Origin of the sequence: Paenibacillus aceti (assembly GCF_003614185.1) — a bacterium.
In the GTDB taxonomy this organism is placed as follows: domain Bacteria; phylum Bacillota; class Bacilli; order Paenibacillales; family Paenibacillaceae; genus Fontibacillus; species Fontibacillus aceti.
On the sequence record NZ_KZ987724.1, the window covers coordinates 2,817,076 to 2,860,978 of the forward strand.

Annotated in this window: 35 protein-coding genes (1 of these 35 cut by a window edge); 14 read left to right on the forward strand and 21 right to left on the reverse strand. The window is 47.9% G+C overall.

What is annotated here, in order from left to right:
* A protein-coding gene (locus BFJ94_RS12635; protein ID WP_120462991.1) for a hydrolase/acyltransferase crosses the window boundary here: on the forward strand, window positions 1-24 show its 3' portion. The gene continues 330 nt to the left of window position 1, outside the view; 24 of the gene's 354 nt are visible here — the last part of the coding sequence; its start codon lies off the left edge, out of view; it ends in the stop codon at window positions 22-24.
* Between the two features lie 558 nt (window positions 25-582).
* Window positions 583-732 (forward strand): cortex morphogenetic protein CmpA, encoded by a 150-nt coding sequence (gene cmpA / locus BFJ94_RS12640; RefSeq protein ID WP_120462992.1) that lies wholly within the window; start codon window positions 583-585, stop codon window positions 730-732.
* A 52-nt stretch (window positions 733-784) separates the two neighbouring features.
* Here the strand turns inward: cmpA and BFJ94_RS12645 are convergent, their stop codons facing one another.
* Both BFJ94_RS12645 and BFJ94_RS12650 read right to left on the reverse strand, forming a co-directional pair.
* Window positions 785-3,007 (reverse strand): Tex family protein, encoded by a 2,223-nt coding sequence (locus BFJ94_RS12645; RefSeq protein ID WP_120462993.1) that lies wholly within the window; start codon window positions 3,005-3,007, stop codon window positions 785-787.
* Between the two features lie 154 nt (window positions 3,008-3,161).
* On the reverse strand, window positions 3,162-3,539 hold the full coding sequence (locus BFJ94_RS12650; RefSeq protein ID WP_120462994.1) for a DUF4190 domain-containing protein: 378 nt from the start codon (window positions 3,537-3,539) through the stop codon (window positions 3,162-3,164).
* A gap of 264 nt (window positions 3,540-3,803) precedes the next feature.
* On the opposite strand from BFJ94_RS12650, the gene BFJ94_RS12655 reads away from it, so the two are divergent.
* Genes BFJ94_RS12655 through BFJ94_RS12665 form a run of 3 tightly spaced genes read left to right on the forward strand, consistent with a single transcriptional unit; the run spans window position 3,804 to window position 7,017 of the window.
* On the forward strand, window positions 3,804-5,129 hold the full coding sequence (locus tag BFJ94_RS12655) for an efflux RND transporter periplasmic adaptor subunit (protein WP_120462995.1): 1,326 nt from the start codon (window positions 3,804-3,806) through the stop codon (window positions 5,127-5,129).
* Window positions 5,129-5,848 (forward strand): ABC transporter ATP-binding protein, encoded by a 720-nt coding sequence (locus BFJ94_RS12660; RefSeq protein ID WP_120462996.1) that lies wholly within the window; start codon window positions 5,129-5,131, stop codon window positions 5,846-5,848. Before BFJ94_RS12655 ends, BFJ94_RS12660 begins: the two co-directional genes overlap by 1 nt.
* Entirely contained in the window at window positions 5,845-7,017 is a 1,173-nt protein-coding gene (locus tag BFJ94_RS12665; protein WP_120462997.1) for an ABC transporter permease, read from the forward strand. Before BFJ94_RS12660 ends, BFJ94_RS12665 begins: the two co-directional genes overlap by 4 nt.
* A gap of 256 nt (window positions 7,018-7,273) precedes the next feature.
* Here BFJ94_RS12665 and BFJ94_RS12670 read toward each other — a convergent pair whose 3' ends face one another.
* The 6 genes from BFJ94_RS12670 to BFJ94_RS12695 form a co-directional block, all read right to left on the reverse strand.
* The gene (locus BFJ94_RS12670; protein WP_068779893.1) at window positions 7,274-7,624 is read right to left on the reverse strand and encodes a type II toxin-antitoxin system PemK/MazF family toxin; all 351 of its coding nucleotides are present in this window, start codon (window positions 7,622-7,624) and stop codon (window positions 7,274-7,276) included.
* 3 nt (window positions 7,625-7,627) lie between these two features.
* Complete coding sequence (locus BFJ94_RS12675; protein ID WP_082790021.1) at window positions 7,628-7,909, reverse strand: CopG family ribbon-helix-helix protein; 282 nt, start codon at window positions 7,907-7,909, stop codon at window positions 7,628-7,630.
* Window positions 7,910-8,154: 245 nt separating this feature from the next.
* On the reverse strand, window positions 8,155-9,339 hold the full coding sequence (gene alr, locus BFJ94_RS12680) for an alanine racemase (RefSeq protein ID WP_120465217.1): 1,185 nt from the start codon (window positions 9,337-9,339) through the stop codon (window positions 8,155-8,157).
* Between the two features lie 215 nt (window positions 9,340-9,554).
* Window positions 9,555-10,688: a LolA family protein gene (locus tag BFJ94_RS12685; protein WP_120462998.1), complete on the reverse strand. Its 1,134-nt coding sequence runs from the start codon at window positions 10,686-10,688 to the stop codon at window positions 9,555-9,557.
* Between the two features lie 214 nt (window positions 10,689-10,902).
* Window positions 10,903-16,911 carry an S-layer homology domain-containing protein gene (locus BFJ94_RS12690; RefSeq protein ID WP_162944265.1) on the reverse strand — a complete coding sequence of 2,003 codons (6,009 nt, stop codon included), beginning with the start codon at window positions 16,909-16,911 and terminating at the stop codon, window positions 10,903-10,905.
* Window positions 16,912-17,156: 245 nt separating this feature from the next.
* Complete coding sequence (locus tag BFJ94_RS12695; RefSeq protein ID WP_120463000.1) at window positions 17,157-17,390, reverse strand: hypothetical protein; 234 nt, start codon at window positions 17,388-17,390, stop codon at window positions 17,157-17,159.
* Between the two features lie 200 nt (window positions 17,391-17,590).
* Here BFJ94_RS12695 and BFJ94_RS12700 point away from each other — a divergent pair, with 200 nt between their 5' ends.
* Together BFJ94_RS12700 and BFJ94_RS12705 are read left to right on the forward strand one after the other, a co-directional pair.
* Window positions 17,591-18,958, forward strand: a complete 1,368-nt coding sequence (locus BFJ94_RS12700) for an amino acid permease (protein WP_268238244.1) — start codon at window positions 17,591-17,593, stop codon at window positions 18,956-18,958.
* Window positions 18,959-19,036: 78 nt separating this feature from the next.
* On the forward strand, window positions 19,037-21,283 hold the full coding sequence (locus BFJ94_RS12705; protein ID WP_120463002.1) for an alpha/beta hydrolase family protein: 2,247 nt from the start codon (window positions 19,037-19,039) through the stop codon (window positions 21,281-21,283).
* Between the two features lie 70 nt (window positions 21,284-21,353).
* Here the strand turns inward: BFJ94_RS12705 and BFJ94_RS12710 are convergent, their stop codons facing one another.
* A complete protein-coding gene (locus BFJ94_RS12710; protein ID WP_120463003.1) occupies window positions 21,354-21,902 on the reverse strand; it encodes a GbsR/MarR family transcriptional regulator in 549 nt (182 codons plus the stop codon).
* A 380-nt stretch (window positions 21,903-22,282) separates the two neighbouring features.
* Here BFJ94_RS12710 and BFJ94_RS12715 point away from each other — a divergent pair, with 380 nt between their 5' ends.
* The 4 genes from BFJ94_RS12715 to BFJ94_RS12730 all read left to right on the forward strand — a co-directional run bounded on the left by BFJ94_RS12715 (window position 22,283) and on the right by BFJ94_RS12730 (window position 25,787).
* Complete coding sequence (locus BFJ94_RS12715) at window positions 22,283-23,503, forward strand: quaternary amine ABC transporter ATP-binding protein (protein ID WP_120463004.1); 1,221 nt, start codon at window positions 22,283-22,285, stop codon at window positions 23,501-23,503.
* Window positions 23,496-24,338, forward strand: coding sequence for an ABC transporter permease (locus BFJ94_RS12720; RefSeq protein WP_188831501.1), 843 nt, complete (start codon window positions 23,496-23,498; stop codon window positions 24,336-24,338). Before BFJ94_RS12715 ends, BFJ94_RS12720 begins: the two co-directional genes overlap by 8 nt.
* Before the next feature lie 2 nt (window positions 24,339-24,340).
* Window positions 24,341-25,258: a glycine betaine ABC transporter substrate-binding protein gene (locus BFJ94_RS12725; protein WP_120463005.1), complete on the forward strand. Its 918-nt coding sequence runs from the start codon at window positions 24,341-24,343 to the stop codon at window positions 25,256-25,258.
* A 301-nt stretch (window positions 25,259-25,559) separates the two neighbouring features.
* Window positions 25,560-25,787 carry a hypothetical protein gene (locus BFJ94_RS12730; RefSeq protein WP_120465219.1) on the forward strand — a complete coding sequence of 76 codons (228 nt, stop codon included), beginning with the start codon at window positions 25,560-25,562 and terminating at the stop codon, window positions 25,785-25,787.
* A gap of 223 nt (window positions 25,788-26,010) precedes the next feature.
* Here the strand turns inward: BFJ94_RS12730 and BFJ94_RS12735 are convergent, their stop codons facing one another.
* From BFJ94_RS12735 to BFJ94_RS12750, 4 genes are all read right to left on the reverse strand, one after another.
* Window positions 26,011-29,319, reverse strand: a complete 3,309-nt coding sequence (locus BFJ94_RS12735) for an ABC transporter permease (protein WP_120463006.1) — start codon at window positions 29,317-29,319, stop codon at window positions 26,011-26,013.
* Window positions 29,320-29,331: 12 nt separating this feature from the next.
* Complete coding sequence (locus BFJ94_RS12740; RefSeq protein ID WP_120463007.1) at window positions 29,332-30,033, reverse strand: ABC transporter ATP-binding protein; 702 nt, start codon at window positions 30,031-30,033, stop codon at window positions 29,332-29,334.
* 877 nt (window positions 30,034-30,910) lie between these two features.
* Window positions 30,911-31,492 (reverse strand): MDR/zinc-dependent alcohol dehydrogenase-like family protein, encoded by a 582-nt coding sequence (locus BFJ94_RS12745; protein WP_120463008.1) that lies wholly within the window; start codon window positions 31,490-31,492, stop codon window positions 30,911-30,913.
* 3 nt (window positions 31,493-31,495) lie between these two features.
* Window positions 31,496-32,089, reverse strand: a complete 594-nt coding sequence (locus tag BFJ94_RS12750; protein ID WP_120463009.1) for a hypothetical protein — start codon at window positions 32,087-32,089, stop codon at window positions 31,496-31,498.
* Between the two features lie 100 nt (window positions 32,090-32,189).
* On the opposite strand from BFJ94_RS12750, the gene ybaK reads away from it, so the two are divergent.
* A complete protein-coding gene (gene ybaK, locus BFJ94_RS12755) occupies window positions 32,190-32,663 on the forward strand; it encodes a Cys-tRNA(Pro) deacylase (RefSeq protein WP_205571023.1) in 474 nt (157 codons plus the stop codon).
* Between the two features lie 22 nt (window positions 32,664-32,685).
* Here ybaK and BFJ94_RS12760 read toward each other — a convergent pair whose 3' ends face one another.
* The 6 genes from BFJ94_RS12760 to BFJ94_RS12785 all read right to left on the reverse strand — a co-directional run bounded on the left by BFJ94_RS12760 (window position 32,686) and on the right by BFJ94_RS12785 (window position 41,151).
* Complete coding sequence (locus BFJ94_RS12760; protein ID WP_120463011.1) at window positions 32,686-33,525, reverse strand: SDR family NAD(P)-dependent oxidoreductase; 840 nt, start codon at window positions 33,523-33,525, stop codon at window positions 32,686-32,688.
* A complete protein-coding gene (locus BFJ94_RS12765) occupies window positions 33,522-34,112 on the reverse strand; it encodes a hypothetical protein (RefSeq protein ID WP_120463012.1) in 591 nt (196 codons plus the stop codon). The genes BFJ94_RS12760 and BFJ94_RS12765 overlap by 4 nt, the downstream gene beginning before the upstream one ends.
* A gap of 184 nt (window positions 34,113-34,296) precedes the next feature.
* Window positions 34,297-36,324 carry a glycosyl hydrolase family 18 protein gene (locus tag BFJ94_RS12770; protein WP_120465220.1) on the reverse strand — a complete coding sequence of 676 codons (2,028 nt, stop codon included), beginning with the start codon at window positions 36,322-36,324 and terminating at the stop codon, window positions 34,297-34,299.
* A 478-nt stretch (window positions 36,325-36,802) separates the two neighbouring features.
* Window positions 36,803-38,353 (reverse strand): hydantoinase/oxoprolinase N-terminal domain-containing protein, encoded by a 1,551-nt coding sequence (locus BFJ94_RS12775; protein ID WP_120463013.1) that lies wholly within the window; start codon window positions 38,351-38,353, stop codon window positions 36,803-36,805.
* A complete protein-coding gene (locus BFJ94_RS12780; protein WP_120463014.1) occupies window positions 38,346-39,449 on the reverse strand; it encodes an S-methyl thiohydantoin desulfurase family protein in 1,104 nt (367 codons plus the stop codon). The genes BFJ94_RS12775 and BFJ94_RS12780 overlap by 8 nt, the downstream gene beginning before the upstream one ends.
* 136 nt (window positions 39,450-39,585) lie before the next feature.
* Window positions 39,586-41,151, reverse strand: coding sequence for a PucR family transcriptional regulator (locus BFJ94_RS12785; RefSeq protein WP_120463015.1), 1,566 nt, complete (start codon window positions 41,149-41,151; stop codon window positions 39,586-39,588).
* 426 nt (window positions 41,152-41,577) lie between these two features.
* Between BFJ94_RS12785 and BFJ94_RS12790 the strand changes: the two genes are divergently transcribed.
* Window positions 41,578-41,976 (forward strand): SH3 domain-containing protein, encoded by a 399-nt coding sequence (locus tag BFJ94_RS12790; RefSeq protein WP_162944266.1) that lies wholly within the window; start codon window positions 41,578-41,580, stop codon window positions 41,974-41,976.
* Window positions 41,977-42,113: 137 nt separating this feature from the next.
* On the opposite strand, the gene BFJ94_RS12795 is transcribed toward BFJ94_RS12790, so the two are convergent.
* Window positions 42,114-42,308, reverse strand: a complete 195-nt coding sequence (locus BFJ94_RS12795; RefSeq protein WP_188831502.1) for a YwbE family protein — start codon at window positions 42,306-42,308, stop codon at window positions 42,114-42,116.
* A 125-nt stretch (window positions 42,309-42,433) separates the two neighbouring features.
* On the opposite strand from BFJ94_RS12795, the gene BFJ94_RS12800 reads away from it, so the two are divergent.
* Window positions 42,434-42,655 carry a hypothetical protein gene (locus BFJ94_RS12800; RefSeq protein WP_120463017.1) on the forward strand — a complete coding sequence of 74 codons (222 nt, stop codon included), beginning with the start codon at window positions 42,434-42,436 and terminating at the stop codon, window positions 42,653-42,655.
* Window positions 42,656-42,856: 201 nt separating this feature from the next.
* Here the strand turns inward: BFJ94_RS12800 and groEL are convergent.
* A partial coding sequence (gene groEL, locus BFJ94_RS12805) for a chaperonin GroEL (protein ID WP_120465222.1) occupies window positions 42,857-43,903 on the reverse strand: 1,047 nt, incomplete at its 5' end.

Below are 43,903 nucleotides of genomic sequence, written 5' to 3' on the forward strand. Positions count from 1 at the left end.
TATGAGGAAGAAGGGGTCATTTAAAAGCGGAAAACCCGTCACCGTGGAAAAGTCTGTACATTTCAGGGCAATTCCGGCTGTTGCAGAAGCCTTGGCCAGGCTTCTGGAGCTTTAACGAAACTCCATATCGCTATTTCCACGGAATCGGCACCTTTTCGAATCTAACGAAACACCATATCGTTATTCGGGCAATAATCGGCCATTTCGCCCCATATTTGTCCCAATAGCGATGCCCAGTTTCGTTAGATTTTGAAATGGCTCCTTTTGACGCAAATAGCGATACCTAGTTTCGTTACGATTTTGAGCAGCAGCTATCTACAATTTGAAGCCTGTCTGAGCATATTTGCAGGTAGTTTTCGAGCTTGTACTAGCCTAACTCGCGCTAATTCGCACGGGAAGTTCCCCCGAATCGCGATCACGTATCACGATCACGCGGTCGCGATCACGTTTCGCGGTCACGAGTCACAAATCCCGATCATAGGTTCAAACGGCACTCTTCTCCTCTAAATGGGCGGACCTGCACTTTTTCCGGCATTCCCCCATATGCTAAACGTACTAAGCTTGCCGGAGGAGGAGATATCATTGCCAACTTGGCTCAGTAATCAAATCATGCGCGCCTTCCATAAACGGGATCGCCGTCAGATACGGTTGCTCAATGATTGCTGGTTCTTCTACTACAACCGCCAATGGACCAATGCGGATCAAACTCAACTGCCTCGTTCTAAATCATAGCCTACACTAAGAAAGCCCGCCGTACCCCGGCGGGCTGCTCTGTTATTCAGGATTAATTACCGGCATCAGCTGGCTTGCGCATCGTCAATCCAACTCTGCCCTTCTTCAAATCTACATTCAAAACCCAGACCGTCACATTATCCCCTACGGAGACGACGTCCATCGGGTGCTTCACGAAGCGATCGCTCAGCTGTGAGATGTGTACAAGCCCGTCATTCTTGATTCCGATATCGACAAAGGCTCCGAAATCAATCACATTGCGCACCGTACCCTGCAGTTCCATCCCCGGTGTTAGATCCTCGATCTTGAGTACATCAGTACGGAATATCGGCAACGGCAGCTCCTCGCGCGGGTCACGTCCCGGACGCTGTAGGCTGTCGATAATATCGCGCAGTGTCGGCACGCCAACGCCTAGCTGTGCAGCCATCTTCTCCAGCTGCACAGCAGCGAGCTTGCTATTCAGCTCCTTGGAGCCGAGCTGCCCCATATCGACATCCAATTCTGCGAACAACCGCTCCACGACAGCATAGGACTCCGGATGGATCGGCGTGCGATCGAGCTCAAAGCTGCCATCGTTAATGCGCAGGAAGCCGATGCACTGCTCGTACGTCTTGGCACCTAGACGCGGCACCTTCTGCAGTTCCTTCCGGCCCGAGAATTTTCCATTCTCATCCCGGTACTTCACGATGTTCTTGGCGATAGTCGCATTCACACCAGATACATAAGACAGCAAGGATGGCGAAGCCGTATTGACGTCGACACCGACATGGTTAACCGCCGATTCCACGACATTCTTCAAGCTCTCGTCCAGATGCTTCTGGGATACATCATGTTGATATTGCCCCACACCGATCGCCTTCGGCTCGATCTTGACCAGCTCGGCCAGCGGATCCTGCAGCCGGCGCGCAATCGAAGCCGCACTGCGCTCGGCGACATCCAGATCAGGGAACTCCTCCTGAGCCAGCTTGGACGCAGAGTATACACTGGCGCCTGCCTCATTCACGATCAAATAAGCAAGCTCCTGATCCTTCCTTCCGGCGATGACCTCAGCTACGAATTGCTCCGTCTCCCGCGAAGCTGTACCGTTGCCGATCACGATCAATGAGATTCTATACTGATCGATCAGCCGATTAAATATTCCGGCAGCTTCCTGCTTCTTGTTGTTAGGCGGTGTCGGATAAGTCACGGCCACCTCCAGCAGCTTGCCTGTCTCATCCACGACAGCGAGCTTACAGCCTGTGCGGTAAGCAGGGTCTACCCCAAGCACCCGCTTGTCACGCACCGGAGGCTGCAGCAGAAGATTCCGAAGATTGCCGGCAAAGATCGCGATCGCCTGATTCTCCGCCTTCTCCGTCAGTTCAGCGCGCACCTCCCGTTCGATCGAAGGGGCGATCAGGCGCTTATAAGCATCCTCGATCACGATATGAAGCACATCCTCCACAATCGAGCTGCCCTTGATCCAACGCCCGGCAATATGACGGTGAATCGCCTCTGTCTCCACCTCCAGCGACACCTTCAATACATTCTCGCGCTCTCCCCGATTCATAGCCAGAATACGGTGGGAAGGCATCTTCTTCGCCGCTTCCCGGTAGTTGTAGTACATCTCATACACCGATTCTTCCTCCGGCGTCTTCGCTTCAGATACCATGAGGCCGTGATCCATCGTATAACGCCGTACCCATGCCCGGGTCGCCGCTTCATCAGAGATCTCCTCGGCGATAATATCCATAGCGCCCTGAACCGCCTCTTCGGCTGTCTCAACGCCCTTCTCGGCATCTATATACTGGGCTGCCTCCAGCAGTAGATTCCCTTGCTTCGGCTGCGCTAATATCCACTGGGCCAACGGTTCAAGCCCCTTCTCCTTAGCCACGCTGGCCCGGGTCTTACGCTTCTGCTTATATGGTCGATACAGATCCTCGACCTCCTGCAGCTTCACCGCTTGTCCGATCGCCGCAGCAAGCTCTTCGGTCAGCTTGCCCTGCTCCTCGATAATCCGCAGCACTTCACGCTTGCGTTCTCCTAAATTACGCAAATATTGCATCCGTTCTGCGATATCCCGCAGCTGATTCTCATCCAGCTCTCCGGTCATCTCTTTCCGATAGCGGGCGATGAACGGAATTGTATTTCCCTCATCCAATAATGAAGCCGTCGTTCTTACCTGCTTCAGAGACAGATTCAGTTCCTTGGCAATTTGCCGGACAATTTGTTTCTGCTCCTCGGCCCCTGATGGCCCTTGACTTGCTGTTGTGGTTGCAGTGCTATCTAATTGTGACAAATGCGATTCCTCTTTCGTATCAAAATACAATTGTCTATATTATCACAAACTTTTCGGCGCATTTCCAGCATTTCCAGCGCTTCCATCCCGCACCGGCCGGGACAAAAATAACAAAGCACCGGGTTATACCACCCGATGCCAAGTCTCTCGCAAGCTAGAAATTGGAGTAAATCTCATTACCTCCGGTTGATCCAGCATAAATCACCAAGACCAACACCATGAAGATAAGTATAATTCCCGTAATAATCGTTCCGATTATCCCGCATACCATCCCCGCGATGGCCATACCCCGGCCTTGTTCGTATCTCCTCTTGATCTCTTTAAGTGATAGGCTTGAGAATATAATCGCCATAATTCCCAGGATAATCCCGATATAAGGAAACAAAATGAATAAGGTTGATAAAATTCCCAAAACCAATGCCGCAATCGATTTACCATTCGTCTTCGGGACGACCGGAGGGCCCGGCGGAAATGGCGGCGGATAGTTATTCATGACTGAATATTGATACTGATCTGACGGATTTTGATCCATTCAAAAAGGTCCTCCCCAAAAATATATAGTTACATTATAACAGATATCCCCAATCGTGAAGAGTAGCCTCCAATAAATTTCTTTCAGCAAACATTCAGCTTCTATTCAGATCATATTCAGCCTGGCCTCACCCCGCTTTCATCTTCACCCAATAAAATAACAATATGTTGTGAAATCATATAAATATATAAGTTGAACCGGTGACGCCGAAGCCAAGGCCTTGCTGACGGTTCAGCTCATATAGGAAAGCTGGAGTGATTCAATTTGCGGAAGAAATGGTTATGGATTGGCATTATGTTCGTTGCACTAGCTCTTATTGCAGCCATATTGTGGCTGACTCTCCCCGGTAAGAAGGACACGGCGGAAGCACCACAGCAGAGGACTACCAAAGTGAGCAAGGGCAATATCACCGTAAGCGTCTCGGGGTCAGGCTCTGTCATTACTACCGATAGCGAGAGCATCCGCACGAAGGATGAAGGTAAAGTTAGCAAGGTCCACGTCAAGGTCGGGGATACCGTCAAGAAAGGACAAGCCCTGTTGACCTATGAAGCCGAGGATTTCTCCGATAATCTGGAAGATCAGGAGACGACACTGCAAACGCAAAAATGGGATCTGGAGGATTTGCAGGATCAATACAAACAACATGTTCAGGCAGGCGCTTCTGAAGAAGAGCTAAAGCAGATCAAGAAGTCGATCGATAAACAGGAATTGAATATTGAGAAAACGGAGAAGAATATCGCTTCTATTAAAGAAGATATGCTTCCTCCCGACCCGTTAACCTCGCCGATCGCCGGTACAATTACGGCCGTCAATATTACTTCAGGAGAGCAGACTAAAGCGGGGACTGAATTATTCGTCATTACTGATTATCAGAACTTAAGTGTCAAGACACAGATTGATGAATTGGATATCTCGAAGGTTCAAAAAGGCATGAAAGCGAATATTCAACTCGATGCCCTGCCCGATCAGACGATCGAGGGCGAGGTTAACCATATTTCGAATGAAGGCACCGCATCCAATGGGGTATCTCTGTTCGATGTGACGATCAAGATGAATCCTACAGATAGCGTGCGGGTCGGCATGTCCGCTGAAGCAACGATTATTGTGGATGAGCAACAAGACATCCTTAAGCTTCCGATTGAAGCCGTACAGAAAATAGGCGAGAAATATATGGTTATGCTGCCTTCGTCTACGGAAGATGCGACAAAAGCAAGTGATGACTCCGCTGTTCCAAGTTCACCAAAAGGTCCATCACAAAGTTCAGCAGAAGCTTCAACGGAGGCTTCAACAGAGATTCCAGCACGCAGCACAGAAGGTGGAAGACGAGGCTCATCAGGAAAAATGACAGAAGTCAAGGTGGGCGTTCATGACGAGAACGATATTCAAATCGTCAGCGGTTTAAATGAAGGGGACGAGGTTATTATTCCGACGATCGTCAAATCAGCGAATAGCAATGCATTACAAGAGCAAGCGATAAAAGGTGGAGAGATGAGGTTCGGCGAATCTGGCGGCGCTATGTCTCAAGGAAATTTAAACAGAGGCAGCTTCCCTAGCAGCGGAGGCGGAATGTCCAGAGGAGGTGGCCAATAATGCCGGGTGCAGCAGTTCAATCAGCAGCTCAATCGCCCTTGATTGAAGTCAGACAGCTCGGTCACGGATATGTGATGGCCGGAGAGATGATGAAGGTGCTTACCGACATTAACTTTACGATCCATTACGGCGAATTCGTCGCGATTATCGGCCCCTCGGGCTCGGGCAAATCCACGCTTATGAACATGCTCGGCTGTCTTGATATCGCCAATGAGGGCACCTATCGATTAGAGGGCGTGGATACCAGCAAGCTATCCGACAATAAGCTGGCCAAGATCAGAAATGAGAAGATCGGATTTATTTTTCAATCCTTCAATCTGTTGTCCAAGCTGACAGCTTATGAGAATGTGGAGCTCCCGCTCATTTACCGTAATATCCCACATAAAGAGCGGGCGAGCATTGTCGAGAAGTCCTTGCGAACGGTCGGTCTTCACGACCGCATGCACCACAAGCCGCCGCAATTGTCAGGCGGTCAGCAGCAGCGTGTAGCCATCGCCCGCGCCATCGCCGGTAATCCTCCGCTTCTGTTAGCCGACGAGCCAACTGGAGCGCTCGATAGCAAAACCGGAATCGAGGTCATGGAGCAAATGAAGCAATTGAACGCTCTGGGGCACACGATCATCCTTATTACACATGATCTGTCGATTGCGGAGCAAGCCAAACGGGTCATTCGTATTCAGGACGGCAGAATCGTAGAAGATCGAGGTGAGGCAAGGTGAATCTGCTGCAGAGCATCAAAATGGCCTGGAAGAGCATTATAGGCACCAAGGTCAGATCCCTATTAACCATGCTCGGAATTATTATCGGCGTCTCCTCGGTCATCGTGCTCGTCTCAGTCGGGCAAGGGACTACTTCACAGATTACTGCCCAATTAGAAGGGCTGGGGACGGATTTATTAACCGTCAATATTATGGGCAGAGGTAACACGACCTCGCTTTCATTAGATGAGGCTATGGAACTAGGTGAGATCGCTGGTGTCAAAGCGGTCTCTCCCGTGATCAGCGATTCGGTAACCGTCAAGAAGGGCACCACTAATGACTCTGTGTCTATTGAAGGGATTGTTCCTTCGTATGAGGAGGTGAAGGACTTCCATGTTCAATCCGGCCGCTTTATTATAGATCTGGATAATGAGTTTCGGATTAAGGCCGCTCTCATTGGTACGGAGGCAGCTCAAACCTTCTTCGGCAGTGAGGATCCTGTAGGGCAGACCATTCAATTGAACGGAACCAGCTTTCAAATCGTCGGCCTTCTGGAATCCAAAGGCTCAAGCTTGACAGCTTCTAACGATAATAAAATACTCATTCCGATCACGACCGCCGAGCGTACGCTGCGCAACGGTGGAATTCGTTCCATCACCGTCCAGGCTAATGATTCGAAGCAGATCAGCACCGTGAAAGCCTCGGTTGAAGCAGCGCTCGATAAAAAATTTCAGAATGCTGATAATTCCTACAGCATCTTCAATTCGCAGGATATGCTGGATACGGTAAATTCCACCACCCAGACGCTCTCCCTAGCCCTGGGGGGAATTGCCGGTATTTCTCTGCTGGTAGGCGGCATCGGCATTATGAATATTATGCTCGTCTCGGTCAGCGAGAGAACGCGGGAGATTGGAATCCGGAAGGCCATCGGCGCCAAAAGGATGAATATTCTGTTGCAGTTCATGGTTGAATCGACTTTCCTCAGCGGATTCGGCGGATTGGCTGGAATCGGCTTGGGCTATGGATTAAGCGCCCTAATCGGTCACTACACCTCGCTGACTACGACAGTGCCATATTCGATTGTGCTGATCTCGTTCCTCTTCTCCTTATTCATCGGCATCATTTTCGGCGTGATCCCGGCCAATCAGGCCGCCAAGCTGCGCCCGATCCATGCTCTGCGAACCGAATGAAGAATGAGCATACCGCAGCCCACGCTAAAAACTCAAAAGCCTGCAAAAGTGCAGGCTTTTTCACATTTTCCTATAAAATCAAGCCGATGTGGCACAAAAACCTGCATTCTCGCAGGAATTCACCCTCACAAGAGCAAATATCCGCGAAATTCCTGCATATTTGCAGGCTTTAAAGTCTCCCCATCCTTCCCACAAAAGAAAAAAGCACCCGAATCATCGAGTGCTAGCGTGAAAGGCTCGCTTCCATGCTTTATCATTAAAAATCAATCAAACCTAGACTGATTAACAATGCGTCATTGACTTTCTTCATCGTCTCATCGTCTAAATGTGTGATTTTATCGGTTAATCTTTGTTTGTCGATCGTTCGAATCTGTTCCAGTAAAATGACGGAATCACGATCAAATCCGTGCGTAGCTGCATCAATTTCGACATGAGTCGGCAGCTTGGCCTTCTGAATTTGAGCTGTGATGGCAGCAACGATAGCTGTAGGACTAAATCGATTGCCGATATCGTTCTGGATGATTAGCACCGGTCTTACCCCTCCCTGTTCAGAACCAACTACTGGGGAAAGGTCTGCAAAGAATACGTCACCGCGCTTTACGATCAATGGTTACACCCCGCTTACTAGGCGGTCCAGAGTGATGTCTGCATCTTCCTCTGCTTGGAACGCTTCAGAGGCCATGGAAAGGTTAATCTTAGCCATCTCCATATAGCCTCGCTGCATTGATTCACGGATGAATCTCTTCTTCCGCTCATTTAGGTACAGCTTCATGGCTTGCCGGATCAATTCGCTGCGGTTGGAATTCTCCATCGCCACGATTCCATCTACCTCCTGTAAAAGATGATCCGGTAAACTGATCATGATTCGTTTGGTATTGTGCATATTGGCCATCTTTACTTCCACCCCCAAAACCTTATCGACCCAAAACCCTTGCATTAAAACTCAGTATAGCATTATTCAAGGGAATTTATACAAGAAAATATATGCCGAGAGTATATCAAGTATGCTGCATATCATTATAAACAAAAATGATAGTAGCGTACACACCTGATTCTTTCCATATTCCTATCATTCGATAACCTCAGCATAAAATCCTTCAAAGTCGCAGAAAGTTTTTGTTGGTTTTTGTCAGGTATCTACGAAAGAAGCGGATTAAGCACTAATTCCGTCGCCCCTTTACGCTTATACACCCGTGCAACCCGATGGGCCATCATGCATACCACTTCGTAATTGATCGTTCCAAGCAAAGCAGCCAGTTCCTCGGCGGTAATTTCCTCGCCCGATTGCTGACCGATGAGTACAACCTCTTCGCCGGCTTGAATTTCTTCGGCTTGTTCCGCCAAAGTTTGTAAAGAAATCATACATTGATCCATACAAATTGTTCCCACTACAGGGACGCGGTTTCCGCGTATCAATACCTGTGCCTTACCGCTCATCATTCGGGAATAACCATCAGCATAACCAATCGGAAGGGTTGCAATTCTCTCTTCCCCAGCGGTTACATACTTGGCCCCGTAGCTAATAGCTGAACCGGGCGGTACGGTCTTCACGTAGACTGTCTGAGTCTTCAGCGACAGCACCGGCTTCAGTGGAACCCGCTCCTTCACAACCTCGCTGGAAGGATACAGGCCATATAAAGCAATACCAATTCGAACCATTCGGCAGGTAACTTCTGGTAAATCGATGGCGATAGCGCTATTGCCCGTATGTATTATAGGGATATGTATCCCCTGATTCCGAAGCGCTTCGACCACGCCCTGAAAACGTTCGTATTGTTCCAATGTATAACCTTTGTCTCTTTCATCCGCAGTCGCAAAATGGGTGAACATCCCTTCCACTTCCACATGTGAAATTTGCATAGCCCGACGGATGAAATCAACAGCATCTTGCCCCGGCTGCAGACCAAGACGTCCCATGCCGGAATCGATTTTGATATGGACCTTCAGCTTGTGTGCGAAATCTGCAGGATCCAGTGCCGCAATCTTATCAAGTACATCCTCACTGAACACGTTAAGGGTAATATCGTGTTCCCAAGCGGTTCGTACTCCTTGCGGGGAGGTATATCCCAGAATCAGAATGGGCAGGGTAATTCCGGCCTTCCTTAGCTCTAGCGCCTCGTCTAAGAAAGCTACGCTAAGATAGTCGGCGCCCAGCGCCTCCAGTTCCCGGGAGATCGGAACTGCACCGTGTCCATAAGCATTGGCCTTCACGCATGCTAACAACTTAACTTCCTCCGGTAGTCTGCGGCGAAATGCTTCATAATTGGCACCGAGTGCATCCAGATCAATTTCCGCTTGTGTGGGTCGATAATTCACTTGCACTTTCAAGTCACCTTCTCCAATGTTTTCAAAAAGTCCATGCCAAACGATACAATTATCGTAATGTTATGAGGTTCTCATGTCAATTCCGCTGCAAGCCCCATATTTGCAATTATGTGAAGTAATATTTTGGACGAAGAAAAAAAAGACGGATTAACGGTACTCCTGCCGGGATCATATCACCGTCAGGCTGAACCGAAAACCGCCCTATTTCCCCATTATTTACCTGTCTGATCCTGCATGGAGGCCGCGATCTTCACCATCTCCGTCACCGGCAGATTATCGCTAGTAATCCGGAACTCAAGCCCCTCGGTCGTCCATGTCAGGGTCTGCAGATCAATGCCAGTAAGCAGGCCTGCTGTGAAGCCAAGGTCTACCACTTGACCCGGAACGAGTGAAGTAGCCCGGTCAGCCGCCCTCGTCTCGGAAATCGTAAATTGATAGGCCCCGTCATACCTTAGCATGACAAGACTGCGATCGGTATCTTCAATCACTTTATCGTCCTTATATACTACTCCGTCTGGTAAATAAGTCGGAATTATGATTCCAAAAGGATCTGACATTGCCGGCAAAGAGGGTACTTCCGTCCCTTCTCCGCTGACGGCTGCATCCGGCGAATCCGTTCCGATTCCCGCTGCTGCCTCATCCTTAGACGTCACTTTCTCGATCAGCATTCCCGTCTCATCCACCTCAAGCAGAGTTCCCTTCGCATCCTGGGAAGCTGCATCCAGATTGCGCTGCATATCGAATGACTTATCATCGAATTTAGTATTGAAGTCGAACTTGTCGAACTTCACCTCTACGACCACCTTGGCCTGGGCATCCGATACCTGAACTTGCTTCGGCGCATAATTCTCCTTGTTCAGCCAGATCTTCTGACGCACCAAGGCATGGGTGTTGTAATTCGCCGCTACATCGAATACATAATTATCCTTGTCGCTTACAAACTGCCTTGAGCTGTCGCTTAGAATGCTTCGTATCAGCGTCTGATACAAATATACCTGGCCCTGATTCTCGGGCCAATCGCTCTGGAAGCGGAAGCTCTTGTTGAGGCTTGGCGTCAGCACATAGACGCCCTGATCATTGCGCAGGACAATCTGAGTAATATTCTTCTGCGCGTTCGTGAGTGCGATCCGGTAGTAGGATGGCTTCTGATGCCATACCTCCACCTTGTATTCTTGCGGACTATCGCCAGTGTACAAGGTCATCGTCCCGGAAGTCTGGTAGCTCTCCAGTTTGGTAACGACTTTGTCCAAATCCTTAACGACACCTGCGGCGTCCTTTTTCCCGCATGCGGTCATTACGATGCCAAACACGATTATGATGGTCAGCATCCACGTGATCCGACGCATGAGATCATCCCCTCTGCAGTTTGATTTCCTAAACTGATACATGTCTATGAGGGAACTTGGCCGATTATGCAGACTAGCTTGACAAGCCAGCAAGGAAGTCCACGAAAGCATAATCCCGAGTATCCTTGAGTATGAACTATTTCTGATATATGAACGATAAAGAGGGTGTCCCTAAGCCATGGTCATGGCTTGAAGGGACACCCTCTTGGATTGATTAACGGTTCATAGCAATATAGATCATCTTCGCAACTTCCGCACGGGTAAGCTCGCCCTGCGGGTCAAATCGATGATTTTCTTTACCATTGATCACATTTTGCGCCTGCAGACGGTCTACTGCTTCCTTCGCCCAGGCTGAGATCTCAGCACGATCTGTGAAGGTCGTATCCACCGTGTCTGCCGAGGATTTATGCAAATAAGACATCCAGCGGTCTATGACAACAGCTGCTTCCTCACGCGTAATCTCAGCCTGTGGACGGAATGCGCCTCCGCTTCCCTGGATTAGTCCGAGCTCTGCAGCCACTGTCACATAACCTCCGTAGTAGGCGTCCGAGGCTACATCGTTAAATGGCGAAGTCCCTTCCTTCGCTGGTAGCCCCGATGCCCGGACGAGAAGCGTGACGAAGTCGGCACGGCTAATCTCCTGATTGGGCTGGAAGTGCTGCGAATCAACGCCGGTGATCACATGCTTGGCCGTCAGCTTCTGAATGAATTCCTGGGCCCAAGTACCTGTGACATCCGCAAAATTCTTATGGTACTCAAGTACGGCGAATGAAGATAGCTGATCCGTTGTAAATTCCAGGCTGCCTTGATCAAAGGCACCGCCTAAATATACAGCTTGACCGCCAGCAATCCGATAAATACCGGCATAATCCCAATTAAGCTGTCTAGGAGCGAGCTTTCTCTCTACCTTAACTGGCCCAGCAAGACGCTCGATCGCTATCTCTTGGCCTGCTTTCACAGCAACCATTCGCAGTGTATAGACAAGGCCTGTAGAGCGATAATCTGCATTACTGTTTATAACTTTCTGTAAATCGGTCCGAAGAGATTCATGGGTAGTCGTCTCGATATACAAAGTGATCTTATCCGCTTCGATTGCATCCCTCGTCAATGACGTTGCCGGAATCGCGAGACAGATAGACCCGGCTTCAACACGAACCGTCAGCCTGCGTTCTTGTAATTGTCCCAATACTGCTGCGTCCAAATCAAGCTTGGACGTCTCACCCGCCTCCTGCAATCGAATCAGGATTGTTCCATCTGCAGCTTGAATCGCCTGCTCCAGAACCGACTTACTAACCGAATAAGTGCCATCTTCCCCCGCTTCAGCTACAATAACTCCATCTTTCAACTGGCTCGAGGAGTCCGGATTTGGAATAGTTCCTCCATTGCCGCCCGTACCCGGAGTAGTTGTTCCTGGATTTGGATTCGGGTCTGGATTCGGCTCAGGATCAGGGCGACTTGGTTCTGTTGCGCTCCCTGTGTAGAATCCCCAAATATCCGAGGTGGCGCTGCCGCTGAACTCGTCATTGGCTCGAACATACCACTGATAGTAACGGTCAGAGGTAAGTCCGTTCCAAGCCACTGAAGCATTTGCACCGCTTTCTACCTGCGCCTTCTGACCGATCAGCTGGTCGGTATAGACCTTCACACCGATATAATCCGTAGCAACGCGCTTCGTCTTCGGCTGTAGATCTATATCCAGCGAGAACTCATCTTTGCCAGGGTAAACTTCCGGATCATAATAATTGTAATCATCCAAATAAGGTGAATAAGTCTTGATGTGCAGCTTGTTATTCTTCATATCGAACTGCATCAAGCGGATATATCCGAGTCCACCTTCCTCTGCACCCTGATAATCGGCCAGCATTTGATATACCTTGCGGTCGCTGATACCATCCCCATTATCGTCCAGCTCATCAATTTTCAGCTGGGCGTCATGATAATGACCACTCAAAGCAGCAATCACGTTCTTATTAGGCTTTATCACCTTCTCGAAGATTTGATCCGCGATCGGGGCGCGATTGTTCGATACGAGCAAGTATTCATGCAAGGCTAGAATCGCCTTTCTCTCCGGATATTTGGCAACGACCTGATTCATCCATTCGATCTCTTTGTCACCCAAGCCCCAGCCCATATAGACGATGATAAAATCATTACCTCCTGCAGATACCAGGTCATAGTGGCCGCGGTTATTATCGTATGAGCCGGCAAATGTCGGCATATTCTTAAATCTGTCCTCACCAAAGTATTTCCAGTAGTTCGTATAGTCATTTTGCTGGTGGCCTACATCATGATTGCCAGCCAATACGCCATAAGGAATGTTGGCGTCCTCCAGCACCTTCATATCCTTATCCGCTTCCAGCCACTGATATTCCTGGTATTCCTTATCGACGATATCGCCGGTATGAATCACGTATTGCAATTTGATCCTGTCCTTATTGTCAGCGATCCACTCCACATTCTTCTGATAAATATAAGGATAGTCCTGAGAGTAATACTGGGTATCCGACATCCATAAGAAGGAGAAATCATATGGATCATCACTAACTGGTCCTGATTTGGAGACCGCAGCAATCTCATCCTGAATCATGATTTGTATCGTATTGGCCTTCGCCTGTTGAATCATGTAGTCACCAGCCAGGACAGTAGCGCTAAGCTCGAAATCCTCTGTTCCGGCAATTTTGTAGGCAAGCTGCTCCCATCGCTGTGCAGACTCGCTCCATGCATACAGACTGACTTTCCGTCCTTCAAGAGAATGCCCGTTCCATACGATGTCTACTTGATCAGATAACTTGATAGTCGGATCCAAAGTGATCTCATAACGCTGATATGGGAACTGATCCACTGCATCATTCACCAAATACTTGCCATCCACCGCGCGGATATCTTCATATTCCTGTGCAGTCAAAGCCTGTTCGCCTTGCGGAACCATCATCTTTGGCGGTTCGGTATCGGAGGCATTCTTATAACCTACGAATCCTTCCGAACGATTCCCGTCATATTTAAATCCTCGATAGAAGAACACATTCAGCGGATCTTCGGTCGGGTCCGTCACTGTCACGGTCAGATCAGGACGAAGCGATACGTTCTCCTGGCCCTGCTGCGGAGATACGAGCTCCGGCTGGTTCGGATTCTCGTTCGGCACGCTGAAGCGAATCGTCTGCTGCGACTTATTGCCCACTTTATCGGCGGCTTCCAGAACGAGAACATGCTCTCCATCCTTTAATTTTCCTGACGAAGTTGCATAAGGCAGGGCGATGGATTGATCATCCAGCTTCGCATCCAGCCGATCGATCCCTGCCCCATGATCCTCCGCGCTCGCATTAATGGTGAACTCACCGCGATATTCCTTGCCATCCTCTACAGTGGCCTGGATCGAAGGAGCGGTATTATCAACAATCACCTTGGACGTTAATTTATCTGTACCATGCAGCAACTCAACAGTATGCTCTCCATCGGCTACTTTGCGGGTGTCCCAGGAGTAAGCCTTTGATTTAAGCAGCTCTGGCGTCAAATTGAAACGGAAGCCGATCCATTCTTGTTTACCAGCGCTGTCTCCCATCTTGATCTCTTTGTCACGAACCGCATAGTTAGTATCCCAGATTTCTGTGCCATCAGCGAGAAGCAACCTGACATTTTTAATCTCAAAATCATCCTTATTCTCTTCTACCCGGTCATCAAAAGGGGAAGACTTGGACCCTGCGCGGATATAGATGGTGTTATCCTCTCCCATTTGCAGGCGGCTGGTTTCAATCGGGAATGATAGAGTTGTATAGCTGGTGATCGGATCCATAAAGGTATAAAGAATCGTCTTGTCTTTTAATGACGGATCCCCCATCGTAATCGCATTTTTAAAATAATAGTCTACACTATTCGCTTCAAATACGAAGTAAGCATCCTGCTCGAGCGCCGGGAAAGTATCCTGCTCGTTCAAGGCTTGTCCATCTATGCGAAGCTGCAATTCATCCGGGCCTGCTTGCTCAGCTGTTCCTTTGAGCGTCATCTCTCCGTGAACAACCTCTCCAGCCTTCACATTTAGACGAAGCGAAGAGTGGTCCGGACCGCCAACCACGTTAACTCGGACCATCTCGGACTTGATCTCATTTGTACCGTCCGAAACTACGAAATAATACTCAATATACGAGCGGCCGATTAAATCGGCTGATGTTAATTTATAGTGATACAGCTTGTCGTTATAATCCTCTATTAGGTTATGCTGGATATATTCAGGCTGCTTGTCAGATCGGACAAATACCTGAACAGAAGCCACCTGACGATCATCCTTGGCAAAGGCCTGAAGGTGGAGCATGTCTGCCTGATCGACTACAGTTACTCCAGTCATGTCTTCTATCTCTGGCTCGATCGTATCAGGAACCACTTGGACTGGAACAGCCGGTACCTGCGCAGGATTCACCGCACCAGGCGTAGGCGAATTAACGCCTGAGCTTATCTTAATCATCGTCGTGCTGCCATCTACAGGATATTTGAATTCAATCGCTTTATCTTCTTTCGTCTCATCTCCTGCCGTTCCGCCATCAAATAGGGTAGCGCTGTTATAATAAGCGGCCGAGATTTCTCGCTCCGTATTCGTCTTGATCACGACGCCTCTGGAGCCCGAGTTGGCCATTCCATCACTCTGAATTTGGAATAGATTATCATTCAATACTAGATTGGTATGATAGAAATTGTTGAAATCTTCTACTTTATAATCGCTATTCATGCTATTGATGATCCAGAAGACCACTGACTTCTGAGCTGGAATTACAAAATCAGTTTTGGTCGAAGCCCATTTCACATCTGATTCGGGCCCCTTATCGGGGTAGCGATAATAGATTTTGTAATTGTTGAAGTTTACCGGTTGATCGGTATTGTTATATATTTCGATAAATTCATAAGCGTCGGTAGAAGTCCCCGTTACATTCGTCGAGTTCGGTACAAGCTCTGTAACCAGTAACTGAGGTGCATGATCCGCATTAAATTCCGGGATATTCACATTGACAGAAAAGCTTTCCACCGTGCTTCTAACCCGGATCTTATAATCCAGTCTAGACTCTACCAGAGCAGCTGCCGGAATCGTAGCGCGATATTGCTCGCCGCCCGAATTGCTCATCGTAACTACCGTATAACGTGCCTGTGAAGGCGTTTTGTACAGCAACTGGACTTCCGGAACAGGGTTGACCCCATCGGTAAGGTTCTTCACCGTAGCCAGAATTTCCAAGTCCTGTACATTTACAACTCCCGCCAGATTATGAATAATTTCAGGCTGAGTTCCTTCTGCCCTCTGGGTCAACTGCTCATCCTGCACAATCCCTGGTGTTGCCGGGTTCTTCCCGGCGGTGGGAAGGAGAACCATCTCCACACTATTCGAATCTGGAAGCTGGTACACGATCCCCTTATTTAAGGAGACATGTTCTTTATCATAAGATGCCGATACGATGACGCTGTCATCCATTGCGCTGCGGATTTGAATATTCCGAGATGCCGTATTGGCCATCCCCCCGTTACCATTGATCCGAAATAGATTCACACCTTCTACAAGATCAGCGGCCGCACTGAAATTACGGATAAAATCCTGCTCATCGATCGTCTCGTTCACCCCATTCATAACCCAGAATACAATAGGTGAACGTGCTGGAATGGAGATACCGGGGGCCGGTGTCCATTTGTCTTTATTGTTATAGTAGAAATAGTAATTTTGACCGAATTGAATCGTCTTGTCCGTATTGTTATATACCTCTACATATTCATAGGCATCCGACCCAGACACATTTTCCGTATCCGGTACTAACTCCGTGATTAACAGCCTTGGAGAACTATTATCCTCTTCTGTCCCGCCGTCAGTCTGCTGCAGTTCAACGTGGTATGTCTCTGACTGAACTGACGCTCTATCTTGTTCGGTCGCTTCGATATAGTAATCGAGCTGTTGACCGTCAAGGCGATCCGCCGGGATAACGGCCTGATATGTACTATCTGCTATCCAATCTAGCGAAATCGGAGCTTGTGGTTGTGCATCGACCGCATAATATACCGCTGCCGTTACTGACTGTCCCTCACTAGGAATAACAGCTTCAATCGTATAATCCTGCTGCTTATATGCAGCGGTAGGGACATGATTAATCTGCAAATCCATTGCCTTCGCCAGTCCAGCTGGCACGATCAGTCCCATTAGCAAGCAGCTCATAACGAGCAATGAAATCCACCGTGTGCCTCGTACCAAATTTTTCAAGATCCTAACACTCTCCCTATTCCATAATGTAAACCCGATAGATTGCTTAGCTCCCATCGACATTTCTACTAGGGTACAACTTGTATATTTGGACAGTATTATGAAATTGTTAAAAATAAATCTACCAAAAGTTAAACAACATGAGAGAGAGTTCATAGAATCTACTTAATCAAAACAAAACCGGCGGATATAAACTCCACCGGTTTTCCATTCCATTCTAATATATTCTTCTACTTTGAAGATCCTCATAACAAGAGGATAATAGCGAGTAAATCGAATAATGCAAGCGGCAAAATGAACGGGAAGAATGTAGCGTGCGCCTTGCTCCCCTTGCTATGGACCCCACTCACCTTGAGATACACCTTCTTGTCCGATACCTTAACGATAGTCCCGTACAGTACAGCGCCCGTCTTCGTCTTGACCTTAACACGTTTATTCACATATTTGCGTGCTTGCTTATAGCCGACTGCTGTTGCCAAACGCGCTCACCTCCAGTAGTGTTGGCACAATATATGCGCTTATTCCAAGGGAAGTGTGGGCTAACGCCGACAACCTCGATATGATCCTGGGTCGCGGCATGCCGTCGCCATAGAGTTATATCACTTTCTACGAAACGGATTTTATTGTATGATGGGACTCGGTATATTTATTCATTACAACAGCTATGGGAGGACTCTCATTGGACAAGATCAACAACGAAGAATCATCATCCCTGCAGAAGAAGCTGCTGCCGCGCCATATCAGCTTCATGGCTATGGGTGGCGTGATCGGTACAGGGATATTTAAAGGAAGTGCAGAAACGGTAGGGATCGCGGGGCCAGGCGTTATCTTCTCTTATATCTTCGCCGGGCTTCTGCTCCTGGTTGTGATGAGCGCGATCGCAGAGATGGCGACCGTCCATAAAGGCAAGAATATGAAGGAATTCATCCGTGAGGCTTTTGGAGAGCGCGTCTCCTTTGTCATCGGCTGGCTCTACTGCTTCATGTGGCTATCCGTCTGTGTGATCGAGATTATAGCCGCCGGAAGCTTCCTGCAATTCTGGCTGCCGGATACTCCGCTCTGGCTGCTAAGCCTGGCTTGCGCGGTATTCATTATCCTTATTAACACGATGAGCGTAGGCGGCTATGGGGAATTTGAATTTTGGCTGGCCGGTATTAAGATCGCGATGATCATCGTCTTCATCGTACTTGGCGTAGGCATTCTCTTTGGTATGATCCCGGGTGCAACCGCACCGATGCTGCATAACTTTACGAATTACGGGGGCTTTCTCCCCAACGGCTGGACGGCGATTTTCTCCGCTCTGCTGGTCGTTATGTTCTCATACGGCGGCTCGGAGCTGATCGGACTGACCCTATCGGAGACCCAAGATGCTGAGAAAGTATTGCCTCGTGTCGTGAAGAGCTTCATATTAAGAGTTATTCTTTTCTATACCCTTCCCATCCTGGTTATCTGCGGGCTTGTCCCATGGAACAGTCTGAGTGAGCATACCAGTCCGTTTGTGCAGGTACTCACCTCGGCCGGGTTGCAGGGTGCGGCTCACCTCATTAACTTCATTCTGATTACCGCCGTGCTGTCCGCAGCCAATTCCGGAATTTACGGAGCAACGCGGATGCTGCACTCGATGGCCAAAGACGGGGAGGCTCCTGCTGGACTGGGCCGATTATCTGCGAAGGGCGTTCCGATCAATAGCCTGAAGCTTAGCGCTATCGTGCTGATCGCCGGATCGATGATCGCCTATTTTGCCCAAGACGGATTGTTCCGATTGCTGATGGCCGTGCCTGGCTTTGTCGTCATACTCGTATGGATTAGCATCTGTCTGACCCAGCTCAAGCTGAGGAAGAACTACCCGCAGGAGCCGGGCTTTAAGGTATGGGGCTACCCCTATATCACCGCAGTTACAACGATTTGCTTATCTTTGATCGCTCTAATGTTCATATTTGATGCCAGAAACCGGATCAGCATCGGCGTATGTCTCGGGGTACTCGCCGCTCTGACCCTATATTCTATCGTCAAGTTCCGCACTGGAAGCAAGCAGGTAGATCGTTAAAATATACCTATGCATTTCTTCTTTGAATCTCCTGGTCTAAAAATGTTACAATAATGTCATCTAAGGACGGGAGAAAATATGGATTTACAAATACAAGCTGAATTTTCTTTGCGTAAACCGCCGTTTCGTACTAGAATAATGCGGCGCATCCGACGGACGTATCAATACGATACCCGCTTCTGGAGAACGAGTATTGCCGGTCCCTGGGGGGTCGGCATGTTCGCATTTGCCCTGGCTGCGCTCGGCCTGCCGACAGGCTTGGGCCTGGGGATGGATCTGCTCTTGGCCCTCTTCGTGGCAACGATCGCGATGTTCATCGTAGCGAATGCGATCGCTGTCCTACTGGCCTTGACCGGCTTGCCAGCGCCACGTCTTTTTATCGGAACCGTATTATTCGATCTTGGTACGATCTTCTTCATCTTCTATAACGAAGAATCTTTTGCAATCTCCAGCGTAGTCGCGGTCACTCTGACGCTGCTCGGTGTTATCGCCGGTTTATTATGGGGACTGCTCGCTAAGATTTACAACAGCCACCGAACCAGTAAGCGCCTGAGAGCTGGAATGAAGATCGCCGCGGCCCTATGCATCAGTATCGTCATGTGGACCGTTGTCAGCGGGGGCATTCAATCTGTCCAGAGTATCGCTGTTTCAGATCATGTCGAACTTAACCCGGCCCTGCCCGGAAGCTATTCTGTGCAGTCCTTCAATTATGGGAGCGGAACGGATATTTGGCAGCGGGAGTTCGGAGCGGAAGTGGATCTGTTATCGCAGTCGGTCGATGCTAGCGCCTATATCAGTAAATGGTCCAAATACCGCAAGCTATATCTCGGATATGACCAGCATGCTCTGCCATTGAATGGGCGCGTCTGGATGCCTGAGGGCAGCGGAACTTATCCGCTGATCCTTATCGTTCACGGTAATCATCTGATGGAAGATTGGTCAGACGCGGGTTATGCTTATCTGGGCGAGCAGCTCGCCAGCCGGGGATTTATTACCGTATCCATCGATGAGAACTTCCTGAATTACTCCTCCTGGACCGGAATTCCTAATAATGATATGAAGGTGCGCGCCTGGATATTGCTGAAGCATCTGCAGCAAATTCAAACCTTCGCCGAGTCACCTGGCACTCCGTTCTACAGCAAGGTCGATATGGACAATATCGCCCTGGTCGGCCATTCCCGCGGAGGTCAAGCGATCGCCATGGCAGCCGACTATACGAGGTGGTTCAGCTCAGACAATACTCTGGATAACATGGAACTGTTCAATATTAAGGCACTAGCCGCGATAGCTCCAACCGACAAGAAGGTGGATGAGACCGGAGCCAAATTGAAGGATATTAGCTATTTAACGATCCAGGGCGCCAATGACGGCGATGTCAGTGATTTTGATGGCGACCGGCAATATAACCGGACCTCCTTCAGTAAGGGGGCCAATGCGTTCAAGGCCTCTCTATATGTTAGCGGCGCTAATCATAGCCAGTTCAATACGGAATGGGGACTGCGCGACATCAGCTTTCCTAAGGGAATTTTATTGAAAAGGTATAACTTCTTAACGGGTGTGGAGCAGAGAACGATCGCAAAAGGGTATATTTCCGCCTTCATGGAAACCGCTCTGCATCAGCAAGAGCAATATTGGCCTATGTTCCGCGATTATCGCGAGGCCCTTCGCCTGCTGCCGGAGACGACCTATATCAATCAGTTTGAGGATGGTCAGTTTACGATGTGGACACGGTTCGAAGAGGATTCCAACCGCAAGACACTGCCGGGAGGCGGCCAAGCCGAAGGCACTAACATCATCTGGCGAGAAGAAGAGACGAAGAACCGCGGAAAATCCAGCAAGGGCGATCATGCCCTGGTTCTAGAGAGAAGCAACTCCGGCTCTGCGGAGTCCATTTACAGCATGAGCTGGGTATTTGGCGCACCGTTACCTGAGAATCAACCGCCCGACACTCTCTCCTTCTCCTTAGCGGATCAATGCAGATTGCTGTCCGAGCTAGAGGAGGAGACAGATCATGGAGATTTCCATATCGAGGTGGAACTGACAGATACGGATGGCGCGAAGGCGCGCTTGCCTCTCTCCCATTTCAGAGATCTGCCGACCGTGCCGGAGGTGCAATTTACCCTGCATCCTTGGCTAGAGCAGCATATGTCAGATGGAAAATACAAAAATCCAACCGAAGCGATTTTTCAGACTTATCGTTTGCCCCTTACGGAGTTCATAAGCGTTAATACCAAGTTCGCCCCTGAAAAAGGAATCCAATCGCTCTCATTCATTCTTAGCGGAGATCGGGGTCGGATTATGCTTGATGATATCGGTATTTACTAAACAAAAATAGCCTCTGTCTGTGCTGTTGAGTCCTCGTATGGGGTCTATGCACAGATGGAGGCTATTATAATTACTCTTTGGGAACCAGATCGTAAATCTCACCATTCTCCATCGTGTCGATCAGACGATCCAGCCAGGTATAATATTTTATCGCTTCATTCATCTTGCGAATGTCCTCCTCAAGGATCTCACGCATGGCCGGGTCGATATCCTCGGTTAAATGATTGCTCATTTCTTTGATCGAACGCTTGAGCACCAGGATATTCCCCTCCACCGCCTTCCGCCACTTAATCGCAAAGAAGTCGGTAAACGTCTGATACCAATCGTATTCTACCTCGTATAAGTCCTTGCGCGATCCCTTCTCCCATACCTTATTCACCATTTTCAAATCTAGCAGGGTTCTCACGCCTGTACTCATGCTCGTCTTGCTCATCTTCATCCCCATACCCATTTCATCCAGGGTCATCGGTTTATTGGCAAAAAAGAGCAACCCATACAAATGTCCCGTCGATAACGGAATCCCATACAGATTCATATTTCTTCCTATCGCTTCTATAACCCGTTTCCGCACATTAAGTACTGCGGCTTGCTGTTCCGGGCTGAGCTGGTCCAAGCTCATGCTTGCAACCTCCTATCGTTCCGATCAAGCTATCTAGCTGTGGCTGTAATAATAAAATCATAAAGTTAACATTTATTTAATTGTTATTTTTATCTTATGAAAAGCATGCCCAAAAGTAAAGAAGCGAATTATACCGTAATTCTAAGCATATGGGAGTAATCGGAAGTTTCTTTACGTTCAGTTTTTACTGTACATTCTTTACGTACGGATTTTACCTTTGATTAATTTCCGGTTCTTTTGTTAGACTATAAAACAGCAAAACACGTCAACCTGCGTGGTAGTAAATTGTTGCCAAATAAACAGTTGCGGATACTACAGGAAGCTGCAAGGAACCCACAAGTTCTGGCTAACTGTTGAGCGGAACTCTGAGAGGTGAGTATATGGAACAAAATATTCTTGAGATTAAAAATCTGAGCAAATTGTTCGGTCCTAATACGGAACAAGGCGTTCGGTTACTTGAGCAAGGCTATAACAAGGAGAGATTAGCCAAAGAGAAAGGGATCACCGTTGGGGTCAATCAGATGAGTCTGAGTGTCAACAAAGGAGAGATCTTCGTCATTATGGGCCTGTCCGGTAGTGGTAAATCCACTCTGGTCCGGATGCTTAACAGGCTGATAGAACCTACTTCCGGCGAAATTTTGCTGCATGGCAAGGATCTGCTGAAGATGAATAAAGCGCAGTTAAGAGAAGTGCGGCGCAAACATATTACGATGGTATTTCAGAAGTTCGCCCTTTTCCCACATCGGACGGTGCTGCAAAATGTGGAATACGGCCTTGAAATCCAGAAGGTCAACAAGGAAGAACGTAAACAAAAGGCGATGCAAGCGCTGGAACTGGTCGGTCTTAAAGGCTGGGAAAATAAATACCCCGATCAACTGAGCGGAGGCATGCAGCAACGGGTCGGACTGGCACGGGCATTGGCTAATGATCCGGAAATCCTGCTGATGGACGAGGCCTTCAGTGCCCTCGATCCGTTAATCCGGCGGGATATGCAGGATGAATTGATTGAATTACAAGAGAAAATGAAGAAGACAATCATCTTCATCACCCATGATCTCGATGAAGCGCTACGTCTTGGTGACCGGATCGCTCTGATGAAGGACGGCGCGCTGGTTCAGCTCGGAACCCCCGAGGAAATGCTGACCCAGCCAGCCAACGGATATGTCGAACGCTTCATTGAGGATGTTGACTTATCCAAAGTCATTACAGCATCCAGGGTCATGCGTCGTCCAGAGACGGTTACTCTTGATCGCGGGCCTCGCGTTGCTCTACAGCTTATGCGCGAACGGGGGATATCCAATCTGTTCGTCATCGACCGCGGCAAACGGCTGCTGGGCGTGATCACGGCTGAAGATGCCGCCAAAGCGTTAAAGGCTGGGCAAGGATTGCAGGATATTCTGATCACGGACGGCCCGAAGGTATCGCAGGATACATTGTTAGGCGACCTGTTCGAGGTTACCAGCTCTGCCAAGGTACCGCTGGCTGTAGTGGAGGATGACGGCAAGCTGCTCGGAGTCATTGTGCGCGGAGCTGTACTAGGAGCGTTGGCCGGCGGGCTAAGCGATGAAGTCAGCGATCTGGAGGTGAAGGAGCATGAATAATATTCCGAAAATACCGATTGAAGCTTGGGTAGATCGTCTCGTCGATTGGATGGATACTACATTCGGAGGTTTTTTCGATTCCCTATCCACTATTATTGAATTCATCGTGAATCTCTTCTCCAATTTGTTCCTTCTACCTCATCCATTGCTATTTATCGCTATTCTAAGCGTACTAGCTTTCCTGATTGGCAGATGGCCGCTGACTCTATTTACTGCGATCGGCTTCCTGTTAATCGATAATCTCGGCTATTGGACAGAGACGATGAACACCTTAGGGCTCGTTATTACTTCAGGATTAATCTCTATTCTATTCGGGATACCGATCGGAATATGGAGCGCCTATAGTAAGGCGACGCACCGGATCGTATTCCCGCTGCTGGATTTCATGCAGACGATGCCTGCATTTGTCTACTTGCTTCCAGCCGTTACCTTCTTCAGCCTTGGCGTTGTCCCAGGCGTGATCGCCTCGGTCATCTTCGCGATTCCGCCGACGATCCGTCTTACTACGCTAGGGATTCAGCAAGTATCCGGCGAACTCGCCGAAGCGGCAGATGCCTTCGGTTCCACTTCATGGCAGAAGCTGTTCAAGGTTGAACTGCCTTTAGCAATGCCGACGATGATGACCGGGGTCAACCAGACGATTATGCTGTCGCTCTCCATGGTGGTTATCGCCTCCATGATCGGCGCTCAAGGGATTGGCGCAACAGTATATCGCGCCGTCACACAATTGAAAATCGGCCAAGGCTTCGAAGCTGGACTCGCTGTCGTCATATTGGCGATCGTTCTGGACCGATTCACTCAAGGTTTATTCAAAACCAAGAAAAGGGGAGATTGAATATGAAATTAACTAAGAAAATGCTGTTGATCGGGGGGCTTGCCTCGATGCTGGCTCTATCCGCCTGCGGTCAGGCCGCCAATACGAATAAGGCAGGCAACGATACTGCCGGAAATACTGGAGCTGCCGCCATTGGCAAGCAGGTCAATTATCAGATTATCGGCATCGATCCCGGTGCGGGAATTATGAAAGCGACCGACGAAGCGATTAAGCAATATGATCTAAGCGATTGGAAGCTGATCGAAGGCTCGGGGGCAGCGATGACCGCGATGCTGGACAAGGCGATTAAAAAAGAAGAGCCGATCATCATCACCGGATGGACTCCGCATTGGATGTTCTCCAAATATGATCTGAAGTTCCTCGATGATCCGAAGAAGGTGTATGGCGATGCGGAGGAAATCCACACGATCGCTCGCAATGGTCTGAAGGAAGATCAGCCAGTCGCCTATGAATTCCTCGATCGCTTCGAATGGACCTCTGATGAAATGGGAGAAATTATGTCCGCTATCCAAGACGGCAAATCCCCTGAAGCTGCCGCTGAGGAATGGGCCGAGAGCCATAGCGATCGCGTTAATGCCTGGACGGAAGGCTTGACTCCAGTAAACGGAGCTGCGCTTAAGCTCAGCTATGTTGCCTGGGATTCTGAAATTGCCAGTACGAATCTGTTGAAGTATGTGCTGGAGAGCAAGCTCGGCTATAAGGTTACAGCCTTGCAGGTTGAAGCCGGACCGATGTGGACTGGCGTAGCCAGCGGTGATGTGGATGCGATGGCAGCCGCATGGCTTCCTTTAACCCATGCCGATTATTGGGATAAGTATAAGGATCAGGTCGAGGATCTTGGAGCGAATATGACTGGAGTACGGACAGGGCTGGTAGTACCCGCCTATGTCGATATCAACTCCATTGAAGATTTGAAATAATCAGGCTCTATGAAAGAAGAAACCATCCCGCACGCGCGGGATGGTTTCTATGTTTTATATATAATGAAGAAGAGGGAGTATACTTAATGTATCATTGCATCCTTAAATAAACCTTACTGTAACCTGAAAATTAAATTAAAAACATCAAATCCTTGGAAATTCCCCGCCCATCAGGGTACTTGCCGTTACTGATAGTCATTCTCCTCATACTTTATTCTATGAGAGGTAATTCATAAAGTCCGCTTTTGATCCTGAAGTGAATCAGGAGTGGAGCCTTTATAGAAGGAGGGGAAACCGCTTGATTGAAGAAGCTTATTATAATTGTCTGCGTTGCAAGAACAGACGTGTTCGCCTTTTAACCACTGATGGGAAGCATTATGTAGGTACGGTCGTGGACGTAGACTATAATAATGTATATTTACGGCCAGATAGAGGCGTAGTGAAGACTTCGGCATTCTATCCAAATCCTTATGCAGCTGACATTCTGACCCTGAGCCTGTTCACGCTGCTAGCGATCGCTCTGATCTAATTCAACCGCGTAATCTACAGTTCATTATCGACATAGTCTCATACGCACTGAAGGCCCCGCTCTTAGCGAGGCCTTCACACATATATAATTTATGGGGTACTCTTATCCTACTTCTCCAACCTTAGAATTTGCTTAAAGGAAAATTAGAATGCCATAAAAAAAGAAAAAAACTCTCCCTTGACCAGGTTCCATGTTCTAACCTGCTGCGAGGGAGAGTTCTCGATTATTCGACGGATTTCAGCGCTTCGATCATATCGATCCGCTTCAGTTTATAGTGCATCGTCACCATGACGATGCCCGAGAACAGCAGTGTGAGAGCCGCAGCATAGCCATAGCTAAGCCAGTGCACCGTAGGACTGAACATCATCACATCGACCTCCGCCGTCTTCAGCACGAAGCGATGCAATGTAATTCCGAAGAAATCCCCGGCTATAATCCCCAGAATCGTCAGGATCATATTTTCCCGGTAAATATACATCGTCACTTCCTGGTCATAGAAGCCCAGCACCTTGATTGTGGACAGCTCGCGAATCCGCTCCGATACATTGATATTCGTCAAATTGTAAAGGACTACGAAGGCCAGAGCAGCAGCTGAAACAATCAACACCACCACGACCACATTCATACTGTCCATCGTGTCCTTGAAGGAGCCACTTACTCCGCTAGTGAAGCTGACCATAGCCACCTGCTCATTCGCTGTCAAGCGTTCTCCAAGCCGATCCTCAAACGTTGGCTCCGGATCGCTATAGTTGATCAACTGCATATTGACACTCGGCTGCTTGCCGAAGATCGTCTCATAATAAGCTGGCGTCATATAGACATAGTGCATCGCGTAGTTCTCTGTGATACCCGCTATTCTTACTTCAAATGCATCATTGCTATTATTCTCGATCACCAATTTGCTGCCGATCTGAAGATCGAATAATTTAGCCAGCTTCTCTGTGACGATCGCCCCGTCATCCGGCAATTCTTGAATCTGCTCCTGTCCTCTTTCCCGTAATACTATAAAATCGGAGAGGTGCTCGGTTGAAGAAGGAACGAACAGGTGGATATCCTGGCTGTTAACGCCCTTTCGGACCGCTTGCATCACTTCCTGCGCCACATTCAGGGTTCCTGTGACCTCTGGAGTATCCGTGATCAGCTTATTATAAGCAGTCATCCCTTGGGGAGTCTGATCCTCCTTAAACACCACTGCCATATTGTACTTCATGATCTTCCCATACTGCAGTGGAGCGATATCGCGAATAGAATCCTTAAGTCCGAACCCGGTCAGAATAAGCGCCGTACAACCTGCTACTCCGCATACCGACATGAACATGCGCTGCTTATAGCGGAACAAGTTCCGAGCCGTAACTTTCCCCGTGAAATTAAGCTGACGCCAAATAAATTTGATCCGTTCGAGGAAAATACGCGATCCGCTCCGCGGAGCCTTGGGACGCATCAGCACGGCAGCATTACTGCGCAATTCCACCCACGCGGCCGCGAACGCCGTCACGGTCGTACATAATACAGCCACGAGCAGGGATAGCAAGCTATAGCTCATGTAAAAATTAATTCGCACCTCAGGCAGATTATACAAGGATCCGTATGCGTTAAAAATAATCGTCGGGAACAAGGTAAATCCGATCGCCAACCCGGCAGCCGTCGCCAGGACACTGGCCAGCGTCGCATAGACCAGGAATTTCCTCATAATATCGGAATTGCTGTAGCCTAGCGCCTTGAGCGTACCGATCTGCAGCCTTTGCTCCTCGACCATCCGGGTCATCGTAGTCAAGCTGACCAGCGCGGCGATCAGGAAGAAGAACACCGGGAATGCCTTGGCGATCGAGGCCAGCCTCTCGGCATTATCCTCAAACTCCGTGTAGCCCGGGTTCGATCCGCGCTCCAGCACATATACCTTCGGCGGCTTCAAATCATCCAGCTCCTGCTGACCATTCGCCAGGTCACGCTCGCCATCGGCTATTTTCTTAGCGGCATCCTGCTTCTCCCGGCGGTAAGTATCCATGCCCTCTTCATAATCCCTCCGGCCCTGATCCAGCTCGGCCTTGGCCTTAGCCAGTTCTGCCTCGCCTTCCCGCTTCGCCTTAGCTAATTCCTCCTGGCCCTGCTTCCTTTCCTTCTCGCCTTGGGCTAGCTTCTTCTCCGCAGTTTGTAATTGCGCTGCTCCGGCTTCCAGCTCCCGCTGCTTCGAGGCGAGCTCCTGCTCGGCTGCCTTAAGCTGCTGTTCTCCCTGCTTCAGCCCCTGCTCGAACGCGCTTACGGCTTGCTTCAGCGTCGCCGCCTCGACCTTCCCGGCCATGTATCCGGCCACTGCCTGGCCGAGAGAGGCATCCGCCGCATTAGCGGCAGAGATCAGCTGCTCTTGCTGAGCCTGCGGAAGGCTATCCGCTGGAACAGTAGTGATCTGCTGCAGTGAGGCGACAAGCTCCCGACCAGCTGTAAGCTGCGGCTCCACCTGCTGCTTCCGGGCAGCCAACTGTTCCCGTGCCTGTTTAAGCTGGGCTTGCCCGGCAGTTATTTTTTGCTTGTTCCGCGCTAGCTCTGTCCGGCCGTTTTCAAGCTCTCGGGCTGCCTGATCCAGCTTGGCCTGACCTTTCTCCAGCTCGGATTGCAGCTTATCAACACCTTCCTGATAGCTCTTCTCTCCGTCATCAAGCTTCGTCTTGGCATCGCTCAGCTTCTTCTCCGCATCGGCAAGCTGTTGCTTGGCATCCGTGATTTGCTGTCTTGCCTCATCCAGCTTGGCCTGGCCCTCTTCGCGCACCTCGTCCAAACGCTGCGCCGGCATTCCCGCCATCGCTTGCTTAATCGCCTTTGTATGCTGTTCAATCTTCACTCCATACTCATCTGAGTATGCGAGCAGACCAGCTGTATCCTTGAAGCTCATATAGGCTTCCGTGTATACAGACATATCGAAATTCTGCTCAGGTATGATCACGAACACATCCGCCGTACCTTTGCCGATCTGGCTAGAGCCGCGTCCAATGTTATTGATGAACTGGGGGCTTTTGACGAACCCCACTATTTTATAGGTAAGCTTATGAAATGTATCATTCAAATCTACATCCGGGTCAGGATTCGTGAAGGTGATCATATCCCCCAGCTTGTAGTGCTTGGTCTTTCCGCTCGCATCCAAAGCTACCTCTCCAGAGGCTTCAGGCAGTCTGCCCTCAGTGATCAAATAGCGGTTCAATGAATCATCCGCTTTATACGACTGAACCTTCGCAATCAAGCCGCTGTCATCCAGGAATACATCTGCGCTATAACCTGGCTGGACGGCCTGCACATCAGGGACCTGCTGCAAAGTCTCAATATCTCTCTGCTTCAGTCCATAGGTGGTCTGAACCTTCAGATCCATCAAATTGTACTGCTTGTAATATTGTTCAGCTGTATCCAGCATGTCCGGGCCCGTCGCCTTGATTCCTGCAAAGAAGCCAACACCCAGCATGATAATCGCAAAAATGGACAGAAATCTCGTCTTTGTTCGCCATATTTCCCGGAAAATATCTTTCCAGAGCTCCCTTTTATTCATGCCTACAGCTCCTTACCACTCGATATCGTCTACAGAGATTGGGCTCGGGTTCATCACCATTCTGCGGACCTTCGCATTATTAATCTCGATCACCCGATCCGCCATCGGTGTAATTGCAGAGTTGTGGGTGATGACAATGACCGTCGTCCCTGTATTACGGCAAGTGTCCTGCAGCAGCTTGAGCACCTGCTTACCGGTGTTGTAATCGAGCGCGCCAGTAGGCTCGTCGCATAGAAGCAGCTTGGGCTGCTTCGCTAACGCCCGGGCAATCGCCACCCGCTGCTGCTCCCCGCCGGAGAGCTGGGCCGGGAAGTTATTCAGACGCTCCCCCAGACCGACATCACGCAGCACCTGCTCCGCATCGAGAGCACGGGGAGATATCTGGGCTGCCAGCTCCACATTCTCCTTCGTCGTCAAATTCGGCACCAGATTATAAAATTGGAACACAAAGCCGACATCATTGCGGCGATAACCGGTGAGCTCTTTACGATTGAACTTGGCGATATCTGTCCCGTCTACGAGCACCTGGCCTTCATCCGCCGTATCCATCCCGCCCAGAATATTCAGCACCGTTGACTTTCCGGCGCCACTGGGGCCGACAATAACCGCGAAATCCCCTTTTTCTATTTCAAAATTAATGCCATCATTGGCTACAATCATCGTCTCGCCCATCTGATAACGTTTATATTCATTCTTGATTTCTACAAATGCCATACCGCCCACTCCCCCTATCCTCATGACGAAACCATTTGCTCGCATTGATCATATAAGTAACTTTTAGTTGTAGTTCGTTAATTCGTAGAGTAACCGCCGGTTTTGTGCAAAAGTAGCTATCTGACCTTTAAGTGCCTCCAATTGTAAAGAAGGTAACTATCAGTCCGCTAAGTGCCGCCAATCGTGCAGAAAGTAACCATTCAGTTCGCTAAGTAATCGCCGCTTTCGTGCAAGAGAATCATCAGTCCCGTTCCATCAGATCGCTAAATAACTACCAATTTATGTAAACCACTTCTCTCAACTGGAGACTCTCAATCGTACTAAATGTACCTATAAATCCAGTGTATCACAATCGACAATGTGAATAAAAACTCATGGAGTCTCCGCCTAAAATTAGCGTTACATTACCGAGTTACTTCCTGTTCCCCCACCTGGTTCAGAAAATCTAGCAATGATCAGGTTGTTGATCAAGTTATAACTCTGAGAACGCGAAACAGCGGCTACTCCATTTGTAACGAAACAGGGTATCGTTATTTGCGTCAAAAGGAGAAATTTCAAAATCTAAGGAAACAGGGTATCGCTATTGAGGCAAAATGGGGGCGGAATGACGTGTTTTTACTCCAATAACGATTTGGTGTTTCGTTAGAGCTATGAGCTACGGAAAACTCCCCTGTACTTTTTCAAAAGCCTGCAATTATGCAGGAATTTCACATATTTCCCGCTGAATATAGAAAATTCCTGCGAAAATGCAGGCTTTTGCTATAAACAGGTGGTTTGAGACTGAAATTCCTGCATTTTTGCAGTTTTCGAGATTGCGCGATGCGCTGGCTGTTGCCCCTAGAGCCAAAGTAAAAAGGCAGCCGCCCCAATCCCACATTTATTTTAATTCCTGCGCATAATTCGTTGTAAGTTCCGTAAAAATTGTTTGCTTATTTGAATTTTCAGCCAAAATGTCAGCTGGATCTGTTCCATCAAGATTAAATTTGCCAGCCTGCATATTAATTACCCCGTATTGGCCAAAAGCGTTTTTGCTTAGAAATATTACATATTGGCTGCCTTTTTTCATTTCGGTATACCCCGCACGTGCGATTCTTTTTTTACCTTCAAATGTCTGATATATACCAATGGGTTCGATTACAGTAAGATCCACCCCATCCTCTTCCGGTCCTTTTAGAACCTTTTCAACTTTAATCTCTGTGAACGTAACGATATCCTCAATATGACCCGTAGAGAACCTTGTTAAATGTAACTTTCGATCTTCAAAATCTTTAATTGGACTACCAATAACAACTAGTTCAGCCTCAGAGAATAATGCTTCTGCGGATGAGAATCCTTTATAATCCGAGGCTAGATATACATCATGGACAGAATTATAAATAGCAAAATAATAGTAACCTGATGCTGCCAGAATGAATGCTAGAACAAAAGAAATAATGACATTTTTCTTTTTTAATAACATCACCTATTCCTCCAGTATCATTAATTCCTGCGTAAACTTCGTTGTTAGTTCCATAAAAATCCTCTGCTTATTTAAATTTTCAACTGAAGCATCATCAGGATCTGTTCCATCAAGATTGAATTTACCAGCCTGCATGTTAATTACCCCGTATTGACCAAATGTGTTTTTGCCCAAAAATATCATATATCGGCTGCCTTTTTTCATGGCGGTATACCCGTCATGTGCGATTCTTACTTTACCTTTAAACGTCTGATACACGCCTACAGGTTCGATTACCGTAAGATCTACCGCATCCTCTTCCGGCCCTTTTAGAACCTTTTCGACATTGAGCTCTGTAAACGTAGCAATATCCGCAATATGACCCGTAGAAAGCTTTGTTAAATGCAGCTCGCGATCTTCAAATTTTTTAATCGGACTACCGATAATAACCATATCCGCCCCTGAGAATAATGATTGTGCAGATGAGAACCCTTTATAGCTCGAGGCTATATTTATATCATGAACGGAATTATAAATAGCAAAGTAATAGTAACCTGCTGCAGCTAGGATTAAGGCCAAACTAAGTGCAATAAAGATACTTTTCTTTTTCAATAACATCGGATTCCCCTCCTCTATCTTAATTTCCCTTCGAGCAATATTTGGTATTATAGTAGTACAGTACAACCCCAAAACAATACACAAATACAAAAGGTGATCGATGATGGAATTTAAAACGAATGTGATGAGGATTTTGGACAAGTTAAAAGTGGAATATAGAAGCTACAGTTACGCGGATACGGATGCGATTAGTGGTACCGAGGTGGCCGAAACGCTAGGCCAGAACCCCGAGCAAGTATTCAAGACCTTGGTCACCGTCGGAAAGTCGAAGAAATACTACGTATTTATGATCCCGGTGGCTAAGGAGCTTGAATTGAAAAAAGCCGCGCAAGCCGTCGGAGAGAAGTCCATTGAGATGATCAAATCGAAGGATTTGCTGGCGATTACCGGCTATGTTCACGGAGGCTGCTCCCCGATCGGGATGAAAAAAAGCTTCACCACCACGATCGATGAATCCGCCGCCGCTCATTCGACGATTATTTTCAGTGCAGGCAAAATCGGCTATCAGGTCGAGCTGAGTCTGGATGATCTGCGAAAGGCCATTTCTTTTCAATTAGGAGATATTTCACAATAAGTTTGGAACGGCGGCTTGTGGATCATTTGGTTCCCTTCCCTTTTAGGTAACGATCGACATATCCTTCAATCCAGCTCCAGGCCAGCCACCGTTTTCCGATCGCTAGCGTCTTTGCTCCCTTACCGATGGGATAACGAAATCTAGGCTTCGACTTTTGGGCGATGTGCGCGACCAACCTGGCGACCTCCCGGGGATCGGCCCCGTTATCTCTGGATTTCATCGCTTCCTTAACCAGATATTGCTGAAAAGCATTGCCGGTTTGCAGCCCTGCGACTTTCTCCAGCCCCCGCTCCCAAATTTTCGTCCGATAGGCTCCCGGTTGAACGAGGGACACCCAAATCCCTTCGTTCATCAGCTCCAGCCGCAGGCTTTCGCCCCAGCCTTCCAGCGCAAATTTTGAAGATACATAAGCAGACATGCCTGGGAATCCAAAAAATCCGCTCACACTGCTGATCGCAATTATTTTCCCGCTTCCATCTCTCGGTATGAACGGCAGCAAAGCCTTCGTCGTCCGCACAGCGCCAAAAAAGTTCGTCTGGAACTGAGCCTGCCACTCCTCCTCCGTTAAATCCTGAAAGAAGCCGCTTTGGCAGTACCCTGCATTATTCACCAAGACTTGAACCGATATGGAATGCTGTTCTAAATAGGTCGCCACCCGGTCCAGATCCTCCTGCTTCGTCACATCAAGCTGTAATACGGTGAGTCTCTCCAGTGTCGCTTGCTCTCGGGCAACCCCCTCGATCTGGGTGCGATTGTTAACATCCCGCATCGTCGCCAGTACATGATAGCCCTGATAGGCCAGTTCCAATGCCGTGTACATCCCGAAGCCACTGCTCGCCCCAGTCACAAGTGCATATTTCAATTGAATCCCTCCACTTCCTCAGCATAATTCGTCGTTAATTCTGTGAAAATCTTTTGCTTGTACGGGTTTTCTCCTGAAAAGTCGTCTGGGTCCGTTCCATCAAGATTAAACTTACCTGCTTGCATATTAATGACACTGTATTGACCAAACGTGTTTTTGCTCAAAAATACCAGATATCGGCTATCTTTTTTCATAGCGGTATACCCATCAAGCGCGATTCTTATTTTACCTCTTAGGGTTTGACGTACACCAATAGGTTCTATTACGTTAAGATGAACGGTCTCTTCTTCCGGCCCTTTTAACACCTTTTCGACATTCATCTCTGTAGACGTGACAATATACTCAATAACACCTCTAGAGCGCTCTTTCAAAAGCACCTCTCGATCTTCAAATTTTTTGAGCGGACTACCGATGACAACCAGATCAGCCCCTGAGAATAATGATTCTGCAGACGAGTATCCTTTATAATCGGCGATTACATATCCGTCATGAACGGAATTATAAATAGCAAAATAATAGTAGCAAGCGGCAGCAAGAATTAAAGTAAAGACCAGGGCAATCACGATGTTTTTCTTTTTTGATAACATTTCATAATCCCCCTTACTTTAGTGCTCCTCACGAGCTTCATCTTACCTCCACAATTTACCACGGATTCCGACTGATTTGTACTACAATTTAACATTTCAGGAAGTTGAGAGAATATCACTGCAAATAAAAGAGCTTCCCCAAAAGTCCAAAATGCTACTTGTGGAGAAGCCCTGACCTTATCGATTAGTGCGGCAAATCATTAGATACAACGGATTGTAATGTGCGATTTCTGTCCGCATTTAATTCCCAGAACATCGCGCCGCGAAGCCCTTTGCTCTGGATGAACTCATTTTTCAAATGAATGGATTGCTCGTCATCGTACGTGATGAAGATTTTCGTGGAGGGATTGTAGAGAAATGGCGTCTGGGTTACGTTGTTCCAATAACGAGTATAGCCTTGGCCGGCAACGGTATATTTACCTGTGGAATCGGCGGATAGCATACCGTTGTTCTGCATATGGGCAAAGTCATAGGTCGATCCATCGGAACCGCCCGTGGCCTCGCCGGTACAGCTTTGATACAAACCGTTGTTATTCGGGCCTGCGTTGCATCCTTTCCAGCCGTAGCCATAGAACGGTTCGCCGATGGTTATTTTCGTGGGAGAAATGCCTTTGTTCAAGTAGTTGGTTACTGTGGAATTAATATTGAATTGGCTGTTGCCATAGGGGTTGGCCGGGTCGTTATACAACGGCGATGTGATGCCGCTAGTAGCATCCCAAGGACCATAGTAATCATAGGTCATGATATTGATCCAGTCCAAATACTGCGCTGCGGTAGACAACCAGTTGTTCGTGCCCCCTGCATCGGCAAGGAAGCTGGAGTTCGCACTGGAGGCGATCGTAATATAGTAATGCTTGCCATCCTGCTGTCCGGCTATATCCAGAGCTTGGCGAAGGGTCTGCAGTAGCAGAATATAGTTCGCTTTATCGGCGGTACGTTGACAGGTTTGGCCTGACGCGCAAGGTACACCAATGCTATTCGGGTATTCCCAGTCGATGTCGATCCCATCGAATTGATATTGACGCAAGAAATTAACGGCGGAAGTAGCGAAGTTTCCTCTGGTTACCGGATCATTCGCTGTGTTGGAGAATTGGTTGGACCAGGTCCAGCCGCCGACAGAGGCGAATAATTTAAGATTTGGATTGGTGTTTTTGAGCTGTCTTATCGTAACTAATTGGTTGTATCCACCATCAGCTGTACCGTCTACAAGTGGATCTCCAAGCACGATAGAACCGTTCGGGGCATTATTGGCTGTACCGTCGCCGTTTTGACAGGGCCATGTGTTTGGATTAGGATTATCGGGATCTCTAGAAGGATTACCATGTTTGCCGTTCCAACAGATATCGAGGAATGCATAGTTAATTACCGTTACTTTGGAGGGATCAACATCGGCGGGTGTGAAGGACGGGGTATTGTAGGCGGCCCAGCTGGGGAAGTAGCTGATGATCTCATACTGGGTTGAATTTTGCGCAAGGGTTGTTACGGTGAGTTCGCTGCTAGCGGGGGATATATTGCCTGCTGCATCTTTGGCTTTCACAGTAAAGGTATAGGAAGTCTCTGGGGTTAAGCCTGTAACCATGTAGGAGGGCGTTGTTGAAGATCCGGACAGCGTGGTGCCATTAAAAATATCGTAGCCTGTGACGCCAACATTGTCGGTTGAAGCGGTCCAGCTTAAGGATACGGAGCTTGTAGTTATTGCGGATGCTGTTAAATGGGTCGGCACTGTCGGTGACTCTGTGTCTACAATTGGCTCGCTCGTTGTTACGTTGACGGGGGCGCTGGCTGGTGATCGGTTACCTGCAGCATCCTTGGCTATGACAGTAAAAGTATATGCTGTACTAGCGCTGAGCCCCGTTGCTGTATAGGAAGTCGTTGTCGAAGAACCAGCCAGTGTCGAACCGTTATACACCTCATATCCCGTGACATCCACATTATCGGTTGAAGCGGTCCAACTCAGCGTAACTGAACTACTGGTGATGTTGCTGGCTGTTACATCGGTAGGTACGGTCGGTGGCTGTGTGTCAGCCGGGCCGGATTGTTTGCTCCAAAGTGCCGGGACGTTCGGTGGTTCCCAGCCAACAAGAGAGGTATGCCCTTGCACACATTGGTAGGTATCTGTTCCATAGGTGACGATATCGCCGGTTTTATATACTGTATTCGGCTCCCAGGATGCCGCGCCCAAGGCGGTCAAGGGTACGGCTGTGAATACCATGACGATGACAAGCAGCAGGATCACACTAGCTTTTTTGACCTTTCTCAATTCGGATCACACTCCGCATTCATATTGGTGGATGGCTCGTCAAACCTGAGGAATACGTTGCACCTCTCCTTTCACTAATAAATCTATGTAATCGCATTCCAAATTTCCTAGAATGAGAGAAGAAGGTAGTATGATTGGGCGGGGATAGAATGCGAAATTACAAGCCAGCATGCGGGAGTGTGGGATTGCACTTCGAATCAATTTCACGGAAGGATGTTAAAACTGGGTCAAATCGAGGTCAAGCGAGTCCAAGGAAATCCGGTAAAACATGTAACACGAAAATAAATATATGCACTATGGGAAAACTACAGAACGCTATTTGCTCCAAAACAAGGCCCATTCTAAAATAACGAAACTATATCGCTATTTGAGCTAAAATCAACCTTTAACCGGCTATTTGAGCCCAATAGCGATATCCAGTTTCGTTAGTCTAACTCATCTTCCCTACAACCTTAACTCTTAATCGAGTTGCATTTTCCGGGTGATAGGCAAGCGGTATCTCTTCAACTTCTACCAATTTTATCGTAGTAGGTTCGGCTCCGGCGATGACCGCCTGTTTCACTGCTTTTTCCTCAGCGTCCTTAAGCGACTCCTCTCGCGGTTGACGAGAATAAATGTAGATCTGTTCGTACTGTCCACTAATTTGAGAGATCGATGCTCCGATGGCATTCGCAACTCCGCCGTTCTCCACTTTCACGATATCCGCTACTCCAGGAATCTCAGCTGGAATAATCACGTTACCTCCACCTACCAGCACGATCTGTACATCTCCGGAAGAAGTTTTCATCTTATCAATCGCATTGGCAATGATCGAAGAAATTACGGATTGGACTTGTTTGGCAAATCCTTCATCGATATGACTAACTAAGCTCTTGTCTCCCACGTCAGCTAGTCCGAGACGAACCGCAATGTCTGTCGCAGTCATGGTGTTTCCACCAAATACAAGCGCTTCTTCTCCGATCTTATAGCCTACACTATCTGGACCAACCGTTATCTTGCCTCCCTCTACACGTACAATGCTTCCGCCGCCGAGTCCTACTGAGATGATATCCGGCATTCTGAAATTGGTACGAATATCGCCTATTTCCACGGCTACAGAGGATTCTCTTGGAAATCCATCCTGCAAAACACCGATATCCGATGTCGTACCGCCTACGTCGATGACCATCGTATCTTTAATGTTCGCTAAATAGGAAGCTCCCCGAATACTATTCGTTGGTCCGCAAGCTATCGTAAAAATCGGGAATTGCTTGGCATATTCAATCGACATGAGCGTGCCGTCATTCTGGCATAGGTACACTTCGACATCTTTAATCCCTTCCGCCTCTAACGCATTAGCGAAACCGGTGGTGGTGGCTTCGATGACATGACATAAAGCCGAGTTCAGAATCGTTGCATTCTCTCTTTCAATCAGACCGACAGATCCGATCAAGGACGAACAGGATACCGTATAGTTCTCCCCGTAGGCTTCCCAGATTAAGTCTCGTACCTTGAGTTCCTGATCATTTTTGATGGAGGAAAATACACCAATGACCGCTATAGTTTCTACTTTATCACGCCACTTCTCTAGCAAATCATTAATCTCCTGCTCATCGATCTCACCGAGCACCTGACCATCATATTCGTAGCCACCTTGAACTAGAGCATAGTTGCCTGTGAGTTGTTCTACCATGTCTTGAGGCCAAGCCGTATATGGAGGAACAGAAGCGGTTGCGGGGAATCCCAAGCGAATTACGCCGACTTTGGCCAACTTCTTCCGTTCAACGATCGCATTGGTGCATTGCGTTGTCCCCAGCATCGCATGCGTGATTTTCGTCTTATCGACCTTCGCTTCCTGCAATACTTTTCGCAGCGAAGTCACAATCCCTGTCTTTATATCCAATGTTGTTGGGGATTTCACGCTATGAATTAACTGGTTATGCTCATCCAAAATAATAGCATCTGTATTCGTCCCGCCTACATCTATTCCAATTCTATACATGGCTAGCCACCGCCTTACTTATCAATTTTTCAATCGGAGCATAATCGTAATCATATCCGAAGTATCTCGGTCCCACCGTCTTGATTCCCATCTCGGTTCTCCACTTGGGATGCGCTGGCAACCCGATAACGCGGACGCGTTTTCCATATTTCAAGCTCTCCGTGGTGACGGGAAGCAAGGTTTCATAGTCGACCAAACAGATTAAATCCGGTGTCATCGCTACAACCTGACCGTTCTTCTCGGCAAGCAGGTTCTCATTCTGAAAATAAACCTTCATCTGCTCGTCTTTGCTCATCTCGATGCCTTCCAGATTCATTTTGCCAAAATTAAAGCCGCCCTTCGTTTCCCGGATGACATCTGTTATTTTCCCCTGGAACAACTCATATCCGGAGGTCAGGCTTAAAAGCTGCTCAAGCTTGTCTTTTGCATCTCTGTTTTTGGCAGAAATGATCTCTCCGATCTGCTCCGATAGAGTTACGATGTGATGGACACCGCTTTTCTTGATTTGAGCTCCCGTCGTCGAATACAGGCTTACTAAAGCACTGGCCCCCATTTCCACTGTGGCTGTACGTGCTAACCGTTCCGTCCATTTATTGTCGATCGTTTCGAAGATGCCGATGTTCCCTTTCTCATCTGTAATGGCGATCGGTGCAGCCGAAATTCCGTCGAGGTTGAACGTCACCATTTGCAGCTCTGGAAAAGCTCTGCCCATGCCATCGCAATCAATCAGTGGTAAATTCAACTGTGCTGCAACGACGATCGGAATCATGGAATTGACCCCGCCCGCTTCCATCGGGAAGGTGCCTGAGATTTTCTCTCTGCCCAAATACTTGGCCAGCTTCTGAAACACCTTGACGAATTCGTCTCCTTTCGGAAATTTCTCCACCAATACGGAAGGCGCGCCCATCATGGCAGACGGAATGAAGAAGTCTTCGTCTTCAATTTCATCCACAGAGTAAAGTTTTACGGGTCCGTTTTTTTCAATAGCTGAAAGAGCCATGAGTTTACCAATGTAAGGATCTCCTCCCCCACCTGTCCCTAAAAATGCAGCGCCTACGGCAATATACTCAATCGCTTGTTGATCTAAATATCTCATTTGATTTCCCTCCAATAGGACTGACTTTCTGGAGTCAATTTTTCTTATTATAGAGGGCTTCATAGCGTTACGTCTTTTGCTAAAACCCAAAAAAAATCCGTAATTTTTGTCTTTTTGACAAAAGTTACGGATTAGACTAGCTGTGTATCAGTCGATAAATCATACAGGCGATGCAAACCTCATAAAATTCGGAATTCACCGTGACATCATAACCGATTAATTCGCTGATCTTTTTAATGCGATATTTCACTGTGTTTTTATGCACGAACAGCATTTTTCCACAGGCATCATAATTCCCTTTGGCATCTAACAAGAAGGTCATGAGGGTCTTAAGCGAATCTGGATCACCTAGAATGGGATCAATCACAGCCAACCATTCCTCAAGGACTTCTTCTCCTTGTGCGCTCAAATCGATCGCTTGTTTCATCGAACGCATCTCAGCTGCCGTATACAATTTACGATGCTCATAAATCAGATGGACCTTCCGTCCCACACTGTTCACCAGCCGGTACATACGCCGTACATCTTGCGTATTTCTCATTCTGGGGGCATAGACCATCTCGGAAATAAGGGAGGAAGAATTCGTTGTTTCGATATACTCGGCGGCAATTTCATACTCATTGTACTTATAAGAGCAATTTCCCATGAGGGCAATGACACAATGATCGACGGTTTGAATGACCGCTGTTTTATAATATTTGAATAAATACTCTTCCAACTCTTCGCGAATCTGCTTTTCTTTCGATAAATCCTGAATAAATACTAACCACATCATCTGAATGGAAGCGACATCAATATGGAGAAGATGAGCCAGCCTGCGCATTTTATCGCTCTCATCATTAATAATCGCTTTTACCAGGGCGTATTCGCTAACCTCGTTATGCTTATCCCCCCACAGATTGATGGCCACCTGTACAACCTCGCTGATTTTATCGATAGTCTTCGCAGGTAATTTTGAATTCTCTTTAATTAGAAATAGATAGAGCACTTCTCCGTTTTTTTGGTGAACACTCTTGTATTCTACATAACAATCGGAACTAGACTCTGCTTGCCCCTTCGCCCCATTCAATAAATAGGGAGCATATTCATTTATAAGATGAGCCACATCTAACGATGAATTACGAGGCCACATCACTTGATTCACGATCTCCATATGCGTGTTCGTCAGGATGAGGTTCGCTTTCAGCCGATCGGACAGAAATTTAAGAGTAATTTCGACACTTCGTGCGTGTTCTGGCAGTAAAGATACTTTCTCTAAGGCTTCATTTACAAAATTATCATTGAACGTCTGGTTGTTCAGAACAATCGCTTCTATCACTTCATAGATCACTTCATTATAACGAAGTGAAAAATCATTTTCAGGCATGCAAATGATGATGAAGTTTTTGGACTCTGCTAATTGCAGCACCTCTGCGGCTACTTCCGGAATAATGATTCCCACATAATATAAAATCAGTCCGACTTCACCGAGCTCATACAAATACTCAATCGCCTCACATTGTTTCTCAATACTATCTTTAATGGAGTAAAAAGAACTGATCACCATCTCTTCCGCATACCACTCTTCTTGAACCGAATTGACGATCCGGGAGGAATAATCCGCGTTTGAAACCTCCAGTACGGATAAAGAGGAAATGGTACGGTGAAGATTACTCTTTCCAGTCAGTACCTTGGCTCCTCGAAAGGAAGGTAATTGCAGCATATCTTTTACAGTTATCCCATTTTACTCACCACTTCTTCTGTGTTCTCTAAGGTTTTTCACGAAATGAATTATCGATCAATATATCAAATTAAATGTAATATGTAAATTCAACTGCTTACAACCTGCTAGATAAGTCCCATTCAGGCCCTAGTAAATTAGACTTATATATTTACAGTAAATGGATTGACTTAATCTGGCGGAGGCTATAAAGACTGGTTTATCCAAGAATTTGGCCGCCCTGGCTTTACCATCGAGGTGGCAGAATACGCCGGGGAACGAAGCGTGCCCTTAAGTGCTTTTAAGGGAATCTGTTCCAAACATAAAGAGGTTCCGTTATTTACTGCGCAGAAATCTTATACTCTTTGGCTGGAGAAACAAAAGGTTCAATATCTCCAGCAATCTATGAGTCTATTAGCAGAAACTAAATTGTATAGCAAAATTGGAGTTGCAGACAGCATCTCCAATCTGAAGCCACAACAGGTTGAAGTTACCGCTCAGAAGGGCGACTGGTATAAGGTAATAAGCGACCAGGGAACGGGTTGGATTCAGCCGTCGCCAGGAAAACTGGCCGTTGTTGAGAATATGAATGCAACTGCCGAACTTAAGGATAACGCTTATACCTATAAATATCCGGATGCTTTCTCCCCTAAGGGATCCACTCTGAGTCCACAAACCGTTCAGGTCATTGGGCGTTGGTCTGACTGGCTGCTTATCAATACTAACAATGGCAACTGGTGGATTGACGGTCGCCATATAGAGCTAAATTCGGCTGCTGAGGAGGCAGCACCTGAGATAGCCCCTGAAGGAGAAGTGCCAGCCGCTTGATGCTGAGGTCCAAATAGTTACTCAACATTTAAAGAAGCCTCTCATCAGTCCAAATGAACTGGTGAGAGGCTTCTTTTATAGAGAGTATGTTGCATTGTTTAGTCAGATAGATAAACACTCATAATGCACATTGCATATTACAAAATAGCCTGTACACGCCCTACGGTCCCGTCTGTAAGCCTTACTTTAATGCCTCTCGAATGATTGGGCGAGTTCGTCAGCAGCTTCTCGACCAGGCCCTGCGTCCGTTTGCCTGTACGCTGATCTTCCTTTTTCACGATTTCTACAGTCATTCCCGGCTTGATATTCGCCCGGATCATATGCGACTCCATACCTTTCACGATCCTCTCTGTCTCTTATCAATCTTCGTAGTATGTCCTTTCATCATTGCATAAATGAAAATGGTTTTCCGTTCAGGTATAATAAAATCAAAACAACTTGTGGAGGCTTCATGGACATGGAAGAAGAACAAAAACAACAGGCCATCCCGGCTGAGGATGAACAAGGTAATTTCAAGTTGCTCGATGTAGAGTGTATCCTTTCGATCACGTCAGAAATCGAAGGCGATGAAGACAGCGCCGCAATTTTTAATTACAAAGATGGTAAAACGTATAAATACGTTCACAGTGAAAAAGCAATGAAGCAGTTCGGTGAATGGATTCAAAGAGGAGAAAGCTAATTATAAAAAGTTACGCCCATTGCGAGACATCTGTCTAGCCTTGTCATTGTCCCATTCGGAAAAAAATCCGCCATTCACTAGGAATGGCGGACCTCTAAAGTCTCTCAGATATTGCTCCTGAGAGGCCTTTATTAAATAATGTGCTCAAACGGCGTTTCCCTTCCGTAAAACCCTTAATGCATAAGGCTTTGTGAGCCTTTATTACATCATTCCGCCCATTCCACCCATGCCGCCCATGTCTGGCATAGCTGGCTTTTCTGGCTCTGGCTTGTCGGCTACTACCGCTTCGGTAGTCAAGAACAGGCCTGCTACGGATGCTGCATATTGCAGGGCGGAGCGGGTTACCTTCGCAGGGTCAACGATACCCGCGTCGAACATGTTCACCCATTCGCCAGTCGCTGCGTTGTAACCTACGCCTACTTCTTCTTTCTTCAGGCGTTCTACGATTACGGAGCCTTCTTCACCCGCATTCGCTGCGATGGTGCGAACGGGCTCTTCCAGCGCGCGGAGTACGATGTTCGCGCCTGTCTTCTCGTCGCCGCTCAGTTCAAGTCCAGCTACAGCGTTGTATACGTTGATAAGCGCTACGCCACCGCCCGATACGATCCCTTCTTCAACCGCTGCGCGAGTTGCATTCAGGGCATCTTCGATGCGAAGCTTGCGTTCCTTCAGTTCAGTTTCTGTGGCTGCACCGACTTTGATGACAGCTACGCCGCCAGCCAGCTTCGCCAGACGCTCTTGCAATTTCTCCTTGTCGAAGTCGGAAGTCGTCTCTTCCAGCTGCGCACGGATTTGGTTCACGCGAGCATCGATATCCGCTTTGTCGCCGCTGCCGTCTACGATCGTCGTGTTCTCTTTCGTGACGATCACTTGACGAGCGTTACCCAATTGTTCGATCGAAGTCGTCTTCAGATCAAGACCGAGCTTCTCGGTGATCACTTGGCCGCCAGTCAAGGCTGCGATATCCTGCAGCATCGCTTCACGACGGTCGCCAAAGCCAGGAGCCTTCACGGCTACCGCATTGAAGGTACCACGCAGCTTGTTCACGATCAGCATCGCTTGTGCTTCGCCTTCGATATCTTCGGCGATCACCAGCAATGGTCTGGATTGTTGTACGATCTTCTCAAGCAGTGGCAAAATTTCTTGCGTGCTGCTGATCTTCTTATCTGTAATCAAGATGTAAGGATTGTCGAGAACCGCTTCCATCTTGTCCGTATCTGTGATCATGTATGGGGATACATAGCCACG

Coding starts and splice junctions, on each gene's coding strand:
- BFJ94_RS12650 (WP_120462994.1), bottom strand. CDS start 3,539: ATGGATCAAAATCCGTCAGATCAGTATCAATATTCAGTCATGAATAAC.
- BFJ94_RS12660 (WP_120462996.1), top strand. CDS start 5,129: ATGCCGGGTGCAGCAGTTCAATCAGCAGCTCAATCGCCCTTGATTGAA.
- BFJ94_RS12675 (WP_082790021.1), bottom strand. CDS start 7,909: ATGGCCAATATGCACAATACCAAACGAATCATGATCAGTTTACCGGAT.
- BFJ94_RS12685 (WP_120462998.1), bottom strand. CDS start 10,688: ATGCGTCGGATCACGTGGATGCTGACCATCATAATCGTGTTTGGCATC.
- BFJ94_RS12705 (WP_120463002.1), top strand. CDS start 19,037: ATGGATTTACAAATACAAGCTGAATTTTCTTTGCGTAAACCGCCGTTT.
- BFJ94_RS12710 (WP_120463003.1), bottom strand. CDS start 21,902: ATGAGCTTGGACCAGCTCAGCCCGGAACAGCAAGCCGCAGTACTTAAT.
- BFJ94_RS12715 (WP_120463004.1), top strand. CDS start 22,283: ATGGAACAAAATATTCTTGAGATTAAAAATCTGAGCAAATTGTTCGGT.
- BFJ94_RS12720 (WP_188831501.1), top strand. CDS start 23,496: ATGAATAATATTCCGAAAATACCGATTGAAGCTTGGGTAGATCGTCTC.
- BFJ94_RS12725 (WP_120463005.1), top strand. CDS start 24,341: ATGAAATTAACTAAGAAAATGCTGTTGATCGGGGGGCTTGCCTCGATG.
- BFJ94_RS12735 (WP_120463006.1), bottom strand. CDS start 29,319: ATGAATAAAAGGGAGCTCTGGAAAGATATTTTCCGGGAAATATGGCGA.
- BFJ94_RS12740 (WP_120463007.1), bottom strand. CDS start 30,033: ATGGCATTTGTAGAAATCAAGAATGAATATAAACGTTATCAGATGGGC.
- BFJ94_RS12745 (WP_120463008.1), bottom strand. CDS start 31,492: ATGTTATTAAAAAAGAAAAATGTCATTATTTCTTTTGTTCTAGCATTC.
- BFJ94_RS12750 (WP_120463009.1), bottom strand. CDS start 32,089: ATGTTATTGAAAAAGAAAAGTATCTTTATTGCACTTAGTTTGGCCTTA.
- ybaK (WP_205571023.1), top strand. CDS start 32,190: ATGATGGAATTTAAAACGAATGTGATGAGGATTTTGGACAAGTTAAAA.
- BFJ94_RS12765 (WP_120463012.1), bottom strand. CDS start 34,112: ATGTTATCAAAAAAGAAAAACATCGTGATTGCCCTGGTCTTTACTTTA.
- BFJ94_RS12770 (WP_120465220.1), bottom strand. CDS start 36,324: ATGGTATTCACAGCCGTACCCTTGACCGCCTTGGGCGCGGCATCCTGG.
- BFJ94_RS12775 (WP_120463013.1), bottom strand. CDS start 38,353: ATGTATAGAATTGGAATAGATGTAGGCGGGACGAATACAGATGCTATT.
- BFJ94_RS12780 (WP_120463014.1), bottom strand. CDS start 39,449: ATGAGATATTTAGATCAACAAGCGATTGAGTATATTGCCGTAGGCGCT.
- BFJ94_RS12785 (WP_120463015.1), bottom strand. CDS start 41,151: ATGCTGCAATTACCTTCCTTTCGAGGAGCCAAGGTACTGACTGGAAAG.
- BFJ94_RS12795 (WP_188831502.1), bottom strand. CDS start 42,308: ATGGAGTCGCATATGATCCGGGCGAATATCAAGCCGGGAATGACTGTA.
- BFJ94_RS12800 (WP_120463017.1), top strand. CDS start 42,434: ATGGAAGAAGAACAAAAACAACAGGCCATCCCGGCTGAGGATGAACAA.